This window comes from Auraticoccus cholistanensis, from assembly GCF_009742705.1.
GTDB classification, from domain to species: domain Bacteria; phylum Actinomycetota; class Actinomycetes; order Propionibacteriales; family Propionibacteriaceae; genus Auraticoccus; species Auraticoccus cholistanensis.
This window is the reverse complement of the sequence record NZ_WPCU01000004.1, coordinates 1-55,799: the sequence shown is the minus strand read 5'-3', so window position 1 is coordinate 55,799 and position 55,799 is coordinate 1. Positions and strand designations below refer to the sequence as shown.

Genomic DNA, 55,799 nt, shown 5'->3' with positions numbered 1-55,799 from the left:
CGACCGCGAACGGGGAACCGTAGCGTGAGGTGAGCTCGTCGGAGATCCGCCCCGAGCCCAGGCAGACGACGCTCTCGGCGAGCGAGCCGGCGAGGGAGAGGACGGGGCTCACGGCGTGGGTGGCGTAGTGCATCGGGGGGAGGCCCTCCCAGTAGCCGGGCCATCCCGTCATGTCCTGGTGGTGGGCGCCGCGCAGGAACTGGATCCGGCCGATGGTGCCGTCGTCCACGAGCGACCGCACGTGGAGGAACTCCCGGGAGTACACGACGGTCTCCATCATCATGTAGTTGCGCCCCGACGCCCTCGCCGCCGCCACGACAGCCTGGATCTCCTGCAGCGTCGTGGCCATCGGCACGGTGCAGGCCACGTGCTTGCCCGCCTCGAGCGCGGCGATGGACTGCGCCGCGTGGTCGGGGATGGGGGTGTTGATGTGGACGGCGTCGATGTCGGGATCGCGGAGCAGCTGACCGATGTCGGTGTACTGCCGTGGGACCCCGAACCTGCTCGCCGTCTCCCTCAGTGCCGCGGGTGTCCGCTGGCAGACCGCCAGCAGCTCGGCGTCGGGGTGGGCCTGGTAGATCGGGATGAACTCGGCGCCGAAGCCGAGCCCGACGATCCCCACCCGGACCTGTTTCGTCATCAGTGACCTCCTCGTCACCCCGAATCTAGGGAGACGACCACCGAGTCACCATGCGCTATCTCGCACGACTCCTAAGGTATCTGGCATGGCCCTCACGCCGGTCCGACGCCAGGTGGCCCTCCTGGTGGAGACGTCGAACGCCTACGCCCGCGGCCTCCTCGGAGGGGTCCGCGCGTACGTGCGGACGCGGCCGGGCTGGTCCCTCTACCTCGCCGAGCACAGCCGGCACGAGACGGACTTCTCCTGGCTGGACGGGTGGCAGGGGCACGGCCTCATCGCGCGCATCGAGACGGCCGAGACAGCTGCCCTCGTCCGCCGGCTCGGGCTGCCGACCGTCGACCTGTCCGCGGCCCGTCTGGTGCCGGAGCTGCCGGGCGTCGAGACGGACGACGACGCGATCGCACGTCTTGCCGTGGAGCACTTCGCCGAGCGCGGTCTGCATGAGTTCGCGTTCTGCGGTGACGAGCGGTTCGAGTGGTCGAGGACCCGCGGGGAGCGCTTCACCCACCACGTGGCCGCACGGGGCGGTCGGGCCCGCACCTTCGCGATGCAGCGATCCGGCATGCGGTCGAGGGATCGCCAGCGGCTGGCCCGGTGGTTGGAGGAGCTGCCGAAACCGGTGGGGGTCCTGGCCTGCTACGACATCGCCGGGCAGGAGATCCTCGAGGCCTGCACCGCCGCCGGCATCCCTGTCCCCGACGCGGTGGCCGTGCTCGGTGTCGACAACGACGAGCTGATCGGCACGCTGACCTCCCCGCCCCTGTCGAGCATCGAACCCGACACCACACGCACCGGTCACCTGGCCGCGGAGATGCTCGACCGGATGCTCCAGGGCGAGGTGCTGGAACCCGGGCTGCGTCTGATCCCGCCGCTGCGGGTGGTGGCGCGTCAGTCCTCGGAGATCCTGTCGGTGGACGACCCGCAGGTGGCGGAGGCGCTGCGCTTCGTCCGCGACCACGCCCATGCCGACGTGGGCGTCGCCCAGGTGCTGCGACACGTCGGGTCCTCCCGACGGGCGCTGGACATGCGGTTCGTGCGCCTGCTGGGACGCACGGTCCACGCCGAGATCACGAGGGTGCGGATAGAGCGGGTGGCAGAGCTGCTCTCCACCACCGATCTGACGCTGCCCCAGATCGCGGAGCGTCTCGACTTCGCCAGCAGCGAGTACATGAGCATGGCGTTCAAGCGCAGCAAGGGCAAGGCGCCGGGTCGCTACCGCAGGGACGTGAGGGGGACGATCCGCCCCGGCGACGCGTAGTCCACGGCTGTGGAGCAGCGCCTCCGCCACGCCTCGGTGACCCGACCGGCACCCCACCGACCGTGTGCGGGCGGCGGCGGGCCGGGAGGTCCCCCGGCGCCGCCGGCCCCGTCAGACCTGCGCGAACCCGAACGGCTCGGTGGTCGGCGTCTGCGACCCCGGCGCGTCCTCGACCGTGATGGCCAGCGCCTCGGTGTCGCGGACGGCGCCGAACACCACCCGGACCTGCTCACCGCCGGTGAAGGTGTCCCCGGGACGGACCGTCCCCGGCTCCGGTGCGCCTGTCTCGTCCACGTGCATCGTCCACAGCTGGTACACCTTGCCGGGTTCGGTCTCCGGCAGCCGTTCGGCGGCGAAGACCGCCCGGTCCTGCTCGCGCGAGACCGTGTAGGCGGCCCGCGAGCCGTCGGGCAGCTGCACCGGCACCACGGTGGCGTCCGGGGCGGTCAGCACCTCGGTCACCAGCTGCTCCTGGGCGGTCACCTCGGCCACGCGCTGCTGCAGCGAGACGGCCCAGCCGCCCAGGGCCAGGGCCACCACCACGGCGGCGGCCGCGAGCCCGGTCAGCAGCCGGGTGAGCCGCGCCTGGCGCCGTCGGGCCAGCTCGTCGTCCGGCACGGCCGCGGCGGCGTCCGGTGCGGCCTCGACCACGTCCCCGCCACGGCCCTGCTCCGGCAGCGGCGGCAGCGGACGGACCTGGCCGATCGCGGCCAGCACCGACGCCCGCAGCTCGGGCGGCGGAGCGGTCTCGGTGAGCACCGACAGCCGTGCGGTGGTCTCGGCGAACTCGGCCACCTCCCGGCGGCAGCGGGCGCAGCCGGCCAGGTGGGCCTCGAAGGCGTCGCGCTCGGCCGGCTCGAGGGCGTCGGCCACGTAGGCGCCCACGTCGACGTGCACGTCCTCGCTCACGATCCCACCCCCAGTGCGTCTCTCAGGCCGATCAGGCCGTCTCGGATCCTCGTCTTCACCGTGCCCAGCGGCAGCTGCAGCAGCCCCGCCACCTCGGTGTGGGTGTAGCCCCCGTAGTAGGCCAGCGTCAACGCCTCGCGCTGGATCCTCGTCAGCGAGCCCAGCCCCTCGCGCACCAGCTGCTCGTCCACGTGCTGCTCCACCCCGCTCCAGACCTCGTCGACGTCGCGCTCACCGCGCTGGGCCGACCAGGTCTGCTCGCGCTGGTGCGAGCTCTGCACCGAGCGCACCCGGTCCACGGCCCGGCGGTGCGCCATCGTGCAGATCCAGGCCAGCACGCTCCCCCGGGACGGGTCGAAGCGGGCCGACGTGCGCCAGACCTCGACGAAGATCTCCTGCGTCACCTCGGCGGCGTGGTCGGGGTTGCGGAGCACCCGCAGGGCGATGCCGTGGACCCGGGCGGCGGTGTGGTCGTACAGCGACGCGAACGCCGCCTCGTCGCCCCGCGCGGAGGCGGCCAGCAGCTGCTGGAGCTGCTCGTCGAGCCCGGGGGCAGACCCCGGTGAGGACGGGCTCGAGGCACCGGTCTCCCCCCGGGATCTGCGCATGGGCACCACGTTGTCATGCCCGCTGGCTTCCTGCACGGCCGGCACCGCTCAGCTGGCGGGGAGCAGGACCTGGTCGAGCAGGTACACGGTGGCGTTGGCGGTCTGCACGTTGCCGCAGACGACCATCGCCTCGCCGTTGACGGTGAACTGCTCACCGCTGCCCTCGACCGTCACCGGCTGCTCCGGGTTGAGCGTCTCGTGCTCGCCGGCGAGGTCCTCCGGCGACAGCCGCTCGGCGACCACGTGGGCGGTCAGCACGTCGGTCAGCAGGCCGTCGGGGTCGGCCATCGCGGCCTCGAGGGTCTTCTCGTCCACGTCGGCGAAGGCGTCGTCGGTGGGGGCGAAGACCGTGATGGCCTCCTGGCTGTTCAGGGTGTCGACCAGGTCCGCCTCCGTCACCGCGGCGACCAGGGTGGTCAGCAGCGGGTTGTTGCTGGCGGCGGTGGCCACCGGGTCGTCGGCCATGCCGTCCACCGACCCCTCGCCCTCGGTCGGGACGTCAGCGCAGGCGGCGCCGAAGGGCGAGCCGGTGGCCGTGCCGCTCGGGGAGGCGGAGGCGCTGCTCATCGGCGTGCTCATCGGGCTGCTGGCCTCCGAGGACGCCTCGGGCGCGGCCATCTGGTTGGTGCTGCCGCACGCCGCGACGGCCAGCGGGAGCAGGAGCGCGGCGCCGAGCGCGGCGGTGCGGACGCGGTGGGTGTGGGACATGGGAGGTCTCCTGGGTCGGTCGGCCCGGCCGTGCCGGGGGAGGTCCTCGGGAGCCTCCACCTCTGTTTCGGTGCCGTCGCCGCCGCGGATGGGTGCGGGCCGGTGGCGACGCCCGGGCGGGTGCGGTGGTTCACCCCGGGGGGACTGGGTAGCCCACCGGAGGGCGGCGGTCGTCGCCCGCAGCGATGCGTAGGAGGCAGCATGAGCCAGGTGCAGGAGTCCGTGGACGTCGAGGTGCCGGTCCGGGTCGCCTACGACCAGTGGACCCAGTTCGAGAGCTTCCCGGAGTTCATGGACGGCGTCGAGTCCATCACCCAGATCAGCGAGACCCGCAACCACTGGGTGACCAAGGTCGGCGGCGTCCAGCGCGAGTTCGAGACCGAGATCACCGAGCAGCACCCCGACGAGCGGGTCGCGTGGACGAGCGTGGGCGGTGACGTGAAGCAGGCCGGTGTGGTGACCTTCCACCGGCTCAGCGACACCAGCTGCCGGGTGACGGTGCAGATCGACTGGGAGCCGCAGGGCGTGACCGAGAAGATCGGCGCCGCGGTCGGCGTCGACGACCGCCAGGTGAAGGCCGACACCAAGCGGTTCAAGGCCTTCATCGAGTCCCGCGGGGCCGAGACCGGCGCCTGGCGCGGTGACGTGCCGGCCGGCGGCGGTGCCGCCACGGGTGGGACGGCGGCCGGCACGGTGGACGCGCCCGGCCCGCACGACGAGGGCGAGGCGCAGAACCCCAGCGGCGCCATCTGAGCGACCACGGGCGGGCGGCGGTGACCTGAGGTCGCCGCCGCCCTTCGTCTGCTCGGCCCGTCGCGCTGGGCCCGTGTCTGCTCAGCCCGTGACGGTGAACCGGATGGTGTGCCAGCCGGTCGCCCCGGCGGGGAACACGGGGCGTCGCGACTCCGGCTGGGTCTCCCCGGTCCGGTCGGTGGCGCGCACCTCGGCCGTGTGCCGGCCGGGCGGGCCGTCGTAGACGTAGCTCCACTGCCGCCAGGTGTCGGTGCTGGCCTCGGCGGCCAGGGTGGTCTCCTGCCACGGGCCGCCGTCGACGCGGATCTCCACCTTGTCGATGCCGCGGTGCTGGGCCCAGGCCACCCCGGCGAGCACCGGCCGGTCCGCCGGCAGCGTGCCCAGCGAGACGGGGACGTCGATGCGGGCCTGGGTGAGGATCGGTCCTTGCTCGGCCCAGCCGCGGTGGGTCCAGTAGGCGGTCTGCGCGGCGAAGCGGGTCACCTCCAGCCGGGACAGCCACTTGGTGGCCGACACGTAGCCGAACAGCCCGGGCACCACCATGCGGGCCGGGAAGCCGTTCTTGTCGGGCAGCACCTGGCCGTTCATGCCCACCGCCACCATGGCGTCGCGGCCGTCGGTCACCGCAGCCAGCGGGGTGGAGGCGGTGTAGCCGCCGTCGAGGGAGTGCGACAGCAGCATGTCGGCGCCGGGCCGGATTCCGACCCGGGACAGCAGGTCGCCCAGCGGGACGCCGAGCCAGCGGGCGGTGCCGACGTAGGGCCCGCCGACCTCGTTGGAGACGCAGGTCAGCGTGATGTCGCGCTCGATCATCGGCAGCGCGAGCAGCTCGGCGTAGCTGAGGGTCAGCGGACGCTCGACCTCGCCGTCCACGGTGAGCGTCCAGCCCTCGGCCTGGTGGCGGGGCACGACCAGGGCGATGTCGATGCGGTAGAAGTCCTCGGTCGGGGTGGTGAACGGGGTGCTGCCCGGGACCTGCACCGCCGCGGGCAGCGGCGGCGCCGGGGAGGCGGGCCGGGGCAGGCTGATCATGCGACGGGCGGCGTCCCCCGCCCGCGCCAGCTGGCTGAGCAGGGTGCCGCCGCCGGCGGCCAGGGCCACGACGACCGCGCTGCCGCCGACCGCGGCCAGCACCCGCCGGCGTCCCGGTCCCACCGGGTCTCCGCCCGGGTCGGGGCGTGGGGTGGTGGCCCGCACCAGCAGCGGCAGCGCGACGAGGCCCGTCAGGACCGCCAGCAGGGAGGGCACCGCCCCGGGAGCGCCGAGCTCGGGCCGGGTGAGGGCGACGACCGCGCCCACCGCGCCGATGGCGAGGATCCCCAGGTTGGCCAGCCGCGGGCGGCGCCAGGCCTGCAGGCCGAGCACGGCGCCCAGCAGCAGGGTCGCCGCCACCACACCGCCGACCAGGACGGGCTTGTCGGCCGTCCCCAGCAGCGCGACCACCACGGTCTTGACCGGGGTGGGGGCGGCGTCGACCAGCTGGGAGCCGACGACCACGGCCGGGGAGCTGCCGGCACCGCTGACCACGCTGGCCAGGTGACCCACCGCCAGGGCCAGCGCCGCGCTGCACAGACCCACCGCCGCGCGGACGGCGCGACGCGGCTGGACCGGGGTGGCCGGCGTCGTGGCGCTGCTGCTCATGCCCGGGAGTTCGGAGCCGGGCCGGTCACGGATGGGTCCGCCGATGCGCTCAGCGCCGCGGCGCGGGCTCGGTGGCCGCCGCCCACAGCTCCGCCTCCGCGGCGGCCCGGGCGCTCTGGCGGCGGACGACCACGGTCAGCAGACCCACGGCGGCGATCACGGCGACGATCAGGGGTGCCTTCATGGCTCGAGCCTAGGCCTCCCGACCACCGCCCGCCCGATCCTGTCGGAGTTGCTCCGCCGCACCCGCTCACGAACCGGTTCCCGGGTCTCGACGCCGGCGCACCGCGGCGCGAGACTGGGGCCCTCCCCCACCACCGTGCTCGTCGAGGAGGAGCGTCATGGCCCACGGAGACATCACCCACATCGACATCCCGGTCACCGACATGGACCGGGCCCGGACGTTCTACGCCGACCTGTTCGGCTGGCAGATCGCCGAGCTGCCCGGGTTCGAGGGCTACCCGATGTGGCAAGCCCCCAACAAGATCAGCGGCGGCGGGCTCGCCCCGCGGTCGGAGGACTTCAGCCAGCCCCGCTCCTACGTCGAGGTCGACTCGATCGAGGACGTGCTGGCCCGCGCGGTCGACCGGGGCGCCACCGTGGTGATGGACCGGTCCCCGATCACCGACACCAGCTGGTGGGCGGTGCTGCGCGACCCCGACGGCAACCTGATCGGGCTCTACGAGGGCACCACCGACACGTCGCAGTAGCGGCTCACCGGGCGCCGGCGACCGCGGCCACGGCCACGTCCGGGTTGTCGCTGAACACCTGGTCCATGCCGGCGTCGAGGAACACCCGCACCTCCGCGGCCATGTCGCCGTCGGCGGCCGGGTCCGCGGAGCTGTCGAGCTCGGCCGGCAGGTACTCGTTCTCCACCCGGAAGCTCCAGCCCACCACCGTCAGCCCGGCGCGGTGGGCGTCCTCCACCACGGCGGTGGGCTGGCCGAGGGTGCCGTCGGGCTGCCGCGGGATCATCACGTCCTTGCACAGCGCCACCGAGTCGGCGTAGGTGGCGATCTCGCGCAGGCCGTCCGGGCTCACCAGGTCGCGGTAGGTGCGCCCGTCGCCGGCCTGCGCCAGGTCCTGCGGCGCTCCCGAGCAGCCGACCAGCTGCGCGAGCCCGACGGGTGCCCGTCGCGCCAGCTCTCGCAGGTTGGCCGTCTCGAAGCTCTGCACCACCACGGGTGCGTCCTCGGTGTCCAGCCCGGCGGCGGCCAGCTCGGCCAGCAGCGGCTCCTCCAGCGACAGCCCGATGGAGTCGAAGTAGCTGGGGTGCTTGGTCTCCGGCGCCACCCCGACCGGCTCGCCGGCGCAGGTGCGTGAGTGCCGGGCCAGGTCGAGCACCTCGGCCAGCGTGGGCACCGGGTACAGACCGTCGAAGCGGGTGTTCTCCGGGCGGATGTCGGGGACCCGCTCCACCGCGCGCAGGGTGCGCAGCTCGGCCAGCGTGAAGTCCTCGGTGAACCAGCCCGTGACCCGCCTGCCGTCGATGGTGCGGGTGGTGCGGCGGTCGGCGAACTCCGGACGGGAGGCCACATCGGTGGTGCCGCTGATCTCGTTCTCGTGACGGGCGACCAGCACGCCGTCGCGGGTGGGGACGACGTCGGGCTCGATCACGTCGGCGCACTGGCGGATGGCCAGCGCGTACGCGGCCAGGGTGTGCTCCGGCCGCTGCCCGCTGGCGCCGCGGTGCGCCAGCACCGGCACCCGGTTCAGCGTCTGCCACCGCTCGGCGTCCGGGTCGAGGCGCAGCAGCTCGAGGTCGCCCGGGGTGCCCGGCCTCCCCGCGATCTCGGCCTCGGCCTCGGCGGCGGCGCCGGCCACGGCCAGCTGCCCGTCCGGCAGCACGGCGAAGGTCTCCGCCGTCCGCGGACCGGCGGGCTGGTCAGGGGCGCCCGCCGCCCCGGTGCCGGCAGTGCCGTCGGGGTCGTCGACGGCCAGCAGGTCCGCGTGCAGCTCCTTGGCCAGCACCCCCGACTCCTCGGTGCGGCCCAGGTCGACGGTGTAGAGGCGTCGGGTGACGGCCGCCGCGCCCTCGAGGTCGTCGCGCTCGAGCACCAGCAGCTGCCCCGATCCGGTCATCTGGGCGTCGGCGACCCGGTTCGCGTCGGTGTCGACCCGGTAGGTCCAGGTGCGGTCGGTGAAGGCACCGGTGCGGGTGTCGAGCTCGGCGACCAGGCGCCGGCGCGGGTCCTCCTCCCCCGCCGGCGCGGCCGCGAGCACGGGGTACAGGTGGTGCCCGTCGGGCGAGGCCGCCACCGCCTCGAAGCCGCCGTCCGGCGCGGTCCCCGCACCCTCGTCCTCCCGCCCGGCCTGCTGCGGGGAGGAGCCGGGCGGGAAGCGCACGGGTGGCTGCAGCACCCGGCCGTCGGCGTCGACGTGCAGCAGGGACGGGCGACGCGCGTCGCCGAGCCAGAACGAGCCGTCCGGGGCGCGCTGCACCGCGCCGACGTCGAGGTCCGCCCCGGTGAGCCTGCGGGCCGGCGTGCCGTCCACCAGCGCGGAGCCTAGATGGCGGTCGGGGTCGCTGAGCCGGACGTGGCCGAGCACCTCCAGGGCGCCCGGCGCGCCCCCGCCGCCCCAGTCCACGCGCACGTGGTCGATCCGCAGCTCGACGTCCTCGGCGTCTCCGCCCTCCCTCCCGCTGTCCGGCAGCACCCGCAGCGTGCCGTCGGGCTCGGCCACCGCGCCGGAGAGGCCGGGCAGCTGCCCTTCGGGTGGTACCGGCCCGAGACGGTCCGCGGGGAGGGTGGCACGACCGGTCAGCCGGGGGCCGGTGACCGTGACGGTCCCGGGTCCGGTGCCCGCGCCCGGTCCCGCCGCGGGGGCGTCCCGCAGCGCCAGCGGCAGCGCGGCCACCCCGGCGACGAGGCCGGTCACGAGGGCGCCGGCCAGGACGAGACGACGGGACGACGGGCGCATGGGGCTCCTCCGGGCGGGGGTGGGACCCGCCCATGCAAGGCCGTCCGGCGCACACCAGGACCGTTCCCGGTTGGCCGGACGGTGAGGCCCCGGTGAACATCCGGGGACGCCCCCGCGGCGGAATAGCCGCGCGTCCCGGACGGTTCAGGGAAGTCGTGGGTAGGGTGGGCCGCGCTCCGGCAGCAGGCCCCCGAGCCCGCCCGACAGCACCATGCAGACGAGGGACAAGGTGGAGATGAGCAGCCCGCAGGACAGCACCAGCGCCAACGACCAGGTCCGTGACGTCATCATCGTCGGCAGCGGACCCGCCGGGTACACCGCCGCCGTCTACGCCGCCCGGGCCGACCTCAAGCCGCTCGTCTTCGAGGGCTCGGTCACCGCCGGCGGTGCGCTGATGAACACCACCGAGGTCGAGAACTTCCCCGGCTTCCCGCAGGGCGTGATGGGCCCCGACCTGATGCAGCAGATGCGCGACCAGGCCGAGCGGTTCGGCGCCGAGCTGGTCACCGACGACGTGGTCTCGCTCGAGCTCACCGCGCCGGTCAAGACCGTCACCGACTCGATGGGCAACACCTACCGGGCCAAGGCGGTCATCCTGGCCACCGGCTCCGGCTACCGGAAGCTGGGGATCAGCGACGAGGACCGGCTCTCCGGTCGTGGCGTGTCCTGGTGCGCCACCTGCGACGGCTTCTTCTTCCGCGACAAGGACATCGCGGTGGTCGGCGGTGGCGACTCCGCGGTGGAGGAGGCGACCTTCCTGACCCGGTTCGCCCGCTCGGTCACCCTGGTGCACCGTCGCGACGAGCTGCGCGCCAGCAAGATCATGGCCGCCCGCGCCCACAACGACCCGAAGATCCGCTTCGCCTGGAACTCCCAGGTCACCGCGATCTCCGGCCAGGACGCGCTGGAGTCGGTCACCCTGACCGACACGGTCACCGGCGAGAGCCGCCAGCTGGACGTGCAGGGCCTGTTCATCGCCATCGGCCACGACCCGCGCTCGGAGCTGCTGACCGGCCAGGTCGACCTGGACGCCGAGGGGTACGTGCTGACCCAGCCCGGCAGCACCCGGACCAACCTGCACGGCGTGTTCGCCTGCGGCGACCTCGTCGACCACACCTACCGGCAGGCCATCACCGCCGCCGGCAGCGGGTGCGCCGCCGCCCTGGACGCCGAGCGCTTCCTGGCCGAGCTGGCCGACGAGGCGCTCGAGGTCGCCGAGCTGGCCCGCGCCACCTCGGTCTGAGCCGCACCACGCCCGGCCCGCCGGGCCGGGGACGCAACGAGGAGGAGCCCGTGCCCGAGGTCGTGGAGGTCAGCGACACCACCTTCGAGGAGGTGGTGCTCCGGTCCGAGCGCCCCGTCCTGGTCGACTACTGGGCCGACTGGTGCGCCCCGTGCCGCCAGATCGCGCCGGTGATCGCCGAGCTGGCCGCCGAGCACGGCGACAAGGTGACCTTCGCCACCCTGGACACCAGCGCCAACCCGTTGACGCCGGCCGAGCGGCAGGTGCTCGGGCTGCCCACGTTGCAGGTGTACGTCGGCGGGGAGCTGGTCAAGCAGCTCCAGGGGGCGAAGACCAAGGCCCAGCTGCTGCGGACCCTGCAGGAGTACCTGTGAGCCAGCAGCAGGGACCGGAGCAGCAGGGACCGGGGCAGCCCGCCTGGGGACCCGTCGCCGGCCCGCCCGGGGCGCAGCCGGACGGGCCCCAGCCGCCCGACGGTCCGCGGCCGGGCGGCTCCACGACCGGGGCCAAGCCGCTGCTGGTCGGCGGTGGCGCGCTGGTGCTGGTGCTGGTGGTCGTCCTGGTGGTCGCCTACCTCACCGCCCAGGCCGGGCCCTCGGGCCAGCCGACCACCGCCCCGAGCGCCCCGCCGCCACCGCTGGAGCTCCCGCTCACCGCCGGCGACCTCAGCCGCGACCCCAACCAGCCCGACGAGGACACCGGCATCGACACCGACATCGAGACGGTCTCGGCCACCTACGCCCGCGCCGCCGAGCCCACCGTGGTGGTGATCGCCGGACGGCCGCTCAGCGACCCGGCCGCCATGCTGGACCTTGTGGAGGCCGAGGCCGTCCGCCCCATCGAGGACGGGCTGTGCGGACGCTACCCCTCGGGCTACGACGTGTGCGCGGTGGTGCGCGGCAGCACCGCCCTGCTCGGCGTCGGCATCGCCGGCCAGCCGGTGCAGGACCTGCTCGACGACACCCAGACCGTGGCGGCCGCGCTGCCGCAGTGAGACCGGCCGCCAGCCGCTCCGACGACGGCTGCGCAGCGGTGGCGACGAGAACGAAGAGCTCACGGGAAATCTGCCCAACGCTGTGGACTTTTTGATCGGCGGCGACGCAGACTGGGGCTGCGGGCAGCGTGCTGCTCGCACGCGAGGCCCCGGTTCTGGTGCTTATCCCCCGAGAGCACCGGGCCGGGGCCCTCGTGTTCCTAGGACCGGGACGTGCCTTGGCCTCGCGCCTCGGCGGGCTGGAGGAAGCCCCGTACCTCGGCGGGCGGGTTGCGCCGGGCGTCCACGAAGCCGATCGGCTCCGGTGGCGGCGGGGTGCTGACCAGCTGGGTGAGCCGCTGCCAGGCACCCTGCAGCACCGGCTGACCACGCACCGTCCGGTCCAGCCCCAGCCGCATGGTCGGGTGCACCGCGTGCTGCACCACCACGACGAAGCCGCGGCTGGCCAGCAGCGCGACCGGCGGGACGGCGCAGTCGCCCGCCCACCGGTGACCGGTGGCCTGCAGCCCGGCGACGTGGCTGCGCAACAGCCGTGCCGCGGCCCCCTCCAGCAGCTGCCGGGCGACGGCGTCGGAGGAGCGGGCCTCGCCGTCGACCGTGCTCACCGGGTGCAGCCGCAGCAGCCGGGCCTCCCCCGGCTGCAGCGTCCCGTCCAGGTCGCGGAGCGGGGTCAGCACCAGCTGGCCCAGCAGGCGCCCGTCCGCCACCGCGCTCACCCCGCACCAGCCCCAGGTGTCCAGGGCGGCGCGGACGTCGGGGTGGGTCGGTGACAGCGGCGGGCAGGCGGGGCAGCCGTCGAGCTGGGCCAGGTCGGCGGGCGTCAGGGTCCGTAGCCGGGCCCCCCGGCGGGGTCGCGCCGCGCCCCACCTCATCGTGCGCGCGGGGGTCGTGGTCGGGCCAGCCCGGCCAGGAAGCCGAGCGCCAGGGCGGTCACCGCGCCGGCGGCCGCCCACAGCCCCCAGCGCCGCACCCGCGCACCCGGTCGCGGCTGGTCCTGGCCGGCGAGCCGGCGACGCGCGGCACTCATGGCGACATCGTAGTCCGGGTTCGACGCGGCGGCGGGCATAGCATGGCGATCGTGACGGAGCCCGACCAGACCCCCGACCCGGCGGCGTCGGCAGGCCGGGGGGTGGCCCCCGCGGCCCGCCGCGACACCCGGCTCGACACCTGGGCCGGCCGCTACGCCTCCCGCACCCACGGCATGACCGCCTCCGCGGTGCGGTCGCTGTTCGAGGTGGCGAACCGCCCGGAGGTGGTCTCGCTGGCCGGTGGCATGCCCAACATCGCCGACCTGCCGCTGGACGTCATCGCCGACAACCTGGCCTCGATGGTGTTCAAGGAGGGGCCGCGCGCCATGCAGTACGGCTCCGGGCAGGGCGAGCCGGTGCTGCGCGAGCAGATCACCGAGGTGATGCGGCTCGAGGGCATCCACGCCCACCGCGACGACGTGACGCTGACCGTCGGCTCGCAGCAGGGCCTGGACCTGGTGACGCGGCTGTTCTGCGACCCGGGCGACGTGATCCTGGCCGAGGCGCCCTCCTACGTCGGGGCGCTGGGCACCTTCCGCTCTTACCAGACCGACGTCGTGCACGTCGGGATGGACGACGACGGCCTCTCCCCGGAGGCGCTGCGGGAGGCCCTGGTGGCCCTGCGGTCGGCCGGGCGGACGGTGAAGTTCCTGTACACGATCCCCAACTTCCAGAACCCGGCGGGCGTGACGCAGCCGCTGGAGCGCCGTGCCGAGCTGCTGCGGGTCGCCCGCGAGTTCGGCCTGCTGGTGGTCGAGGACAACCCCTACGGCCTGCTCACCTTCTCCGGGGAGCCGATCCCCGCGATGCGCTCCCTCGACGCCGACAACGTCATCTACCTCGGCAGCTTCTCCAAGACCTTCTCCCCCGGGGTCCGGGTCGGCTGGGTGCTGGCCCCGCACGCCGTCCGCGAGAAGCTGGTGCTGGCCCAGGAGTCGGCGACCCTGTGCCCCCCGGTGTTCAGCCAGTACGTGGTCTCGACCTACCTGGCCACCTGCGACTGGCGCGGCCAGATCGCCAGCTTCCGCGACATGTACCGGACCCGGCGCGACGCGATGCTGGCCGGGCTGGCCGAGCACATGCCCGCCGGCACCACCTGGACCCACCCCGAGGGCGGCTTCTTCGTCTGGGTGACCCTGCCCGAGGGGCTGGACTCGCAGGCCATGCTGCCGCGGGCGATCACCTCCCGGGTGGCCTACGTGCCCGGCCCGGCCTTCTTCGCCGACGGCTTCGGCGCCCGCAACATGCGGGTCTCCTACTGCTACCCGCCGCCGGAGCGCATCCGGGAGGGGACCCGCCGCCTCGGCGAGGTGCTGCAGCACGAGCTGTCGCTGCACGAGACCTTCGGGCTCGACCCGCGGCACGACGACCCCCCGCGCGGCGGCATCACCCGGGGTCCCGGCGCCAACCAGAGCTGACGCCCGCACCACCGACCACCACCACCGCCCACCCCGGACCGAGGCGGTGGCACCAGGAAGGACACCATGGCCGACTCCGTGATCGTGCTCTCGGGGGGTCTCTCCCACGAACGCGACGTCTCGCTGCGCTCCGGGCAGCGGGTGACCCGGGCCCTGCAGGAGCTCGGTGTCGACGTCCTCGAGCACGACGTCGACTCCCACCTCATCACGCTGCTCCGCGAGCACCCCGACTCGGTCGTGGTGCCGCTGCTGCACGGCGAGGCGGGTGAGGACGGCTCGCTGCGCGAGGTGCTCGACCTGCTGGAGGTGCCCTACGTGGGCTCCACCGGCGCGGCCTGCCGGGTCGCCTTCGACAAGTCGATCGCCACCCGGGTGGTCGCCGAGGCCGGCATCCGGACCCCCGTGCAGGTGGCGCTGCCGCACGAGATCTTCCGCGAGCTGGGCGCCGCCGCGCTGGTCCGCGCGCTGGGTCAGCGGATCGGCTTCCCGATGATGGTCAAGCCCTCCCGCAGCGGCTCGGCGCTGGGCTGCACCCGCGTCGACGAGCCCGGGCAGCTGCCCGGGGCGATGGTGGCCGCCTACGCCTACGGCAGCGTGGCGGTGGTCGAGCAGTTCGTCGAGGGCACCGAGGTCGCGGTCGGGGTGGTCGAGCGTGGCGACGGCCCGCAGGCCCTGCCGGCGGTGGAGATCCGCCCCGAGTCCGGCACCTACGACTACGCCGCCCGCTACACCGCCGGCGAGACCCGCTTCCTGTGCCCGGCCGAGATCGACCCCGCCACCGCCGCGGCCGCCGCCGAGATGGCGCTGCGCGTCCACGAGGTGCTCGGGCTGGCCCACCTGTCGCGGACCGACATCATGATCGACCGCAGCGGCACCCCCGTCTTCCTGGAGACCAACGTGGCACCCGGGCTGACCGCCACCTCCACCGTCCCGATCGCGCTGGAGTCGGCCGGTCTGGGGATCGGCGAGGTGCTGCTGGAGCTGGTCGCGCTGGCCCGCCGCCGGCACCGGGAGTGACGCCGTGCTGCTGACCCGGCTCAAGCAGCTCGCGGTGCTGGTGGTCGCCCTGGCCGCCGCCGCGGGCATGGTCCGGCTCGGCTGGTGGCAGCTCGACGTCTACCGCCAGCAGGCGCAGGGCTACGCGCTGCAGCGGGCGGCCGAGCCGGCGCGCCCGCTCACCGAGGTGGCCCCGGCCGGGACGCTGCCCGAGGACGGCTACGGCCGCACCGTCACCTTCGCCGGACGCTTCGTGCCCGAGGACCAGTTCCTGCTGCCCGTCCCCGACGCCCCCGGCCGCTACCGGGTGCTGACCGCCCTGAAGCAGGCCGACGGCAGCACCGTCCCGGTGGTCCGCGGGGTGGCCGAGCTGCCCGGCGCCGACCCCGAGCCGCCCGCCCCGCCGGCGGGTGAGCAGCAGCTGTCGGGGATCCTGCTCGCCTCCGAGGCCGCCGTGGACTCGCCCCCGCTGCCTCCCGGCCAGCTGGCGTCGGTGCGGCTGCCGGAGGTGGCCCAGCACTGGGCCCCGCCGCTGGTCAACGGCGTGGTCACCCTGGACGCGGCCGGCGCCGGGGCGCAGGGGCTGCAGCAGGCGGCGGTGACCCTGCCCGAGGGCGAGGGCGAGCTGCGCAACGGCGGCTACGCCGTGCAGTGGTGGGTCTTCGCCGCGTTCGGGCTGCTGATGGCCGTCTTCATCGTCCGCGACATCGGCCGGCGGGACGCGGCCGGCGAGCCGGGCGCGCCGGAGTCCACCGGGCACCCGGACGGGACCGGGCCGCGCTCTACGCTCGGCGTGTGACGCCCCGCCGCATCCTCGCCCGCTACCCCTGCGCCGTCCTGATGGTGGTGCAGCTGGCCAGCATCCTGGTCTACCCCTTCCTGGACAACCGGAGCCTGGGGCGCACCCTGTTCTCGGTGGTGAGCGTGGCCGCGGTCGCGCTGGCGGTCTACGCGGTCCGGGCCACCCCGGCGCTGACCTGGGTCTCGCTCACCCTCGGCGCCCCGCTGCTGGTGCTGACGGCCGTCGAGGCGGTCCACCCGGTGCCGTGGGCGGTGCTCGCCTCGGCGGTGGTGCACGCGCTGTTCTACGGCTACACCTGCTACGCGATGATCCGCTACATGTTCGCCGACGACCACGCGACCGTGGACGAGGTGTGGGCCACCGGCGCGGCCTTCACCGTGCTGGCCTGGGCCTTCACCTACGCCTACTCGGCGGTGCAGATCGTCTGGCCCGGCTCCTTCACCGCCGGCGTCGACCCCGAGCAGCCGCGGTCCTGGATGGAGCTGCTGTTCCTCTCGGTCACCACGCTGACCAGCACGGGCCTGTCCGACATCGTGCCGCTGCGGGCGCACGCCCGCTCGGTCGTGATGCTGGAGCAGATCGCGGGCATGCTCTACCTCGCCCTGGTGGTGGCCCGGATCGGGGCCCTGCTGGCCCGTCGGCAGCGCCCGCCCGGCGGGCCGTCGGTGAGCTGAGCGACCAGGCAACCTCTCAGCGCACCAGACAGGCGTTCAGCGCACCAGACAGCAGTTCAGCGCACCAGACAGGGACGCTTGGGGTCGAACGTCCACCCCGGCACCAGGTGCTGCATCGCCACCGAGTCGTCGCGCGCCCCCAGCCCGTGCTCCAGGTACAGCTCGTGGGCCTCGGCGAGCCGGTCGGGGTCCAGCTCGACGCCCAGCCCCGGACCGGTGGGGACCTCGACGGCACCACCGCGGATGGTGAGCGGCTCCTTGGTGAGCCCCTGGCCGTCCTGCCAGATCCAGTGGGTGTCGAGCGCGGTGATGCGCCCGGGGGCGGCAGCACCGACGTGGGTGAACATCGCCAGCGAGACGTCGAAGTGGTTGTTGGAGTGCGAGCCCCAGGTCAGCCCGAACTCGTGGCACAGCTGCGCCACCCGGACGGAGCCGGCCATCGTCCAGAAGTGCGGGTCGGCCAGCGGGATGTCCACCGCGTCGGTGCGGACCGCGTGGGCCATCTGCCGCCAGTCGGTGGCGACCATGTTGGTGGCGGTGCGCAGCCCGGTGGCCCGCTTGAACTCCGCCATCACCTCCCGGCCGGAGTAGCCGCCCTCGGCGCCGCACGGGTCCTCGGCGTAGGCGAGGACGTCGCCGAGGCCGGTGCACAGCCGGATGGCGTCGGCCAGCAGCCAGCCGCCGTTGGGGTCCAGGGTGATCCGGGCCTGCGGGAAGCGGGCGGCCAGCGCGGTGACGGCGGCGATCTCCTCCTCGCCGGTGTGCACCCCGCCCTTGAGCTTGAAGTCGGTGAACCCGTAGCGCTGCTGCGCCGCCTCGGCCAGCGCGACCACCGCCTCGGGCGTCATCGCCTCCTCGCGGCGCAGCTGGGTCCAGCGGTCCGCCGCCCCGTCGATGGTGTCGCCGCGCCGGTAGGGCAGGTCGGTGCGGTCGGGGTCGCCGACGTAGAACAGGTAGCCCAGCATCGGCACCGAGCTGCGCTGCTGGCCCTCGCCCAGCAGCTCGGCCACCGGCACCCCCTGCTCCTGGCCGGCCAGGTCCAGCAGCGCGCACTCCAGGGCGGTCACCGCGTGCACGGTGGTGCGCAGGTCGAAGGTCTGCAGCCCGCGCCCGCCGGCGTCGAGGTCGGCGTAGGTGGCGGCCACCAGGCGCAGCAGCGAGCGGTAGCGAGCCACCGGCTGGCCGACCAGCAGCGGCTCGGCCCCGGCGATGGTGCGGGCGATGGCCTCCCCGCCGGGCACCTCGCCCACCCCGGTGCGTCCCTCGGAGTCGGTGACGATCGCGATGTTGCGGGTGAAGAAGGGGCCGTGCGCGCCGCTGAGGTTCAGCAGCATCGAGTCGTGGCCGGCGACCGGGACGACCTGGACGGCCGCGATGGTGGGGGCCACGCTCACGCCGCCACCACCTGGGTGCGGGCGACGAGCTGCTCCAGCTCGGCGTACTCGGCCTCGGCCAGGTCGGTCAGCGGGGGCCGGACGGGACCGGCGGGGCGTCCCACCACCCGGAGGCCGGCCTTGACGATGGACACCGCGTAGCCGCGGCCGCGGTCGCGGATGCGGGTGTAGGGGATCACGAACTCGTTGAGCCGGCGGTAGACCTCGGCCTGGTCCTGGCGGCGGACCGCGTCGTAGAAGTCGAGGGCGAACTGGGGCAGGAAGTTGAACAGCGCCGAGGAGTAGGTGCTGACCCCCAGCTGCAGCAGCGGGAGGGCGAACACCTCCGCCGTCGGCAGCCCGCCGATGTAGACCAGCCGGTCCCCCATCCGCGCGTAGGTGCGGGTCATCTCCTCGATGCTGCCGATGCCGTCCTTGAAGCCGACCAGGTTGGGGTTGCGCTCGCAGGCCACCTCGACCGCCTCGTCGAGCAGCACGGCGTTGGCGCGGCTGTAGTAGACGACGCCGAGGGAGGTGGCGCGGCAGACGGCCGAGACGTGCTCGACCAGACCGGCCTGCCCGGCCTCGGTCAGGTAGGGCGGGAGCAGCAGGATGCCGCTGGCGCCGGCCTCCTCGGCCGCGCGGGCCTGCGCCACCGCGTTGGCGGTGGAGCCGGTGGCCGGGGCCAGCACGGGCACCCGGCCCCGCACCCCGGCGACGGCGGCCCGCACCACCTGGTCGGCCTCGGGCGCGGTGAGCGAGAACCCCTCGCCGGTGCCGCCCGCGGCGAACAGCGCGGCCACCGGGTAGTCCGACTGCCACTCCAGGTGGGCCCGGTAGGCCGGCTCGTCGAAGGCCAGGTCGTCGGTGAAGTGCGTCACCGGGAAGGACAGCAGGCCGCTGCCGAGGGCGGCGGCGAGCTCGGAGGGGGTCAGAGCGGGCACGGCAGGCATCCTTGTCTCGCGAGGGCGCGCGGCGGGTCCGGGAGCGCGCACTGCCACCGTAGGCACGACGGCGATACCCGTCCAACACTCCTACCGCATCGGGCTATGCGCCCACTGCATCACCCTCCGCCGCCTGCCGCACCAGGTCCAGCACCCGCCGCCGCAGCGGGGTCAGCCCGTCGCGCGGCCAGATCGCGTGCAGCTCCACCGGACGCGCCGGGTCGCCGGTGGCGGAGGTCGCGGCCAGGTCCACCAGCGGCCGGTGCACGACCCCGGCGACGCCGAGCGCCGCCGCGCTGGCCGGCACGAAGGCCACGCCCTGCCCGGCCGCCACCAGCAGCAGCGCGGTCAGCACCTGCTGGACGTGCTGCTCGGTGCGGGCCTGGCTGTTGAGCAGGAACCGCACGGACAGCTCGTGGAAGTAGCGGGCCTGCGCCGGGTGGTAGCCGATGACCGGCTGGCCGTCGAAGTCCTCCGGACGCAGCGGCCCCTGCGCCGACGCGAGCGGGTGCCCCGCGGGGACGGCGGCGAGCAGCGGCTCGCGCACCACCACGGCCGACGACACGGTGCCGGTGTCGAAGGGCGGCCGGGCCAGCCCGAGGTCGAGCTCGCCGCGCCGCAGCCCCTCCACCTGCGCCCCGGTGACCCGCTCGTGCAGAACGACCTCGACGTCGGGGAGCTCGCGGTCCAGCAGCGCGAGCAGCGGGCCGAGGACGCCGATCGCCGACACGGCGGTGAAGCCGAGGTGGACCGTCCCGCTCGACCCGCCCTCGACCCGCCGGGCGTGGGCGACGGAGGCCTCGACGGTGGCCAGCATGCGGTAGGCGTCGTCGAGGAAGGCGGCCCCGGCCGGGGTCAGCGCCACCCCCCGGCTGTCCCGCTCGAGCAGCCGCGCGCCCACCCCGCGCTCCAGCTTCTGCACCTGCCGCGACAACGGCGGCTGGGTCATCTGCAGCCGCTCGGCGGCCCGGCCGAAGTGCAGCTCCTCGGCCACGGCGATGAAGCAGCGGACCTGGTTGAGGGTGATGCTCATGCCCGGAAGGTATCCGGTGATGCCGTATCGACGTTGGACAGGCATCGGCCACCCTCGTAGCGTCGCCAGCACGCGGCCGACCGGTCGACGCCGTCCGTCACGAAGGAGTGGAGCGCGCGATGACCTCCCGGATCTCGCGGGTCGAGGTGACCCCGGTCGCCTTCGCCGACCCGCCGCTGCTGAACGTGGTCGGCGTCCACCAGCCCTACGCCCTGCGGGCGGTGGTCGAGGTGCACACCGACGCCGGCAGCCTCGGGCTCGGCGAGACCTACGCCGGCGAGCTGCACCTGGAGCGGCTGCGGGCCGTCGGCGACGCGCTGGGAGGGCACGACCCCTACGACCTGCACGGGCTGCGCCGGGTGGTGGTCGAGACGCTGGGCCGCGAGACCGGCGGTGGCTCGGACAGCGTGGGCGGGATGCTGGCCATCGACTCCGCGGTCGACCAGGTGTTCTCCCCCTTCGAGGTGGCCTGCCTCGACCTGCAGGGCCGCGAGACCGGACGTCCGGTCGCCGACCTGCTGGGAGGCGCCGTCCGCGACCGCGTGCCGTTCAGCGGCTACCTGTTCTACAAGTGGGCCGCCCACCCCGGCCAGGACGCCGACGAGTGGGGTGAGGCGCTGACGCCGGAGCAGGTCGTGGCGCAGGCCCGCCGGATGGTCGAGGGCTGGGGCTTCGGCTCCCTGAAGCTCAAGGGCGGGGTGCTGCCGCCGGAGCAGGAGTGCGAGGCGGTCGAGGCGCTGGCCGAGGCCTTCCCCGGGGTCCCGCTGCGGCTGGACCCGAACTGCGGCTGGACCGTGGAGACCTCGCTGCGGGTCGCCGAGCGGCTGGGCGGTGTGCTCGAGTACCTGGAGGACCCGACGCTGGGCATCGAGGGCATGGCCCGGGTCCGGGCGGGCACCGGCCTGCCGCTGGCCACCAACATGTGCGTGATCGCCTTCGAGCACGTCCCGCCGGCGGTGCGCGAGGGCGCGGTCGACGTCATCCTCTCCGACCACCACCTGTGGGGCGGGTTGCGGCGCTCCACCCTGCTGGCCGGGATCTGCGACACCTTCGGGATGGGGCTGTCGATGCACAGCAACTCCCACCTGGGGGTCAGCCTGGCCGCCATGACGCACCTGGCCGCCGCGACGCCCAACCTGACCTACGCCTGCGACACGCACTACCCGTGGAAGACCGAGGACGTGGTCGTCCCCGGGGTGCTGGAGTTCGTCGACGGCGCGGTGCCGGTGCCGACCGGGGCGGGCCTGGGGGTGGAGCTGGACCGCGACGCCCTGGGACGGCTGCACGAGCAGTACCTGTCCTGCGGCATCCGCGGCCGGGCCGACACCGCCTACATGCAGAGCATCCAGCCCGACTTCACCCCCAACACGCTGCGCTGGTGAGCCGTGGCTCCGCGAACGTGCCCGGGGATCGTGTACGTCGTGGGGCCGGGACACCGCGACACGCCGCGACGCGCCGGGCGTGACCGCGACGACATACACGCGGGCAGGGTGGGCGGGGTCAGCCGAGCCGGTCAGCGGGGTCAGCCGGGGCCGGTCAGCCGGGGCTGAGGCGGCGTCGGCTGCTGGCCAGGTGGACGCGCATGGCGGCGCGGGCGCCGTCGGCGTCGCCTGCGAGGACGGCGGCGGCGATCGCCTCGTGCTCACGACGCAGCCGCTCGGCGTGGACGGCCTCGCTGGGCGAGTGCTCCTCCCCTACCCGGGTGCGGGGCAGCATGATCATCATCGGACCCAGCGAGTCGAGCAGGTCCACGAAGAACCGGTTCTGGCTGGCGGCGGTGACCGCGCGGTGGAAGGCGAAGTCGGCCTCCACCGCGTGCTCGGGGGCGTCGTCGTCGAGGGCGGCCAGCGCCGCCTCCACCGCCTGCCGGGTCGCGGGCGACAGCCGGCGCGCGGCGAGCGCGGCCGCCTCGCACTCCACCCCGAGGCGGAAGTCGATCATGTCCAGCACGTCGGCCGAGGTCCGCAGCGCCGAGGCCTCCAGCGTGAAGGGGGACGGCTCGGGGACCGCGAGCACGAAGGAGCCGCGTCCCTGGAAGGTCTCCACCAGCCCCTCGGCCTGCAGCCGCGAGACCGCCTCGCGGGCCACCGTCCGCGACACCCCGTAGGCCTCCATCAGCGCCGCCTCCGAGGGCAGCCTGGCTCCCGGGGCCAGCTCGCCGGCCAGGATCTGCTCCTTGATGCCGGCGACCACCCGCTGGGCCAGCGTGGTCGTCACCTCCGGGGCGCCCCGAAGTGCGCCGTCTCCACAGTCAGCTCGCGCATCCGCGGGCTGAGCGTGAAGCCGAGCCCGGGACGCTCGGGCAGCCACATCCGGCCGTCGCGGATGTCCACCCGCTCCTCGAACAGCGGGTTGAGCCACTCGAAGTGCTCCACCCACGGCTCGGTCGGGTACGCCGCGGCCAGGTGCAGGTGGATCTCCATGGCGTAGTGCGGGGCCAGCGCCAGCCCGGCGTGGGCGGCCAGCGTGGCGAACTTCAGGAAGGGCGTGATGCCGCCGATGCGGGGGGCGTCGGGCTGCACGATGCCGCGGTAGCCGGCGTCGAGCAGCGCCATGTGCTCCGGCACCGAGGTCAGCATCTCGCCGGTGGCGATCGGGGTGTCGAAGGTGCGGCTCAGGTCGGCGTGCCCGGTGGCGTCCCAGGCGTCCAGCGGCTCCTCGATCCACACCAGGTCGAAGGCCTCCAGCTCACGGCACATCCGGCGGGCGCGGGCGCGGTCCCACTGCTGGTTGGCGTCGACCATCATCGGCGTGGCGCCCAGGTGCTCGCGGACCGCGGCCACCCGCTCCAGGTCGGTGCGCCAGTCCGGCTGGCCGACCTTGATCTTGATGCCGCCGATGCCGGCCTCCAGCGAGGCGGTGGCCTTCTCCATGATCTCGGCCACCGAGGCCTGCAGGAAGCCGCCGGAGGTGTTGTAGACCCGGCAGGAGTCGCGGTGCGCCCCCAGCAGCTTGGCCAGCGGCAGGCCGGCGCGGCGCGCCTTGAGGTCGTAGAGGGCCACGTCGAGGGCGGCGATCGCCTGGGTGGCCACGCCCGAGCGCCCGACGGAGGCGCCGGCCCAGAGCAGGCTGTCGTAGATCTTGGCGATGTCGGAGGGGTCCTGGCCCAGTGCCACCTCGGCGATCTCACGCAGGTGGGCGTACTGCGAGGGACCGCCGGCCCGCTTGGAGTAGCTGAAACCGGTGCCCTGCAGGCCGTCGGCGGTGGTCACCTCGACGAAGAGCAGCACCACCTCGGTCAGCGGCCGCTGCCGACCGGTGAGCACCTTGGCGTCGCTGACCGGCGTCTCCAGCGGGAGCACGACCGAGGACAGGGTGAGGGAGGCGATGGAGTCGGACATGGGTATCCCGTCGGGTCGGACCACTCGTATGATGAGCGCAGAACTTATCCGATAAGTAGGAGGCGAGCAAGAGTGTCAGCCCCGACCCCGCCCGACGCCCCGATCCCTCCGACCGGCGTCCCGCTGGCCGGCGACGTGCCCACCGCGCCCACCCCGGCGCCGCCGCCGCGCCGCTCGCCGGCCATCCCCGCGCCGCCCCGGCGGCTGCCCCGGTGGCAGGACCTCGAGCCCTTCATCAAGACCCGGCCCTGGCACGCCGACGCGGTCGAGCGCCGGCTGGCCCGCTGCGTCACGGTGGACGACGTCGAGCAGCTGGCCCGCCGCCGGGTGCCCCGGGCGGTGTTCGACTACGTCCACAGCGGCGCGGAGTCGGAGGTGTCGATGGCCCGCAACCGGGCGGCCTTCGCCGACGTGGAGTTCCGCCCCACCGCCTGGGACGCGGTGGGCGACCCCGACACCAGCACCACCCTGCTGGGCCGCCCGGCGGCCGCCCCGATCGTGCTGGCCCCGACCGGCTACAGCCGGCTCAGCCACCACACCGGCGAGCGGGCGGTGGCGGCCTCGGCCGCCTACGCCGGGCTGCCGTACACGCTCTCCACCTACGGCACCACCTCGATCGGCGACGTGGCCGACGCGGCGCCCACCGGGCGGAACTGGTTCCAGTTCTACGTGATGCGCGACCGCGCGGTCACCAACCAGCACATGGCCGAGGCCCGCGAGGTTGGCTACGAGGCCGTGATGATCACCATCGACACCACGGTGACCGGGCTGAAGCGCAAGGACCTGCTCAACGGCTTCGCCATCCCGCCGCAGCTCACCCTGCGGACCTTCGCCGACATGGCCACGCACCCCGGGTGGGTCGCCAACATCCTGACCACCGAGCCGCTGCGCTTCGCCACCTTCCCCAAGGGCTCGCCGTACGGGCTGTGGGGCATGTCCAACGCCCACCGCGAGCAGCGGCTGCGCCCGGCCGACGTGGCCAGCATCAAGGAGCAGTGGGGCGGGCCGGTGGTGGTCAAGGGCGTGCTCTCCCTCGCCGACGCCGTGGCCTCGGTGGAGGCCGGCGCCGACGCGATCGTGCTGTCCAACCACGGCGGCCGCCAGCTCGACCGCTCCCCGGTGCCGCTGGAGCTGCTGCCGCAGGTGGTCGACGCGGTCGCCGGCCGGGCCGAGGTCTACATCGACTCCGGGGTCCGCAGCGGTGCCGACGTGGTGGCCGCCCTGGCCCTCGGTGCGCAGGGGGTGCTGATCGGGCGCCCCTACCTCTACGGGCTGATGGTCGGCGGCCAGCGCGGCGTCGACCGGGTGCTGGAGATCCTCACCTCCGAGATGGAGCGCACCATGTCGCTGCTCGGCGTGACCCGCGTCGAGGAGATCCGGCCGGAGCACGCGCGGCTGCGGCACCGGTGAGCGACTGATGGCCGGTGTCCTCACCGGCTTCGCCACGGTCGTCGCCGTCGTCCTGGCCGGGACGCTGCTGGCCCACCTGAAGGTGCTGGACGCCCGCGGGCTGCGGGTGATCGCCGACGTGTCGTTCTTGCTCGCCCTGCCGGCGCTGATGCTGCTCACCATCAGCCGGGTGGAGCTCGACGCGGAGCTGACCGCGAACCTGGCCGCCTCGGCCGTCTCGCTGCTGGTCTCCAGCGGCACCTACGCGCTGGTGGCCGGGCTGGTGTGGCGGCGCGGAGCGGGCGAGACGCTGATCGGGGCGCTCACCTCGGGCTACGTCAACGCCGGGAACCTCGGTGTGGCCGTGGCCGGGTTCATCGTGGGCGACCCGGCGGTGGTGGTGCCGACGCTGCTGGTGCAGCTGCTGCTGGTCCAGCCGGCCAGCCTGGTGCTGCTCGACCACCTCGCCGCGCGGGGCCGGGAGCGCCCTGCCGACGCCGAGGCTCCGGCGCCGCGCCGGCGCTCGCCCTGGCGCCGGATGGTCACCAACCCGCTGACCGTCGCCTCCGCCGTCGGCGTGCTGCTGGCGGCCACCGGGTGGCGGCTGCCGCAGGTGGTGGAGGCCCCGCTGACGCTGCTGAGCGGCTTCGCCATCCCGGCGATGCTGCTCAGCTACGGCGTCTCGCTGCGCCTCAACCCGCCGCCCGGCCGCTCCGGGCACAACCGCGAGGTGGGGCTGGCCACCGGGCTCAAGCTGGTCCTGCAGCCGGTGGTGGCCTGGGGGGTGGCCTCCGCGCTGGGGCTGACGGGGCCGGTGCTGCTGGGTGTGGTGATGACCGCCGCCCTGCCGAGCGCGCAGAACATCTTCCTGCTCTCCACCCGCTACCGCACCGGCGAGGCCGTGGCCCGCGAGGTCATCGCGGTCACCACGATGGCCTGCCTGCCGGTCGCCCTGGTGGTCACGCTGCTGCTGGGCTGACCTCCCGCACGGCGGCGGCGACCGCGCGGAAGTCCTTCTTGAGGATGGCGCCGTGGTTGCTGGGCACCTTGGCGCTGACCCGGATCTGCGGGTTGCGGACCGTCACCGCCTCCAGGCTGGCGCGGATCTGCTCCTGCTCGTCGCCCCGGCTCCCCAGGGAAGTCCCCGAGGCCACCACGTAGCGGACGGGCACGGTGATGGCGTCCAGCACCGGGGCCAGCTCGCGCTCGCGGGAGAGGCGGCCCAGCTCGATGTTGCTCTCGGCCTGCTGCGCGGCGCTCATGCGCGGGGTGATCCCGGTGGGTCGCACCAGCACCGTCAGCGGGTACAGCCGCCGGAACAGCGTGCGGATCCGCTGCGCCATCGCCTCGTCGAGCCAGTCGTGGGGGAAGGCGCCGTCCACGAGCACGGCCCCGAGCGTCCGGGACGGGTTGCGGTGCGCCCAGTGCGCCGCGACGACCGCGCCGTAGGACCAGCCGACCAGCAGCGCCCGGTCCACGCCGCGGGCGGCGAGGACGGCGTCGACGTCGCGGACGGCTGCCTCGAAGGAGTAGTCGGCCGAGCGCCCCGACCGCCGCCCGCGGGCGCGCTCGTCGTAGGTGATGTGCCGCCAGCCCGGGCCCAGGTCGGCGACGACCCGACGCCAGTAGCCCTGCGTGGCGAACTGGCCGTTGAGGTAGAGCACGGGGGTGCCCGGGCCGCCGGTGTCCGTCACCGCCAGGGCGGTGTCCTCGACCGGGACCATCCCCCGCCAGGGCGCGGTGGTCGTGCTGGGCGGGGTCGTGTCGCGGTTCGTCATGGGGTCCTCCCCTGCTCGGAGTGGTGGGTGGCCGGCCTGGCAGCCGTGTTTCCAATGCCGGAAACGCTACGGAGCGTTTCGCACATCGGCAACAGCGTTCGCCGCGCGGCAATGTGTCACCCGTAGTCAGAGTCCAGATATCGGTGCGCGGGACCATCGCATAACGCAATGGCTGCCAGCACAGTCCGTTGCGGCCGGACGGGCCGGGGCGTTATCGTCCCCGGGACCGACGTCATCAGCGAGGGGGTTGCGAGTGCCAGCCGGCAGGCTCACCCGGCAGGAGCGCCAGCACATCGCCTCGGGGCTGGCCGACGACCTGTCCTACGCCGAGATCGCCCGACGGCTGGGCCGTCCCACCTCCACCGTCACCCGGGAGGTGACCCGCAACGGCGGCCCGGCCGGCTACCGCGCCGACCTCGCCCAGCGCGCCACGGAGCGCCGCGCCCGCGCCCGTCGACCCGCGCCCCGGGGTGCCGGTCAGCCGGCGCCGGTGCCAGCCGGGCGCGACGCCGCAGCGGTGGCGGAGTTCGAGGCGGTGCTCACGACCGGGCTGATGGCCTCGGGGCTGCCGAGGACGCCGGCCCGGGTGCTGGCCTGCCTGTTCACCACCGACGCGGGTAGCGTCACCGCCGCCGAGCTGGTCGCGCGCCTGGGGACGAGCCCGGCCTCCGTCTCGAAGGCGATCGCCTTCCTCGAGGGCCAGGGGCTCGTCCGTCGCGAGCGCGGCGGCGGGCGCCGTGAGCGCTACACCGCCGACAACGACGTCTGGTACCAGTCGACGATCGCCAGCGCCCGCGCCAACGACCAGTTGGCCGAGACCGCCCGGCACGGGGTCGCCGTGCTCGGCCCGCACACGCCGGCCGCGGCCCGGCTGGAGAACATCGCGCGGTTCCTCGACCTGATGAGCGCCAGCATCCTCGCCGCGGCCGAGCAGGCCCGGGAGGTGCTGCACGCCCCGGCCGGACCGGTGGAGCCCGCCGCTGCCGGCCGGTCGGCTGCCGACGACTAGCCGGGCGGCGGCGACGGGCCCGCCCCTTCGTCGACCGCGGGACACGGGCAGGGTTCAGTACAGTGCCCGGCGTGGAACTCCTGCAGACCCTCCGGAACGTCGTCGTGCTGCTGCACCTCGTGGGCTTCGCCGTCCTCTTCGGGGCGTGGGTGGTCGAGGCCGCCGCCCGCCGGTACCAGGCGACGCGGGTGATGAACCTCGGCCTGCTGGTCGCCGCCGTCGCGGGCCTGGCCCTCGCTGCGCCGTGGGGCCTGGACGGCGACCTGAACTACACCAAGATCGGCATCAAGCTGGTCGTGCTGGTGGTGATCGGCGCGCTGATCGGGATCAGCAGCAGCCGGGCCCGTAAGGGGTCGCCAATGCCAGCCGGGGTGTTCTGGCTCGTCGGCGCCCTCACCCTGTTCAACGCCGGGATCGCCGTCCTCTGGTGACGTGCTCCCGGGGGTGGAGCTGGTGGTGACACCCGTGGACGGAGTGGCTCGGTTCGGTGCCGAGTGGCCGGGCGACCTGATGCGACGCCCACGTGTCCCCGACTACTCCAGGCCTCTCTCTCGAGCCTCGCGCTCGCCGAGCTCGGTCAGCCGTAGCCAGAACCCGGCGCCCATCGGGTTCCACCCGAGCCGCTCGAGCTCAGCCCACGCCCGGTGGAGCCACGTCCCAGGTGTACCCGGCCAGTCCTCGAACCCTGATGCGCCCAGATCTCCCGGAACCGCGAGACCGTCGTCGAACAGCTGACCGAGGAGCCGGATCGTCCTCCGCCGGCTCTCATCGGAGTCATCACCTTCCATCGCTTCCCAGACGACGTCGTGGAGCGAGATCCAGTCGTCCAGGCCTGCTTGAAGAAGGGCGTTGATCCTGCGTTCGTCAGTCATCGACGTGCACCTTCAACGTCCTGCTCCCTCCGTGGGAAATGATGTCGATGGTCTCACCGCCCGACGTCGATGTCGTCCGCAGTTGGACCTCCTGCCCTGATGACGGACGGGAGCCGCATGGTCTGACCGGGCTCGCCCGGGGTGGTCGCCACGACCTCCACCCCGTCGGAGCGAGCGCAGCGGCTCAGCCCACCACCCGCCGGCTGACCGCCTCGGCGTTGGCCCGCCCCACCCCGTGGCAGAGCACGCGGTGCGGGACGTCGGGAGCGGTGGCGGCCACACCGGTGTGGACCACCACGGCGTCCGGACGCCGGCCCACCAGCTCGGCCAGCGCCCGTCCCTCCGGCCGCTCGGGGTGGGGCTCGCGGACCAGCACCACCACGGCCCGCCCGGGATCCACGTCGGTGGCGGGCACCGTCGGCACCTCTCCGCGCCCGGACGCCTGCGCGCGGCCGGTCAGCGCGGCGGTGAAGGCGCTGGTGGTGCGTCCCGCGGCCAGGTTCTGCGTGGGGCGCAGGTCCACCAGCTGCAGCGGCCCGCTCGTGCGGACCTCGCCGCGGACGTCCAGCGAGCGGTCGGCCGCCTCGGCCCCCACCTCCGCCAGCTGCTGCCGGGCGCGGTCGAGCTCGAGCCGGGGACGCTCCCGGCGGAGCGCGCAGCGGGCCCCCAGCGCGCGGTTGCGCATGGCCGAGCGTCGCAGCGCCTCCACCTCGACCACCCCGGCCGCCGCGGCCGCCACCAGCGCCTCGGTGGAGCGGTGCAGCATGTCCTCGGCGTCGCGCTGGTGCGGCGCGTCCAGGCACAGCAGGTCCGCACCGGCGCGCACGGCCGCGACCGCTGCCTCCCCCAGGTCGTCCCCGACCGCCTTCATCCCCAGCGCGTCGGTCACCACCGGACCGGCGAACCCGGACCGGCGCAGCAGCACCGAGGACCAGCGCGACAGCGAGGCCGGCCGCTCCCCCAGCCCGGGCACCACCACGTGCGCGGTCATCACCGACTCCATGCCGGCGGCCACCGCTGCCCGGAAGGGCAGCAGGTCCCGCTGCTGCAGCAGCTCCAGGTCGACGTGGAGCACCGGCAGCCCGACGTGCGAGTCGACCAGCGTGGCGCCGTGCCCGGGGTAGTGCTTGCCGCAGGCGCCGGCACCACCGGCGGCCAGGCCGCGCACCGTGGCGACCCCGTGCCGGGCCACCAGCTCGGCGTCAGGCCCGAAGGAGCGGCTGCCGACCACGGGGTTCCAGGGCTCGCTGGCCACGTCCAGACAGGGTCCGAGGTCGACGTCGATCCCGACCGCGTGCAGCAGCGCACCCAGGGCCCGGCCGGCCCGCAGGGTGAGATCCACGTCGTCGACCGCGCCGAGAGCGGCGTTGCCCGGCAGCCCGGAACCCTCGGCCGCCTGCAGCCGGGTGACGTCCCCGCCCTCCTCGTCGATCATCACCACCAGCTCCGGGCTCAACGCGTGGAGCTCCTGGCAGAGGCGACGTGCGGTGACGAGGTCGGGCACGTTCTCCCCGAACAGCACCACCCCGCCCAGCCCACCGCGGACGGCCTCGACCAGCCAGTCGGGCAGCGTGGTGCCGGGGAAGCTCCCCAGCAGCACGCCCCGGGCCGCGCGGGTGAGGAGGGGGTGGGTGGAGGGCATCGTGCTCCTTCGGCTGGCTGACGGGGTACGAGGACGACCTCTGGGGTCCGCCCAGTCTGCCGGACGGTACGGCAGGCTTGCCCCCGTGAGCGACCCGAACCCCGCCCCGCTGCTGATCGGCCTCGACGTGGGTGGCACGTCGACGAAGGCGGCCGTCCTCGACGCCGCCGGTCAGGCGCTCGGCCACGCCACGGCCGCCGGCGGGAACCACCGCAGCTCCGCCGGTGACGTGTCGGCCTACCTCCGCCAGGCCGTCACCACCGCCCTCGCCGGCGCGGACCCGGCGCGGGTGGTCGCGGTGGCCGCCGGTATCGCCGGTGCCGGGTCGGCGGCGGGGTCCGAGGTCGCCGAGCGGGTGGCCGGCGACCTGGCCCAGGTGGGGGTGGTCGCGCCGCTGGACGTGCGCACCGACCTGGACATCGCGTTCCTGGCCGCGGCGCCCGCGGGCGACGGCGTGCTGCTGCTCAGCGGCACCGGGGCGGTGGCGGGGCGGTACCGGGACGGACGCCTGACCCGCCGGTGCGACGGTCTCGGGTGGCGGCTGGGTGACGAGGGCTCCGGCTACTGGATCGGCGCGGCGGCGCTGCGGGCCGCCGTCGCCGCGCTGGACGGCCGCGGGGCCCCGACCCGGCTGACCGAGACGCTGGCCGGGCCGCTCGACGTCCGCGCCGTGACCGGGGACGTCCGCCAGGACTGGGTGCGGGCGGCGGCCGCGCTGACCGTCGGGCGGACGGCCGCGCTGGTGCCCGCGGTGGTGTCGGCGGCCGACGCCGGGGACCCGGTGGCAGCCGGTGTCGTCGAGGCGGCCGTCGAGCGGTTGCTCGGCTCCTTCGCGGTGGTGGCCGACGGCGCCCCCGGGTTGGACGTGGTGCTCGCCGGCGGCGTGCTGACCGCCGACGGGCCGGTCCGCGACGGGGTCTCGCGGGCTCTGGTCGAGGCCGGGCACCGGCTGCACCTGAGCACCCGGCCGGTGCTCGGGGCGCTCGTCCTGGCCGCCCAGCTGGCCGGCATGCCACAGCTGGCGCCCGCCTCCGTCACGCTTCCCGCCCCGGTACGTATTGACGAAGCGTCTTGACGTCATATCGACATATTTGTCTTGGGAGCTCGGATAGGGTCGACCGAGGTCGAACTAGGTCGAACGGGAGCTGGGCATGGACGTCCGAGGGGTACGAGGCGCGCTGACGCGCTACCGGGTGATGGCCTGGATCGTCGGGGTGCTGCTCGTGGTGCTCGTCTGCGTCGGGCTGCCGCTGAAGTACCTGGGCGGCGACGACTGGGTGGTGACCGCCACCGGCGTGCCCCACGGCTGGCTGTACATGCTGCTGCTGATCACCGCCTTCGACCTCAGCCGCCGCGTGAAGTGGCCGTGGCGCTGGCTGCTGCTGATCGCCCTCGCCGGCACCGTGCCGTTCCTGTCCTTCGTCGCCGAGCGATTCGCCACCAAGGACGTGCAGGGCCGCCTGGCCAGCACCGCCTCCGAGGACGCGCCCAGTCCCATCCGGGAGTGACCAAACCGACCAGTCGCTAAGTCGACAAGTAGTTAGATCTCTCTAGCTACTCCGAGCAGCGAGGCGATGCGGTCCAGGTCCTCGGCGGAGGCGAAGTCGATCACGATACGACCCCGCCGTGCGCTGCCCTCGACCCGCACCCGGGTGTCCAGCCGGTCGGTCAGGACCTCCGAGACGCGGGTGGCTCCCTCGGGGAGCTCCCGAGGCCGGCGGCGGCGCGGCGGCGGCTCCTGGCCCTGCTCCCCCATGGCGGCCAGCTCCTCGGCCGAGCGCACCGACAGCCCCTCCGCGACGATCCGCTGAGCGAGCCGCTCCTGCCCGGCGGCGTCCGGGACCATCAGGATCGCCCGGGCGTGCCCGGCGCTCAGCACGCCGGCCGCGACACGCCGCTGGACGCTCGACGGCAGCCGCAGCAGCCGGATGGTGTTGGAGATCTGCGGTCGTGAGCGGTGGATGCGCCGAGACAGCTCCTCCTGGGTGCAGCCGAAGTCCTCCAGCATCTGCTGGTACGCAGCCGCCTCCTCCAGGGGGTTCAGCTGGGCGCGGTGCAGGTTCTCCAGCAGGGCGTCCCGGAGCAGGTCGTGGTCCTCGGTCCGCCGCACGATGGCGGGGATGCGCTCCAGACCCGCCTGGCGGGACGCCCGCCAGCGCCGCTCGCCCATGACCAGCTCGTAGCGGTCGTCCCCGAGCGGGCGGACCACCACCGGCTGCAGCAGCCCGACCTCGAGGATGGAGCCGACGAGCTCCCCGAGGGCGTCGTCGTCGAACTCCGTCCGCGGCTGGCGCGGGTTCGGCGTGATCGCGTCCAGGGGGAGCTCGACGAACCGGGAGCCGGCCGGGACGGGGACGTAGGACTCGGACGGTGCCTCCGGCGTCGCGGGGGCGCTGACGGCGTTCCCGCTCCGCTCGCGTGCCGGCTCACCGCCGTCGGGTGGCGCCACCGCTGGTTCTGGGGTCTCCGTGCGCTGGAACAGCTCACCGAGACCTCGTCCCAGCCCTCTGCGCTCTGCCGTGGCCATCAGTACGCTCCTTCCGCGCCGCGTGCGGCGATGTCTGCGGCCGCGTTGAGGTAGGCGATGGCGCCCACCGAGCTGGGTTGGTACGACAGCACGGTCTGGCCGTAGCTGGGCGCCTCGGAGATGCGGACCGACCGGGGGATGAGGGTGGGCAGTGTTTCACGTGGAAAGTGCGCGCGGACCTCGTCCGCCACCTGGCTGGCCAGCCGGGTTCGCCCGTCGAACATGGTCAGCACGATGGTGCTGAGCCGCAGCCGGTTGTTCAGCCCGCCCTTCACCATCTCGATGGTGCGCATGAGCTGGGACACCCCCTCGAGGGCGTAGTACTCGCACTGGATCGGGATGAGGATCTCCTCGGCTGCCACCAGCGCGTTCACGGTGAGCAGGCCCAGCGAGGGAGGGCAGTCCAGGATCACGTAGTCCACCGCGTTCTGCTCGCGGTACGCCGTCAGGGCCTGCTTGAGCCGGTTCTCACGCGACGCGATAGAGACCAGCTCGATCTCGGCCCCCGCCAGGTCGATGGTGGCCGGCAGCACGTGCAGGTGGGGCGCCTCCGGGGAGGCCACCACGTGGCGGCTGATCGGGTCCCCGTCGATGAGGACCTCGTAGGTGCCACCCACGCCGGAATGGTGGTCGACACCCAGAGCGGTGGAGGCGTTCCCCTGCGGATCCAGGTCGATGAGCAGGACCTCCAGCCCGCCCAGCGCCAGTGCGGCCGCCAGGTTCACCGCCGTGGTGGTCTTGCCGACGCCGCCCTTCTGGTTGGCGATGACGACGGTGCGCGGACGGTCCGGCTTCGGGAGCTGGCGCCCGTACGTTTCACGTGGAACACCGCTGCTCTGCTCCTCCTCGGGCGTCAGCGGGGGCGGTCCGGCCTCCGCGTCGTCCATCGCGGCGCGACGCGGGGCGTGCGCCACCTCAGGCGCCGTCTCGGTGCGGGTGGAGGAGGGGTTGGGCGACACAGGCGCTCCCGTTCCGGTCGAGTTTCACGTGGAACACCAGCAGCGGCGGTGCGGTCTGAGGCTCCTACCGAGCCTCGGCGACGTACCCGACGGCAGCCGGCACCGGCTCAGCCTAACGGGATCCCGCGGCTGGTCCGGCCGCCACGCGGTGTCACCGATCGCGCGCTTCGCGCACCCTCACCTCGTCGGCCGACGCGCGCAGGTCACCCGGCTCCACCGCCCAGATCTCGACCGTGTAGGGCGACACGGCGCAGGCCAGGCCCTCGTCCTCCCGGGCCACGGCGAACCACAGCTCCTTGCCGCGCCAGTCGCGGTGGAGCAGCTCGTCGCCGCAGCGCGAGTACCCGTGGGCCACCAGGAGACGTCCCTGGAACGCGCTCGGGTCGGCGGAGAGGCCCGCCTCGGGCAACCGGGCCAGCAGCTCGTCGCGCCGGGCGGGGCTGAGGACCTCACCCGGTCCGGGCGGCACGACTGCCTGCAGCTCGGCCTGGGCGACCTGGGGGACCGACCACCGGGCCACCATCGACCCCACACGTGAGCCGGGCACACCATCCACCACCGTGCAACCGGTGATGAGGACCAGCAGCAGCCCCAGCGACGCGACCTCAGCGCCGGCGGAGACGTACCGCCGTCGTCGGCTCGCTGCTGGGGTGGGCACGCACCGACAGTACCTCCGCCGAGAGCCGCGCCCGGGAGAGCAGCTTCTGGGCCGCCCGGACCTCGTCCTCGGCCGAGGCGCCCTTGAGCAGGATCATCTGCCCGTCGTCGGCCACCAGCGGCTCGCACCAGGGGACCATCTTGGAGAGCGCGCCGACGGCACGCCCCGTCACCACGTCGTACACCTCGTCGTGGTCCTCCGCGCGGGCTCGGACCACCCGGACGCGCTCCTCCAGCTCCAGCTCGTCCACCGCGAGCTGCAGGAACTCCGCCCGTCGCTGGAGCGGCTCGAGCAGCGTCATGCCGAGGTCGGGCCGGGCCAGCGCCAGCGGGATGCCCGGCAGGCCGGCCCCACTGCCGACGTCCACGACGTGGGCGCCCAACGGGAAGAGCGAGGCGACGGCCGCGGAGTTCAGCACGTGGCGCGACCAGAGCCGGCCCGGCTCACGAGGACCGAGCAGACCCCACTCGACACCACGACTTCTCAATATATCGACATATCGAGCCGCTACGTCGCGCTGCTCCCCGAAGACGGCACCGACCTCCGCAGGTACCGGTTCGGGGACGCCCTCCTGCTGCGGCGGCGTGGGCTCGGCCACGGTCAGGCGGGCAGGACCACGACGCGGCGCTGGGGCTCCTCGCCCTCGGACTCGCTGCCCAGGCCGGCCTCGGCCACGGCGTCGTGCACGATCTTGCGCTCGAACGGGTTCATCGGCGCCAGGCGCAGCGACTCACCGGTCTGCTTGACCTCCTGCACGGCGTCGCTGGCCAGGTCGCGGAGCTCCTTGCGCCGGCGCTCGCGGTGCCCGGCGATGTCGAGCATCAGCCGGCTGCGGCGCCCGGTCTCGGTCATCACAGCCAGGCGGCACAGCTCCTGCAGGGCGTCGAGCACCTCGCCGTCGCGCCCGACCAGCACGTCGGCCTCGGTGACCACTGAGACGTGGGCGCGCCCGCCCTCGGTGAAGGTGTCGATGTCGCCGTCCAGGTCGGCGATGTCGAGCAGCTCCTCCAGGTAGTCCGCGGCCACCTCGCCCTCGAGGTCCAGCGGGTCCGTGGGGGCGTCGCTGTCCTCGCCGTCCGCCTGGTCGGGGGCCACGGCGTCCGCGACCTCCAGCGGCTCGGCGTCGGTGCCACGCTCCTGGGTCAGGTCGTCACTCATTCGGGCTCACTTCCTGCATCGGCTGGGGAGCGTCGGGCGCTCCGGGGTCGGGTCGCCGGTCGACGGCGGTGCGGTAGCTGCTACGACCGCGTCTTGCCGCCCCGCTGGGCACGGGTCTGCCGGCGCGGCTGCTGCCGCTGCACGGTCTGGCGCTGCACCCCCGTGCTGGCGGTGGCGGCCTGGGCCGGGAGGCCCTTGTCCTCGCGTGCCTTGTCGGCCTGCTTCGCGGCCAGGGTCTCGGGGTCCTTGCCCTTGGCGCGCTGGCGCTGCTCCCAGAGCTCGTAGGCCTCGGTGCCGGGAGCCGGGTTGCGGCGGATGATGTAGAACTGCTGGCCCATCGTCCACAGGTTCGAGGTCAGCCAGTAGATCAGCACGCCGACGGGGAAGTTCACGCCGCCGACGGCGAAGACCACCGGGAAGATGTAGAGCATGATCTTCTGCTGCTGGGCGAAGGGGCCCTCGAGGGCCTCCTTGGGCATGTTCTTGCGCATCAGCTGCAGCTGGGTGAAGAACATGGTGGCCGTCATCAGCAGGATCAGCACCACCGTGATGACCTTGACCTCCCAGAGGTCGGAGCCCAGGAAGGTGTCGGAGATCCGCGCGCCGAAGATCGTGGAGTCACGCAGCGAGGGGACCAGGATCGGGTCGCGCTCGAGCCAGCTGGCGCCGGAGACGATGGTGCCGCGGGCAGCCCCGTTGAGCACCTGGAAGAGCGCGAAGAAGATCGGCATCTGCAGCAGCAGCGGCAGGCAGGACGCCATCGGGTTGACGCCCTCCTCCCGGTAGAGCTTCATCGTCTCCTGGCCCAGGCGCTCCCGGTCGTGGCCGTACTTCTTCTGCAGCTCGCGCATCTTGGGCTGCACGAGCTGCATGTTGCGGGAGGACTTGATCTGCTTGACGAACAGCGGGATGGTCAGGATCCGCACGACCACGGTGAGGCAGACGATCGACAGCGTCCAGGTCCACCCGGAGTCCGCCCCCAGCAGCGGCGACCACAGGGCGTGGAAGAGCACCAGCAGGCCCGACACCGCCCAGTGCAGCGGCGACATCAGCATGTTGAAGAAGTCGCCGATGGCCGACCACACGCTCAGCGGCGTCAGCAGCGGCACCAGCGTCCCGAGCAGTCCCTCTAGCAATTCACACCTCGTGTCCGGGCCTCGCGGGAGACCTCTGCGGATGGGGCAGTCGTGACCACGGCGGCCGCGACGGGTTCTGTGTCGACCGGCTCACCGATCAGGTTGCGAGCTGGCGGAGGGCAGGGGGCTCCTGCCGGGGTCCGGGCCCGTTCCTCCTGCTCGGCCTGCCACTCCCGGGCCGCCGCCGTCCCTGGTACGGGATCGTACCCGCCCAGGGCCCACGGGTGGCAGCGTGCGAGGCGACGCAGGGCGAGACCAGAGCCGCGCAGCGAGCCGTGCACGGTGACGGCCTCCAGCGCGTAGGCCGAGCAGCTGGGGTGGTAGCGGCAGACCTGGCCGTACAGCGGGCTCACCACCAGTCGGTAGATCTTGAGCAGTGCGATCAGCACGTACCTCACGAGGCGCTCCCGAGACGTCGCCGGACCCGGCCGAGCGCGTCCGAGAGGTCGCCCGCGAGCCGCGCGGGCTCACCGGAGGCCGCGGGCAGCGCCCGGACCACCAGGCGGCAGTCGGCCGGCAGCGTGTCGAGCTCGCCGGCCACCAGGTGGCGCAGCCGTCGCTTCACCCGGTTGCGGGAGACGGCGTCACCGACCGCCTTGGAGACCACGAAACCCACCCTGACGGGGGAGCCGGTGGCCTGGTCGTCGAGCCTGGCGTGCACCACCAGGCTGGGGCGGCCGGCCCGCACACCAGCGCGGATCGTGCGGGCGAACTCGCCCGACGACCGCATCCGGTGCGGAGCCGGCAGCACGACGGGTCAGGAGGAGAGCTGCGCGCGGCCCTTGCGGCGGCGCGCGGCCAGGATGGCGCGGCCGGCGCGGGTACGCATCCGGAGACGGAAGCCGTGGGTACGGCTGCGACGCCGGTTGCTCGGCTGGAACGTGCGCTTGCTCATTGGACGAGCTCCCAAGTGGTCGATCTGCAGAGGTCATTGCCGCCCGTTTCCGGGCACACGCCACAGCGGCGCCGGCTCAGCGACCTGCCCACGATACGCGGGCGGCCGGGGACGGTCAAAATCCGCGGACCAGCCGGGACGGCTGCGAGGCCGCTGTCCAGTCGACACGCCGTCGACGGGTTCGACCGCTGTCCACAGGGTTGCCAAGGCACCCGCCCGTTGTTAGGTTCCCCGGGTCAGCAACCGGCTGCCCGCCGGTGCCGTCCCGGTCCTCCGAGACCCGCCGGGTGTTTACCCACACCCTGTGGACAACTGTGTGGACCACTGACACGACCGTAGTAGCCGTGCCCCGTCGGGCACAGACGAGCCTGGGGAGTCCTGTTGAGCGAGCCCTCCCCGGATCCTCTCGGAGCGGCTGACCCGCTGGCCTCGGCCTGGCGCCACGTGGTCAGCACCGCACCGGTCGAGGCCCGGCCCTGGCTGCGCGCCACCCAGCCCCTCACCATGCACGGCTCCACCCTGGTCGTCGCCGTCCCCAACGACTTCACCCGCAACCAGATCGAGCTGAAGCACCGCCTGGGCATCGAGGAACGCCTCTCCGAGCACTACGCCCACCCGACCCAGCTGGCGCTGACGGTCGACCCGCGGCTGGAGGAGCTCCCGCCGGCGGCACCCGAGGCCGACCCGGTGCCCGGCCGCCGCGGCGAGGACCCCGACGACGCCACCAGCTACGCCAGCCCGGCCCCCCGCGACCCGGCTCCGGCCTTCGTGGCCCGCGAGCCGGTGCCCCAGCACGCCGGCGCCGCCTCGCCGGGGACGCAGAGCCGGCTGAACCCGCAGTACACCTTCGAGAGCTTCGTCATCGGGTCCTCCAACCGCTTCGCCCACGCCGCCGCGGTGGCCGTGGCCGAGGCGCCCGGCAAGGCCTACAACCCGCTGCTGATCTACGGCGACTCCGGTCTGGGGAAGACGCACCTGCTCCACGCACTGGGCCACTACGTGCGCAACTACTTCGAGCGCGTCCGGGTGCGCTACGTCTCCACCGAGGAGCTCACCAACGACTTCATCAACGCGATCTCGGAGAACCGCACCGCGGAGTTCCGCCGCCGCTACCGCGACGTCGACGTGCTGCTGATCGACGACATCCAGTTCCTGGAGAGCAAGATCCAGACCCAGGAGGAGTTCTTCCACACCTTCAACACCCTCCACAACGCGCAGAAGCAGATCGTGATGACCTCCGACCGCCCGCCCAAGGCGCTGGAGGCCCTCGAGCCGCGGCTGCGCAGCCGGTTCGAGATGGGTCTGCTCACCGACGTGCAGCCGCCGGACCTGGAGACGCGCATCGCCATCCTGCGCAAGAAGGCGTCCCAGGAGCGGCTGACGGCGACCCCCGACGTGCTGGAGTTCATCGGCAGCCGGATCCAGACCAACATCCGCGAGCTCGAGGGCGCCCTCATCCGGGTCACCGCCTTCGCCAGCCTCAACCGCCAGCCGGTCACCATGGAGCTGGCCGAGGAGGTCCTCAAGGATCTCATCCCGCCCGGCGGTGAGGCCGAGATCTCGCTGCAGACGATCATCGCCACCACGGCCGCCTACTTCGACCTGACCGTCGACGACGTCTGCGGCGCCTCGCGCACCCAGCAGCTCGTCCAGGCCCGTCAGATCGCGATGTACCTGTGCCGCGAGCTGACCGACATGTCGTTGCCCAAGATCGGCCAGGCCTTCGGCCGCGACCACACCACGGTGATGCACGCCGAGCGCAAGATCCGCACCCAGATGTCCGAGCGTCGCTCGACCTACAACCACGTCACCGAGGTGACGAACCGGATCAAGCAGGCCTCCTCCCGCTGAGCGGGGCCGCACGCCCCGCCTCGGCCCCGCCTCCTCATCGCCCCGCCTCCTCATCGCACCGCCTCCCTCACCGCCCCGTCTCCTCACCGGACAGCCTCCTCACCGCCACGGGTCCCGCCGGTGGCGGCGCTCGTGCTGCCCACCCACGGTCGGCCCGCGGGTCCGCGTCGCACCGGACCAGTGGTACCGGTGGAATGACAGACCAGTGCCGTACTGGACCGAATTGCACGGGTGGAAGTCTTACCCACAGCTGTGTGCACACCTGTGGAAAACTGGGGAGAAATGCCCAGGCCGGCGGTGCGCGCTGGGGACGGGTCTCCCGCGGTGCGTAGCCGAAGCACAACTACTCCCCGTGTAGTTCTGGGTCGTCCCCAGGGCGGTCCACGGCCCCGAAAGGCCGCTGACGAGCGCGGACGGGTGTTGTCCACAGATTCCACACCGGTGATGACTACGACGTACTGACACATGTCCTGATCCGTTCGAAGTCATCCGGGCCCGAGCTGTGGATGTCGCACGTCCGAGGACGGGGCCCGTCGGGCGGTGGCCGACGCGGTCGGCGGATCGCTAGAGTTCCAGCACTGCCTCGCCGCAGCGGCGCCCACGGACCGGGCCGACCGGGGCCGTCGAGGACTACGATCGACGCGGCCGCGCCGCGCGAGGAGGACTGGTGAAGATTCGACTGGAACGCGACGTTCTCGCCGAGGCCGTCCAGTGGGCTGCACGCAGCCTGCCGACGCGGCCGAGCGTCCCGATCCTGGCCGGCCTGCTGATCCGCACCTCCGACGAGGCCGTCGTGCTGTCCAGCTTCGACTACGAGACCTCCACCCAGGTCCACGCCCGGGCCCAGGTCAGCGACGAGGGCCAGGTGCTGGTCTCGGGGCGCCTGCTCTCCGACATCTGCCGCTCGCTGCCCAACAAGCCGGTCGACATCAGCACCGACGACTCCCGGATGGAGCTCACCTGCGGCAGCGCCCGGTTCACCCTGCAGACGCTGCCGGTGGCGGACTACCCGGCGCTGCCGACCATGCCGGAGCAGACCGGCACGGTCGCCAGCGACGAGTTCGCCCGCGCGGTGTCGCAGGTCGTGGTGGCCGCCGGCCGCGACGAGCTGCTGCCGGTCTTCACCGGTGTCCGGATGGAGATCGATGGCGAGACCATCTCGCTGCTGGCGACCGACCGCTACCGGATGGCGCTCAAGGAGCTCACCTGGTCCCCGGCCTCCCCCTCCAGCAGCGGGGCGGCGCTGGTGCCGGCCAAGGTGCTGGCCGACACGGCACGGTCGATGACGGCCGGTGAGAGCGTGTCGATCAGCCTCTCCGGCGCCTCCCAGGGCGACGGCCTGATCGGCTTCCAGGGCACCGGCTCCGGCGGTCAGCGCGAGACCACCACCCGGCTGCTCGACGGGGAGTTCCCCAAGGTGCGGCACCTGATGAGCATCCAGCCCCAGCTGACCGTCCGCGGCGCCACGGCGGAGATCATCGACGCGGCCAAGCGCGTCGCCCTGGTCGCCGAGCGCAACACCCCGCTGCGGATGCTGATCGGCGACGGCACCATCACCCTCGAGGCGGCCACCGGCGACCAGGCGCAGGCCTCGGAGGCGCTGGCCGCCACCGTCGACCTGCACGGTGCGGCCGAGCCGTCGCTGGAGGCCGCCGGCTTCAACCCGAACTACCTGCTGGACGCCCTCGGCGCGCTGGACGCCCCGTTCGTCGACTTCGCGTTCACCGCCCCGGGCAAGCCCTGCCTGCTGACCGGGCTGGCCGAGCTGGACGGCGAGCCGATGACCGACTACCGCCACGTCATCATGCTGATGCGGCTGCCCGCCTCACGCTGATCGGGGTAACCCCTCGACGGCAGCACCGACCGGGTGCGCCCCGCACCGACCGAAAGGGACGCGACATGCAACTGGGACTCATCGGACTGGGGAAGATGGGCGGCAACATGCGCGAGCGGGTGCGTCGCGCCGGCCACACGGTGGTGGGCTACGACACCAACCCCGAGATCTCCGACGTCGCCGACCTCCCGGCCCTGGTCGAGCAGCTCACCGAGTCGCCGCGGGTGGTGTGGGTGATGGTCCCCGCCAAGTTCGTGAGCCCGGTCGTGCAGGAGCTCGCCGGTCTGCTGGACGAGGGCGACGTGGTCGTCGACGGCGGCAACTCCAAGTGGATCAACGACCACCACCACGCCGACCTGCTGGGCGCCAAGGGCATCGGCTACGTCGACTGCGGGGTCTCCGGCGGTGTCTGGGGGCTGGAGAACGGCTACGCGCTGATGTGCGGCGGCTCGGTGGAGGACGTGGCCAAGGTGCAGCCCGTCTTCGACGCCCTCAAGCCGCCGGGGGAGTACGGCTTCGTGCACGCGGGCGAGGTGGGCGCGGGGCACTTCGCCAAGATGGTCCACAACGGCATCGAGTACGCGATCATGCAGGCCTACGCCGAGGGCTGGGAGCTGCTGGCCGCCTCCGGCGAGGTCACCGACGTCCCGGCCGTGTTCGAGTCCTGGCGCGAGGGCACGGTGATCCGTTCCTGGCTGCTGGACCTGGCCTGCCTGGCGCTGGCGAAGGACCCCAACCTCGAGGGCATCCGCGGCTACGCCGAGGACTCCGGCGAGGGCCGCTGGACGGTCGAGGCCGCCATCGACCTCGCCGTGCCGGCCCCGGCCATCTCCGCCTCGCTGTTCGCCCGCTTCGCCTCCCGCCAGGACGACTCCCCGGCGATGAAGATGGTCGCCGCGATGCGCAACCAGTTCGGCGGTCACGCCACGATGGCCGAGCACGCCGGCGAGGACCCCGACACCCGCAGCGACACCAGCGAGACCGGCCCGGGCGCGCAGGGCGTCAGCAAGGTGTGACCGGGCCGGTTGCCCGGCCGGGGGAGGGGCCGAGGTGTTCGTCGACCACCTGAGCCTGGCCGACTTCCGCTCCTACCGGGAGGTCGACCTCGCCCTGACGGCCGGCGTGACGACCTTCGTCGGCGCCAACGGGCAGGGCAAGACCAACCTGGTCGAGGCGGTGGAGTACCTGTCCACCCTCTCCTCGCACCGGGTGTCCTCCGACGCCCCGCTGATCCGCGCCGGGGCCGAGCGCGCCGTCGCCAGGGCCAGGGTGCGGGCCGGGCTGGACGACGACCGGGCGCTGGTGCTCGAGATCGAGATCACCGCGGGGCGGGCCAACCGCGCCCGGCTCAACCGGGCGCCGCTGCGGAGCCCGCGCGAGCTGCTGGGGGCGCTGCGGACCGTGGTGTTCAGCCCCGAGGACCTGGCCGTGGTGAAGGGCGACCCGTCGGAGCGGCGGGCCTTCCTCGACGCGCTGGTGATCAGCCGCTGGCCCCGGATGGCCGGGGTGCGGGCCGACTACGACCGGGTGCTGCGGCAGCGCACCACCCTGCTGAAGTCGCTCGCCGGACGCTCCCGGGGGCCGGCCGGCGGCGAGGACGCGGCCGCCACCCTCGAGGTGTGGGACGACAACCTGGCCCGGCTGGGCGCGGAGGTCGTCCACGCCCGGATGCGCACGCTGGCAGAGCTCGTGCCGCACACCGCGACCTGGTACGCCGACATCGCCCCCACCAACAACACGGCCACCGCCCGCTACCGCAGCGCGCTGCTGCCCGGGGCCGAGGACGCCACGCCCGAGCCGGGCGAGCAGGAGATCCCCGGACGGGACGAGCTCGAGCAGCGGATCCTGGCCGAGCTGGCGCGACGGCGGTCCGACGAGCTGCAGCGCGGGCTGACCCTGGTCGGTCCCCACCGCGACGACGTGGTGCTCGGTCTCGGCCCGCTGCCGGCCAAGGGCTACGCCTCCCACGGCGAGTCCTGGTCGCTGGCGCTGTCGCTGCGGCTGGGGGCGATGGCCCTGCTGCGCAGCGAGGACGTCTTCCCGGTGCTGATCCTCGACGACGTCTTCGCCGAGCTCGACGCCACCCGCCGCGAGCGGCTGGCCGCCGGGGTCGCCGACGCCGAGCAGGTGCTGGTGACCGCCGCGGTCGGCTCGGAGGTGCCGCCGGTGCTGCGCGGGCAGCGCTTCGACGTGGCTGCGGGGGAGGTGACGCCCGGTGGCTGATCCGCAGCGCCCCGGTGAAGACGAGCCGGGCACCCCGACGCCGGAGGAGGCCGGGGCCGCGGTCCCGCCGGTCGAGCACGACGACACCGGCCTCGACGTCGCCCGCAGCATCAGCCGCCAGCTCCGCGCCGCGGGCCGGGGCGCCGGGGCCGCTCGGCGCCGCCGCCGCCGTCGCGACGCTCCCGGCGGGGTGCAGTCCTCCGGCGCCGGCAAGGACGCCCGGGACCCGCAGCTCATCGGCGAGGCCCTCGAGGCGCTGCTCGAACGGCAGGGCTGGTCGACCACGGTCAACCTGCACCTGCTGCTGGGACGCTGGCCCGCGCTGGTCGGTCCGGTGAACGCCGAGCACTCCCGGCCCGAGGGCTACGCCGACGGGGTGCTCACCGTGCGGGCGGACTCCACGGCGTGGGCCACGTCGCTGCGCACCATGGCCCCGCAGCTGGTGGCGCGTCTGAACGAGCAGCTCGGGCAGGGCACGGTGGTCCGCATCACCGTGCTGGGCCCCGACGTCCCCTCCTGGAAGCACGGCCGGCGCAGCATCCGGGGAGCCCGAGGGCCTCGCGACACCTACGGCTGAGCGCCGCCGGACCCTACGATGCTTCCGACATGACCACCATCAGCTCCGTGCTCGCCGAGGCGCTGCGCCTGGCCGCCCGCACCGGTCAGCTGTGGTGGCGGCTGTGGCCCCAGCTGATCGGGGTGCTGCTGCTGGGCTGGGTCGGCTACTACCTCGCGCTGATCGCCTCGGTCGAGCTCACCACCAACGCCGCCTGGGTGGTGGTGCCCACCTTCGCCGCCGGACTCGTCTCGCTGCTGGCCAGCATCGTCATCACCCTGCGGCTGGTCGCCTCCCAGCTGGGGGTGACGGCGCTGGTGCGCAGCGTCAGCGGCCCCGCGGCGCTCGACGCACCCGACGACGAGGACGACGACCGGGACGCCAGCGTGGTGCGGCTGCTGATCATCACGCTGCTGCCCTTCCTCGCCGTGTACGCCTCCTTCGGCTACGTCGACGACCTGGCCAGCGAGCTGGCGCTGCTGTCGGGCTACACCGCCGGCCTCGGCGACAGCGTGCTGGGCCGGCTCAACCCGGTCGGCAGCACCCGCGCCGTGCTCACCGTGGTGGCGGCGGTGGTCGGGCTGTACCTGCTGCGTCGGGTCGTGGACGCCTGCTACCAACGCACCCGGTGGCGCCTGCTGGGGCTGGCCACGGCCTTCGTCGAGGCCTGCTTCCTGCTGCTGACGGTGCTCAGCGCCTTCCGGCTGGTCGAGCAGGTGCAGCTGTGGTGGAGCGACCGGCGCCTGGTCGGCTGGTGGGACACCCTGCTGGCCGACCTGGCCGCCGGCTTCGCCGTGCTCCGCGTCGACCTCCCCGAGGTGCTGCAGCGGATCGGCACCTTCGGCGGGGAGGTGCTGTGGCCGGTGTTCTGGGAGCGGATCACCGAGCCGGTCGCGTGGCTGGCCATGGCCGCCCTGGTGTTCGGCTCGCGGGTCGTCTCCGTGGCAGACCTGTGGCGCAAGGGCGAGCCGCTGTCGGCGCGCCTGCCGGGCGCGCGGCGGATGCGGATCGCCCGGCGGCTGCAGCAGGAGGCCACCGGCTCCACCGGTGTGCGCCGCGTGGTGCTGCAGGCCCAGGAGGCGCTGCTGGGCGACATCGACGACAAGTACCTGCCCACGCTGCAGTCGCTGCGGCTGGTGCTCCGCGCCGGTGCGGTGTTCCTCGGCGCCTACGTCCTGACGTTCACCGCCATGCGGCTGCTCGGCCTGGGGCTGGAGGTGACCGTGCGGGCGCTGATCGGCGGCCGCGACGGCGACACCTGGGTGCTGCTGCAGCCCTTCCTGGCCCTGGACGACACCGTGCTGACCACCTCGGTGCAGGTGACGCTGCTGGCCGTCGCGTTCTCCCGGGCGCTCAGCATCTTCGCCGACCGCGCCCCGGAGGAGCCGGCGGCGACCGCGTCCCGGCCGCCGCGGCTGCCGGTCGGGGTGACGCGCCGGCTGCGGCCGGTGGGCCAGCTCGGCGTGGCCCTCGCCCTCTGCCTGGTGCTGGCCGCGGCCGATGTGCTCATCGACCGCACCGGCGAGGTCGACGTCGCCCGCACCCGGGTGGGGGAGCCGGGGCCGCTGGGCGAGCGGGTGGTCACCGTGTCCGACCCCACCTTCGGCCAGCTGCTCCGTGCCCAGGGCGACACCGAGGCCGAGATCGGCACGCCCGGTGCCTTCGTCGTCGTGCCCGTCGAGGTGGCGAGCCCCGGTCGCAGCGGTCCGCAGGTCGCGGCGGAGCTGGTCCACGGCGAGCGCCGCTACACCAGCCAGTTCTCCTCCACCGGCATCGGCCCGGACGCCGGTTTCGTCAGCCGCGGCGACTTCGTCTTCGAGGTCGACACCGCCGACATCGGTCCGAACCTGCGGCTGGAGCTGAGCCTGCGGGAGCTGTACTCGGGCTACTCGCCCCTGCTCGAGGTCGACCTGGGACTGGACAGCGGGCGCGCGGAGCGGGTCCGGGCCGACCTGGGAGGCAGCATCGTCGACTTCCAGCCCTTCCCCGCCACCCGGGGGATCACGCCGTGAGCCCCACCGACGACGGCGGCCAGCTCTCCTGGGCGCTGGCCCGCCGGCCCTGGCCGGTGCTGGTGGTGGCGCTCTGCCTCGCCGCCCTGCTGTGCGCGGGCTGGGTGGTCTGGGTGAGCGCCAACACCGGCGAGCTGACCCGGCCGGCCGCCGACGGCGACCGGGCCACCGTGGGCGGGACCGGCTACCGCCTGGTGGAGCTGTACACCACGGACCGGCTGACCGACGCCGCCGGCGGGGAGGACCAGCTGCCCGAGCCGCAGGCGACGTTCGTGGTGGCCCGGCTGGAGGTCGACACCCGCGGCACCGAGGCGGTCCCGAACGAGCTCGACGGCGGCGAGCCGTTCGTCTACTGCGGCACCGAGCTGCTGGGGGCCGACGGCATGGTCTGGCAGGCGGAGGCGCCGGTGGTGCAGCGGGAGGTGCCGAGCAGCTGCGAGGCCGGCCGCGAGCAGCCGATGGAGCAGGTCTTCATGGTACCGGCGGCCCAGGTCGACGAGATCCGCGGCGTGGTGGTGCGGCGCTCCTTCGGCCCTGGGGTCGAGCGGGTGCTCGCCCCGGTTGGCTAGGGCGCGGGTGCTCGCCCCCGTCGGGTGAGGGGCCGTCAGTAGGGCTCCTCCGGCAGCACGGTCAGCGGCAGGTAGACCGCGTAGGCGTCGTCGGTCTTGTTCCAACTGCGCTGGCCGCCGCCCAGCCCCAGGACGTAGTTGTCGGTGTACTCCATCTCGAAGGCCCCCAGCAGCACGACGTCGCTGGGTTCGTAGTCGTCGGGGAGCGTGAAGCGGACCTCCAGCGGCAGCGCCGGTGCGCCCGGGGCCACGAAGTCGCGGGTGTTGACGCTGAGCTCCTCGAAGCTCGAACCCAGGGCGACGGCCTCGATCGTGGCCGTCAGCGGGCCGGGGACGCCGCGCACCACCAGGCTGCCGAACTCGCCGTAGCGCGGGGCCTGCGGCTCGTCGGTGGGGTTGCGGACGGTGCCGCTGACCGTCAGCTGGTGCTCCCAGACGCCGTCGACGCCCTGGGTGCGGCGCACGGTGGCGGAGTCGAAGGTGTACACCAGCTGGTGGCAGTCGAGCTCGGCGCCCGGCGCCATCACCGTCAGCCGGTCCGTGCGGCGCTCGAACCCGCCGAGGGCGGCCACCAGCCCCAGCAGCAGGGCCAGCACCAGCACCGGCACCCCGACACGGACCCACCGCGGCACCCGGAGCGGGGGTGCGGGCTCGGGCCAGTCCCGGCTGAGGGGGCGCTGGTCGAGCCACGTGCCCGGTGCCGGCTGCATGCCCGGCATGCTAGCGGGGCTGCTCCCGGCCGGGGATGGGCGTCCTCCTCGCCACCTCCGTCGGCGGCGATCTGAGGCCCTGGGACCCCCCGGGTGCATACGGGGGCTCGTCGGACACCCCCGCAACGGGCCTGGGAGGCCCTCAACGGCCCCCAGACGGCATCTGGGTGCACAGACCCGCCCACCAATCCGGGCATCCACCGCCGCGACCGGGTAGACTGAGAGGGCACAACGTCGTCGCCCGGGGAGTGAGTTCTCACCTCCGGGCGACCCATGTCCGACAGGAGCCCCCGTGAGCCAGTCCCCCGCTGCCGAGCCCTTCGACGAGTCCGAGGAGGGCCCCACCGACGCAGCGGGCAGCCACTTCGAGCTGGGCGAGTCGACCGGGCACCGCGTCGAGGGAGCCTACGACGCCAGCTCCATCAGCGTCCTCGAGGGGCTGGAGGCCGTCCGCAAGCGTCCCGGCATGTACATCGGCTCCACCGGCGAGCGCGGTCTGCACCACCTCGTGCAGGAGATCGTCGACAACGCGGTGGACGAGGCGCTGGCCGGCTACTGCGACACCATCGAGGTCATCCTGCTGGCCGACGGCGGGGTCCGCGTCACCGACAACGGCCGCGGCATCCCGGTGGGCATCCACCCCACCGAGGGCATCCCCACCGTGACCCTGGTGCTCACGGTGCTGCACGCCGGCGGCAAGTTCGGCGACGGCGGCTACAAGGTCTCCGGCGGTCTGCACGGCGTCGGCAGCTCGGTGGTCAACGCGCTCTCCTCCAAGCTGCTGGTCGACGTCCAGGTGGACGGCTACCACTGGCGGCAGTCCTTCTCCCTCGGCGTCCCGGACGGCGAGCTGGAGCGGGGTGAGCCGACCGACGCCACCGGCACCGCGATCACCTTCTACCCCAGCGCGGACATCTTCGAGACGACCGAGTTCTCGTACCAGACGCTGGCCAGCCGGCTCCGCGAGATGGCCTTCCTCAACAAGGGCCTGTCCATCACGATCGTCGACGAGCGCCCGGGCCACGTCGACGACGGCGGCGAGCAGGTCCGCGAGACCTTCCGCTACGAGCACGGGCTGGTCGACTACGTCCGCCACCTGACCCAGTCCAAGGACCCGATCCACCCCACGGTGATCGGGATCGAGGCCGAGGCCACCGCCCAGGGCATGAGCCTGGAGGTCGCCATGCAGTGGAACACCTCCTTCACCGAGTCGGTGCACACCTTCGCCAACACCATCAACACCCACGAGGGCGGCACCCACGAGGAGGGCTTCCGCTCCGCGCTGACCAACACGGTCAACAAGTGGGGTGAGACCTGGGGGCTGATCAAGAAGCGCGAGGACCGCGTCTCCGGCGACGACGTCCGCGAGGGACTCACCGCGATCGTGTCGGTCAAGCTGTCCGAGCCGCAGTTCGAGGGCCAGACCAAGACCAAGCTCGGCAACACCGAGGCGCGCAGCTTCGTCCAGCGGGTGATCAACGACCGGCTCGGGGACTGGTTCGAGCAGAACGTCAACGAGGGCAAGGACATCGTCCGCAAGTCCCAGGCGGCCGCGCAGGCCCGGCTCGCCGCCCGCAAGGCCCGCGACCTGGCCCGCAACCGCAAGGGTCTGCTCGGCAGCGCCGGCCTGCCCGGCAAGCTGGCCGACTGCCAGTCCACCGACCCCCGCGAGTGCGAGGTGTTCATCGTCGAGGGCGACTCCGCCGGCGGCTCGGCCAAGGGTGGGCGCGACCCGCGCATCCAGGCGATCCTGCCCATCCGCGGGAAGATCCTCAACGTCGAGAAGGCGCGGATCGACAAGATCCTCCAGAACAACGAGGTCCAGGCGATCATCTCCGCCCTGGGCACCGGCATCCAGGAGGAGTTCGACATCGACAAGCTGCGCTACCACAAGGTCGTGATGATGGCCGACGCCGACGTCGACGGCGCCCACATCCGCACCCTGCTGCTGACGCTGATGTTCCGCTTCATGAAGCCGCTGGTCGAGGCCGGCCACGTCTACCTGGCCCAGCCGCCGCTGTTCCGGCTCCGGTGGACCAACGCCCCCCACGAGCTCGCCTACACCGACGAGGAGCGTGACGGCCTCCGCGACGCCGGGCTGGCGGCGGGCAAGAAGCTGCCCAACGTCAACCCGATCCAGCGCTACAAGGGTCTGGGCGAGATGGACGCCGACGACCTGTGGCAGACCACCATGAACCCCGAGCAGCGCGTGCTGCTGCAGGTGACGCTGGACGACGCCGCCCGCGCCGACGAGATGTTCACCATCCTGATGGGTGAGGACGTGGAGCAGCGCCGCGCCTTCATCCAGCGCAACGCCAAGGACGTCCGCTTCCTCGACATCTGAGCCGGCCGGTGCGGCGGCGACGCCGCACCGCGGCCCGCCCGCACGACCTCACCTGACGCCCCGGTCCGCTCCGGGGGCACGACGAGAGAGAACGATGACCGACACCCCGATCGAACCGCCGACCGAGCGCACCGAGCCGATCGACCTGCAGGTCGAGATCCAGCGCTCCTACCTCGACTACGCGATGAGCGTGATCGTGGGCCGCGCGCTGCCGGACGTCCGCGACGGGCTCAAGCCGGTGCACCGGCGGGTGCTCTACGCCATGTACGACGGCGGCTACCGCCCCGACCGCGGCTGGAACAAGTGCTCCCGGGTGGTCGGCGAGGTGATGGGTCTGTACCACCCGCACGGCGACGGGGCGATCTACGACACCCTGGTGCGGCTGGCGCAGCCCTGGGTGATGCGGGCGCCGCTGGTGTCCGGGCAGGGCAACTTCGGCTCGCCGGGCAACGACAAGGCCGCGGCCATGCGGTACACCGAGTGCAAGATGGCGCCGCTGGCCATGGAGATGGTCCGCGACATCGACGAGAACACCGTCGACTTCAAGCCCAACTACGACAACCGCGAGACCGAGCCGGTCGTGCTCCCCTCGCGGTTCCCCAACCTGCTGGTCAACGGCTCCACCGGCATCGCGGTCGGGATGGCCACCAACATCCCGACCCACAACCTGCGCGAGGTGGCCGCGGCCGTCCAGTGGTCGCTGGAGCACCCGGACGCCAGCGCCGAGGAGCTGCTCGAGGCCGCGATGGAGCGCGTCCAGGGGCCCGACTTCCCCTCGGGTGCGCTGATCGTGGGTCGTCAGGGCATCGAGGAGGCCTACCGGACCGGCCGCGGCTCGGTGGTGATGCGGGCGGTGATCAGCCTCGAGGAGGAGGCCCGCACGGGCCGCCAGCTGCTGGTGGTGACCGAGCTGCCCTACATGGTCAACCCCGACAACCTGGCGCTGAAGATCGCCGAGCTGGTGAACGCCGGACGGATCACCGGCATCGCCGACATCCGCGACGACACCTCCACCCGCACCGGTCAGCGGCTGGTGATCGTGCTCAAGCGCGACGCCCAGCCGCGGGTGGTGATGAACAACCTTTACAAGCACACGCAGCTGCAGGACACCTTCGGCTGCAACATGCTGGCCCTGGTCGACGACGTGCCCCGCACGCTGAGGCTGGACCAGTTCATCTCGCACTGGATCGCGCACCAGCTCGAGGTCATCCAGCGCCGCACCCAGTACCGCCTCGACGACGCCGAGGCCAAGGCCCACATCTACCGGGGTCTCGTCAAGGCGCTCGACGCCCTGGACGAGGTCATCGCGCTGATCCGCCGCAGCCCCAGCACCGAGGAGGCGCGCACCGGGCTGAAGCAGCTGCTCGACATCGACGACCTGCAGGCCAACGCCATCCTCGACATGCAGCTGCGGCGGCTGGCCGCGCTGGAGCGGCAGAAGATCGTCGACCAGCTGGCCGAGTACGAGCGGCTGATCGCCGACCTCAAGGACATCCTGGCCACCCCGGCCCGGCAGCGTCGGATCGTCTCCGAGGAGCTGGGCGAGATCGTGGCCAAGTACGGCGACGACCGGCGGACCCAGATCGTCCGCGCCGACGGCGACCTCTCCGACGAGGACCTGATCCCCGACGAGGACGTGGTGGTCACCATCACCCGCGGCGGCTACGCCAAGCGCACCCGCAGCGACCTCTACCGGGTGCAGAAGCGCGGCGGCAAGGGCGTCCGGGGCGCGACGCTGCGCGCCGACGACGAGGTCGAGCACATGTTCGCCACCACGAACCACCACTGGATCCTGTTCTTCACCAACATGGGCCGGGTCTACCGGGCCAAGGTGTGGCAGCTGCCCGAGGCCGGGCGGGACGCCCGCGGCGGGCACGTGGCCGGGCTGCTGTCCTTCCTGCCCGAGGAGCGGATCGCGCAGGTGCTCGACATCCGCGGCTACGACGACTCCGAGTACCTGCTGCTGGCCACCCGCAAGGGACTGGTGAAGAAGACCGCGCTGCGCGCCTACGACTCGCCGCGGCAGGCCGGGGTCATCGCGATCAACTTCCGCGACGACGACGAGCTGATCGGCGCCGCGAAGTGCTCCGGCGACGACGACGTGCTGCTCATCTCCCGCAAGGGGCAGGCCATCCGCTTCGCCGCCGACGACACCCAGCTGCGTCCGATGGGCCGGGCCACCTCCGGGGTCACGGGCATGAAGTTCCGCGACGGCGACGAGCTGCTGTCGATGTCGATCATCGGCTCCGACATGCCCGAGGACGACCGCTACGTCTTCACCGTCACCGACGGCGGCTACGGCAAGCGCACCGCCGTGTCGGAGTACCGCCAGCAGGGCCGCGGTGGTCTGGGCATCAAGGCGATGCGGCTCAACGAGGACCGCGGCCAGCTCGTCGGCGGCATCGTGGTCCGCGAGTCCGACCAGGTGCTGGCCATCAAGACCAGCGGCCAGGTGACCCGCAGCGCCGTCGCCGAGGTGGCGGTGAAGGGCCGCGACACCATGGGCGTCCGCTTCGTCGGCGTCCGCGACGGGGACGCCGTCGCCGTCATCGCGATCAACCCCGAGACGGCCGTCGCGGAGGAGGTCGAGCACCAGGCCGCGGTCGCTGCCGAGGAGGTCGAGCAGGAGGCCGCCGAGCAGGCCATCGAGGTCGAGTCCGACACGGTGGCGGCGCCTGCCGGTTCCGAATCTGGCTCCCGTGGCGATAATGGGTCACTGACGCCGGACGGTACCGATCCGGTGACCGACAACGCGGCAGGCTCCACCGGCTCCGAGAACGGGACGCCGGAGGCCGACGCCGGGGAGGACGACACGGGTGAGTGATCGCACGAAGGTCACCGACGGGACCGCCGAGGACGCGCCCACCAGGGCCGACCGGGTCATGGGACGCGCCGGCGGCACGTCCGGCCAGGGCGGCAGCGCCGCGCCTCAGCGTCCCGCCGCCGTGCCGGCCGCCGAGGCCGCGCCGACGTCGCAGCCGGGACGTCCCACCGACGGCTGGGCGCGGACGGCGCCAGGTGCGAAGCCCGGCTCCGACGACGACACCCCCACCCGGGTGAACCCGGCGGTGCCCCCGCTGACGTCGCCCGGCGGCCGAGGGGAGGCCGGCGCTCCGGCTCGTCCGGCGCAGCGGGCCCGCCAGGAGCCCGCCCAGGGCGGGCAGCCGGCGGCGCCGGCGACCTCGGGCGACACCGACACCACCCGCACCCTGGTCGGCAGCGGGGCCCTGGGTGCGGTGACCTCCTCGATGGAGCGACCGACGGCGACCAGCACCCAGACGCCGGCGACGGGGGAGACCCGGCCGGCCGCGCGCTCGGCCTCCCGCCGGCAGCGTCGCGCCCGGCTGCGGCTGTCGCGCATCGACCCGTGGTCGGTGATGAAGACGTCGTTCCTGTTCTCGATCGCGCTCGGCATCGCGGGCTGGGTGGCGGTGGCCTTCGTCTGGTGGGTGATCCAGACCTCCGGCCTGTTCGGCTACATCAACACGATCGTCGCCGACATGCTGTCCGCTCCCGGCGACGCCGACCCCTTCCGGCTCGAGGCCTACGTCAACGGCTCCCGGGTGCTGGGGCTGACCGCCCTGCTCGGGGTGATCGACGTGCTGCTGATGACCGCGCTGTGCACGGTGGCGTCGTTCCTGTACAACCTGTCGGCCACCATGCTGGGTGGGCTGCAGGTGACGCTGGCCGAGACCGACGACTGAGCGCGTGCGCCGGTCTCCGAGTTGAGGGCGTGGCGTCCGGTGGGCTAACCTTGCCCCTCGGTGCACGCACCGCCGGCGATCCGCTCCCGGGCCTATAGCTCAGACGGTTAGAGCGCTGCCCTGATAAGGCAGAGGTCACTGGTTCAAGTCCAGTTAGGCCCACCACCGAGAACCGCCGTCGACCACCAGGTCGGCGGCGGTTTTGCTGCGACGACGGAGTTCGCGGAGTGTTCCACACGAATACACCTGTGTATCGGTTGCGCCCGGAGTGCGCCCCCCCATATGGTCAACAAACTTGACATCACCTGTGCTCTCCCCCGACACGGGTGCCTAGCAGTGAAACGACGCGTCTGGGGGACGCGCCGAATCTGGAGGATGTATGCCTTTCCGTATCGGTGGAAAGGTGACAGCAGCCGCTGCTGCCGCCGCCACCGCCGCCCTCGTCGGGACGTGGGCGATCAGCCCGGTCACCTCGGAGGCCGCAGAGACCGACCGGGCGGAGGCCGAAGGGCGTCTCCTCACCGGTGACGCCGGAGCCCTGGACCTGAACACGATCGCCGACCTGGACGGCGCCTACTTCGCCGACCCGGGCAACCCGGGTGCCGGCTTCGAGAACATCGACGCCAGCGTCCTCAGCGGCCTGGTCGACGCCGAGGTGGGCGTGCCGCTGTTCGGCACCGAGGGCCTGATCCAGCTCGGCGCCCTCGAGCAGTACGGCCGCAGCGAGACCGGCGGCGTGCCGTTCGCCTCCTCCGGCGCGGTCGCCGAGTCCGGCGCCATCGACATCGCCGCCGTGGACGACGAGGCCCAGCACGCCAGCGTGAACCTCACCCCGCTGCTCGACCGCGCCGGCCTCGACGGCCTGCTCAGCGAGGCGAACCTGGAGCTCGGCGCCGTCTCGGGCCTGGCCACCGTGGACGACGACGGCAGCTACGTCGGCGACTACCAGATCAGCGAGGGCACCCTCACCCTGACCAGCCCCACCGTGGCTGCCGCCGGTGCCGACCTCACCGAGGCCGTGGGAACCGTCTCCACCGCCGCCAACGGCATCACGGCCGAGGGCGGCGTGATCGACACCGTGGTGGACCCGCTCTTCACCACGCTCGAGGGCACCCTGGACGCGCTTCCTGCCGTCGAGGCAGACCTCGGCGACCCGACCGCGACGCTCGACCTGGACCTGACGGCGGCGACGAACCCGATCCTGGCCGCTGACCTGGGTGACCCGGAGGCGGGGGTGACCCTCAACCTGGGCACCGGTGAGGTGGTCGTCGACCTGGAAGCGCTGGTCGCCAACGGCACCCTCAACGACCTTCCGGCCAACACCGAGCTGCTCGACGGCGACACCATCACCGCGATCAACGGCCAGATCGACGAGATCCTGGCCGGGGTCGGCGAGGACCTGGTGGAGGCCGTCGAGACCGCCCTGAACAACGCCGAGCTGAGCATCGTCGTGGACGGTGACTTGGCCCTCGCCGTCGACCTCGGTCTGACCTCTGTCGACGTCCCCGTCGACTTCGGCGTGACCATCGACGGCACCCTGGCTCAGTTCGCCGGCATCGACCCCGCTGACCCCGAGGTCGACATCGATCTGGTCCCGGACCTGCCCAACGTCCTGCCCGGCGTCGACGAGCTCCTGCAGTCGACCGTCGCCACCCTCCTGGGCACGGTGACCGGTCTCGTCGAGGCCGCCGTCCAGGACGTCGTCACCCAGCTGGGTGCTCCCGTCCTGGCCGTCCTCTCCACCGAGGCCCTCACCACGGTCACGGACGAGGTCGTCGACGGGCTCGGCCTGGCGCTGGACCCGCTGCTCACCGACGTGGCCCAGGACCTGCTGGCGATCACGGTCAACGTCCAGGAGACGCCGGGCGACTTCGTCGACGGACGCGGTGAGGACGCCGACTCGTTCACCCAGTCGGCGCTGAGCATCGCGCTGCTGCCGGGCACCCCGCTGGTCGACATCGATCTCGCCTCGGCCACGGTGCGTCCGGTCGCGGCCGAGGGTGGCGCGAACGCCTCCGCCTCCGCTGCTGCCTCGGCCAACGCCGACAGCGACGCCAACGCCGCCGCCGAGGCCGCCGCTGAGGCGGCCGCCGAAGCCGACGCCACCAGCGCGGCCGACGCCGACGCCAGCGCCGCCGCGGACAGCGACGCCAACGCCGCGGCCGAGGCCGCTGCTGCCGCCGCCTCCACGGCCGACACCGACACCGCTGCCACGGCTGACACCGCCGCGGACGCCGGCGCCGACGTCGAGGGCGCGGCCACCGCGGCCGCCGACGTGGCCGCCGAGTCGACCGCCGAGGCCGACGCCACCGCCGCGGCCGACGCCACTGCCGCAGCCGAGGCTGCCGCCACGGCCGACGCCGACAGCGCCGCCGAGGCCGCCGCCGCCGTGGCCGCCGACGCCGACTCCTCGGTCGACGCCTCGGCCGAGGCCGCGGTCGAGGCCGACGCCACCGCTGACGCCGACGCGAACGTGAACGCTGCTGCTTCCGCGTCGGCCTCGGCTGACGCGGACGTGGACGCCGACCCGGCAGCTGAGGCTGCGGCGGTGGCTGCCGCCAACGCGGACGCCACCTCGGCGGCCAGCGCCGACGCCGACGTGGACGCGACCGCTGCGGCTGCTGCCGCGGCGAACGCCGACGCCTCCACGACGGCTTCGGCTGACGTGGACGCCGACGTGAACGCTGC

General features: G+C 73.5%; 54 protein-coding genes, 1 tRNA gene and 1 pseudogene. 29 read left to right on the top strand and 27 right to left on the bottom strand.

The annotated features are described in order from the left end of the window. Window positions 1–640: Gfo/Idh/MocA family protein (locus tag GC722_RS17525; RefSeq protein ID WP_197429722.1), on the bottom strand; the 640-nt coding region annotated here is incomplete at its 3' end. Window positions 641–725: 85 nt separating this feature from the next. Here GC722_RS17525 and GC722_RS02860 point away from each other — a divergent pair. Continuing rightward, window positions 726–1,898, top strand: a complete 1,173-nt coding sequence (locus GC722_RS02860; RefSeq protein ID WP_156607832.1) for an AraC family transcriptional regulator — start codon at window positions 726–728, stop codon at window positions 1,896–1,898. A 111-nt stretch (window positions 1,899–2,009) separates the two neighbouring features. Here the strand turns inward: GC722_RS02860 and GC722_RS02855 are convergent, their stop codons facing one another. The 3 genes from GC722_RS02855 to GC722_RS02845 are packed head-to-tail and all read right to left on the bottom strand — an operon-like array spanning window position 2,010 to window position 4,123. Beyond that, window positions 2,010–2,807 carry an anti-sigma factor gene (locus tag GC722_RS02855; protein WP_156607830.1) on the bottom strand — a complete coding sequence of 266 codons (798 nt, stop codon included), beginning with the start codon at window positions 2,805–2,807 and terminating at the stop codon, window positions 2,010–2,012. After that, on the bottom strand, window positions 2,804–3,415 hold the full coding sequence (sigK, locus tag GC722_RS02850) for an ECF RNA polymerase sigma factor SigK (RefSeq protein WP_156607828.1): 612 nt from the start codon (window positions 3,413–3,415) through the stop codon (window positions 2,804–2,806). The genes GC722_RS02855 and sigK overlap by 4 nt, the downstream gene beginning before the upstream one ends. Window positions 3,416–3,463: 48 nt before the next feature. Further along, window positions 3,464–4,123 (bottom strand): fasciclin domain-containing protein, encoded by a 660-nt coding sequence (locus tag GC722_RS02845; protein ID WP_156607826.1) that lies wholly within the window; start codon window positions 4,121–4,123, stop codon window positions 3,464–3,466. 201 nt (window positions 4,124–4,324) lie between these two features. Between GC722_RS02845 and GC722_RS02840 the strand changes: the two genes are divergently transcribed. Further along, window positions 4,325–4,876: an SRPBCC family protein gene (locus GC722_RS02840; protein ID WP_156607824.1), complete on the top strand. Its 552-nt coding sequence runs from the start codon at window positions 4,325–4,327 to the stop codon at window positions 4,874–4,876. An 81-nt stretch (window positions 4,877–4,957) separates the two neighbouring features. Here GC722_RS02840 and GC722_RS02835 read toward each other — a convergent pair whose 3' ends face one another. Both GC722_RS02835 and GC722_RS18800 read right to left on the bottom strand, forming a co-directional pair. Beyond that, a complete protein-coding gene (locus GC722_RS02835; protein ID WP_156607822.1) occupies window positions 4,958–6,517 on the bottom strand; it encodes a molybdopterin-dependent oxidoreductase in 1,560 nt (519 codons plus the stop codon). A 49-nt stretch (window positions 6,518–6,566) separates the two neighbouring features. Next, a complete protein-coding gene (locus GC722_RS18800) occupies window positions 6,567–6,701 on the bottom strand; it encodes a hypothetical protein (RefSeq protein ID WP_269449706.1) in 135 nt (44 codons plus the stop codon). 157 nt (window positions 6,702–6,858) lie between these two features. Between GC722_RS18800 and GC722_RS02830 the strand changes: the two genes are divergently transcribed. After that, complete coding sequence (locus tag GC722_RS02830; protein ID WP_156607820.1) at window positions 6,859–7,227, top strand: VOC family protein; 369 nt, start codon at window positions 6,859–6,861, stop codon at window positions 7,225–7,227. Between the two features lie 4 nt (window positions 7,228–7,231). Here the strand turns inward: GC722_RS02830 and GC722_RS02825 are convergent, their stop codons facing one another. Beyond that, entirely contained in the window at window positions 7,232–9,439 is a 2,208-nt protein-coding gene (locus tag GC722_RS02825) for an esterase-like activity of phytase family protein (RefSeq protein ID WP_156607818.1), read from the bottom strand. Between the two features lie 235 nt (window positions 9,440–9,674). On the opposite strand from GC722_RS02825, the gene trxB reads away from it, so the two are divergent. The 3 genes from trxB to GC722_RS02810 are packed head-to-tail and all read left to right on the top strand — an operon-like array spanning window position 9,675 to window position 11,676. Then, window positions 9,675–10,682: a thioredoxin-disulfide reductase gene (gene trxB / locus GC722_RS02820; RefSeq protein ID WP_231747379.1), complete on the top strand. Its 1,008-nt coding sequence runs from the start codon at window positions 9,675–9,677 to the stop codon at window positions 10,680–10,682. Between the two features lie 50 nt (window positions 10,683–10,732). Beyond that, on the top strand, window positions 10,733–11,056 hold the full coding sequence (locus GC722_RS02815) for a thioredoxin family protein (RefSeq protein WP_331714334.1): 324 nt from the start codon (window positions 10,733–10,735) through the stop codon (window positions 11,054–11,056). Next, window positions 11,053–11,676: a hypothetical protein gene (locus GC722_RS02810; protein WP_156607814.1), complete on the top strand. Its 624-nt coding sequence runs from the start codon at window positions 11,053–11,055 to the stop codon at window positions 11,674–11,676. Before GC722_RS02815 ends, GC722_RS02810 begins: the two co-directional genes overlap by 4 nt. Before the next feature lie 200 nt (window positions 11,677–11,876). Here the strand turns inward: GC722_RS02810 and GC722_RS02805 are convergent, their stop codons facing one another. Next, complete coding sequence (locus tag GC722_RS02805; protein WP_156607812.1) at window positions 11,877–12,548, bottom strand: hypothetical protein; 672 nt, start codon at window positions 12,546–12,548, stop codon at window positions 11,877–11,879. Further along, window positions 12,545–12,703 carry a hypothetical protein gene (locus GC722_RS02800; RefSeq protein WP_156607810.1) on the bottom strand — a complete coding sequence of 53 codons (159 nt, stop codon included), beginning with the start codon at window positions 12,701–12,703 and terminating at the stop codon, window positions 12,545–12,547. The genes GC722_RS02805 and GC722_RS02800 overlap by 4 nt, the downstream gene beginning before the upstream one ends. Window positions 12,704–12,745: 42 nt before the next feature. Here GC722_RS02800 and GC722_RS02795 point away from each other — a divergent pair, with 42 nt between their 5' ends. From GC722_RS02795 to GC722_RS02780, 4 genes are all read left to right on the top strand, one after another. Continuing rightward, a complete protein-coding gene (locus GC722_RS02795; protein WP_156607809.1) occupies window positions 12,746–14,122 on the top strand; it encodes an aminotransferase-like domain-containing protein in 1,377 nt (458 codons plus the stop codon). 66 nt (window positions 14,123–14,188) lie between these two features. After that, window positions 14,189–15,139, top strand: coding sequence for a D-alanine--D-alanine ligase family protein (locus GC722_RS02790; protein WP_156607807.1), 951 nt, complete (start codon window positions 14,189–14,191; stop codon window positions 15,137–15,139). 4 nt (window positions 15,140–15,143) lie between these two features. Further along, entirely contained in the window at window positions 15,144–15,917 is a 774-nt protein-coding gene (locus GC722_RS02785; protein WP_156607805.1) for an SURF1 family protein, read from the top strand. Continuing rightward, the gene (locus tag GC722_RS02780) at window positions 15,914–16,594 is read left to right on the top strand and encodes a potassium channel family protein (RefSeq protein ID WP_331714333.1); all 681 of its coding nucleotides are present in this window, start codon (window positions 15,914–15,916) and stop codon (window positions 16,592–16,594) included. Before GC722_RS02785 ends, GC722_RS02780 begins: the two co-directional genes overlap by 4 nt. A gap of 56 nt (window positions 16,595–16,650) precedes the next feature. Here GC722_RS02780 and GC722_RS02775 read toward each other — a convergent pair whose 3' ends face one another. From GC722_RS02775 to GC722_RS02765, 3 genes are all read right to left on the bottom strand, one after another. Further along, a complete protein-coding gene (locus GC722_RS02775; protein ID WP_331714332.1) occupies window positions 16,651–17,988 on the bottom strand; it encodes an enolase C-terminal domain-like protein in 1,338 nt (445 codons plus the stop codon). Then, window positions 17,985–18,911 (bottom strand): 5-dehydro-4-deoxyglucarate dehydratase, encoded by a 927-nt coding sequence (gene kdgD / locus GC722_RS02770; RefSeq protein WP_331714331.1) that lies wholly within the window; start codon window positions 18,909–18,911, stop codon window positions 17,985–17,987. Before kdgD ends, GC722_RS02775 begins: the two co-directional genes overlap by 4 nt. Window positions 18,912–19,014: 103 nt before the next feature. Next, window positions 19,015–19,944 carry a LysR family transcriptional regulator gene (locus GC722_RS02765; protein WP_156607801.1) on the bottom strand — a complete coding sequence of 310 codons (930 nt, stop codon included), beginning with the start codon at window positions 19,942–19,944 and terminating at the stop codon, window positions 19,015–19,017. A 119-nt stretch (window positions 19,945–20,063) separates the two neighbouring features. Between GC722_RS02765 and GC722_RS02760 the strand changes: the two genes are divergently transcribed. Then, window positions 20,064–21,326, top strand: a complete 1,263-nt coding sequence (locus GC722_RS02760) for a glucarate dehydratase family protein (RefSeq protein ID WP_156607799.1) — start codon at window positions 20,064–20,066, stop codon at window positions 21,324–21,326. 154 nt (window positions 21,327–21,480) lie between these two features. On the opposite strand, the gene GC722_RS02755 is transcribed toward GC722_RS02760, so the two are convergent. Together GC722_RS02755 and GC722_RS02750 are read right to left on the bottom strand one after the other, a co-directional pair. Further along, entirely contained in the window at window positions 21,481–22,161 is a 681-nt protein-coding gene (locus GC722_RS02755) for a FadR/GntR family transcriptional regulator (protein WP_331714330.1), read from the bottom strand. Further along, window positions 22,158–23,285: an L-talarate/galactarate dehydratase gene (locus tag GC722_RS02750; RefSeq protein ID WP_156607797.1), complete on the bottom strand. Its 1,128-nt coding sequence runs from the start codon at window positions 23,283–23,285 to the stop codon at window positions 22,158–22,160. Before GC722_RS02750 ends, GC722_RS02755 begins: the two co-directional genes overlap by 4 nt. A 72-nt stretch (window positions 23,286–23,357) precedes the next feature. Between GC722_RS02750 and GC722_RS02745 the strand changes: the two genes are divergently transcribed. After that, window positions 23,358–24,695, top strand: coding sequence for an alpha-hydroxy acid oxidase (locus tag GC722_RS02745; protein ID WP_331714329.1), 1,338 nt, complete (start codon window positions 23,358–23,360; stop codon window positions 24,693–24,695). A gap of 7 nt (window positions 24,696–24,702) precedes the next feature. Beyond that, window positions 24,703–25,653, top strand: coding sequence for an AEC family transporter (locus GC722_RS02740; RefSeq protein ID WP_156607795.1), 951 nt, complete (start codon window positions 24,703–24,705; stop codon window positions 25,651–25,653). On the opposite strand, the gene GC722_RS02735 is transcribed toward GC722_RS02740, so the two are convergent. Further along, the gene (locus GC722_RS02735) at window positions 25,634–26,452 is read right to left on the bottom strand and encodes an alpha/beta hydrolase (RefSeq protein ID WP_156607793.1); all 819 of its coding nucleotides are present in this window, start codon (window positions 26,450–26,452) and stop codon (window positions 25,634–25,636) included. The genes GC722_RS02740 and GC722_RS02735 overlap by 20 nt on opposite strands. Window positions 26,453–26,705: 253 nt before the next feature. Here GC722_RS02735 and GC722_RS02730 point away from each other — a divergent pair, with 253 nt between their 5' ends. Together GC722_RS02730 and GC722_RS02725 are read left to right on the top strand one after the other, a co-directional pair. Beyond that, window positions 26,706–27,461, top strand: a complete 756-nt coding sequence (locus tag GC722_RS02730; RefSeq protein ID WP_331714328.1) for a helix-turn-helix domain-containing protein — start codon at window positions 26,706–26,708, stop codon at window positions 27,459–27,461. Window positions 27,462–27,532: 71 nt separating this feature from the next. Next, window positions 27,533–27,892 (top strand): hypothetical protein, encoded by a 360-nt coding sequence (locus tag GC722_RS02725; protein ID WP_197429721.1) that lies wholly within the window; start codon window positions 27,533–27,535, stop codon window positions 27,890–27,892. 102 nt (window positions 27,893–27,994) lie between these two features. On the opposite strand, the gene GC722_RS02720 is transcribed toward GC722_RS02725, so the two are convergent. Beyond that, a complete protein-coding gene (locus GC722_RS02720; protein ID WP_156607791.1) occupies window positions 27,995–28,333 on the bottom strand; it encodes a hypothetical protein in 339 nt (112 codons plus the stop codon). A gap of 184 nt (window positions 28,334–28,517) precedes the next feature. Continuing rightward, the gene (locus GC722_RS02715) at window positions 28,518–29,975 is read right to left on the bottom strand and encodes a glycoside hydrolase family 3 N-terminal domain-containing protein (protein ID WP_156607789.1); all 1,458 of its coding nucleotides are present in this window, start codon (window positions 29,973–29,975) and stop codon (window positions 28,518–28,520) included. Between the two features lie 85 nt (window positions 29,976–30,060). Between GC722_RS02715 and GC722_RS02710 the strand changes: the two genes are divergently transcribed. Continuing rightward, complete coding sequence (locus tag GC722_RS02710; protein ID WP_197429720.1) at window positions 30,061–31,050, top strand: N-acetylglucosamine kinase; 990 nt, start codon at window positions 30,061–30,063, stop codon at window positions 31,048–31,050. 79 nt (window positions 31,051–31,129) lie between these two features. Continuing rightward, a pseudogene (locus GC722_RS02705) lies at window positions 31,130–31,483 on the top strand (DUF3817 domain-containing protein); the annotation flags it as partial. Window positions 31,484–31,515: 32 nt separating this feature from the next. On the opposite strand, the gene GC722_RS02700 reads toward GC722_RS02705, so the two are convergent. The 9 genes from GC722_RS02700 to rpmH form a co-directional block, all read right to left on the bottom strand. Further along, window positions 31,516–32,502, bottom strand: coding sequence for a ParB/RepB/Spo0J family partition protein (locus GC722_RS02700; protein WP_156607783.1), 987 nt, complete (start codon window positions 32,500–32,502; stop codon window positions 31,516–31,518). Further along, window positions 32,502–33,389 (bottom strand): ParA family protein, encoded by an 888-nt coding sequence (locus tag GC722_RS02695; protein ID WP_156608724.1) that lies wholly within the window; start codon window positions 33,387–33,389, stop codon window positions 32,502–32,504. Before GC722_RS02695 ends, GC722_RS02700 begins: the two co-directional genes overlap by 1 nt. Window positions 33,390–33,612: 223 nt before the next feature. Continuing rightward, window positions 33,613–34,119: a hypothetical protein gene (locus GC722_RS02690; protein WP_156607780.1), complete on the bottom strand. Its 507-nt coding sequence runs from the start codon at window positions 34,117–34,119 to the stop codon at window positions 33,613–33,615. Then, window positions 34,067–34,717, bottom strand: a complete 651-nt coding sequence (rsmG, locus tag GC722_RS02685) for a 16S rRNA (guanine(527)-N(7))-methyltransferase RsmG (protein ID WP_331714326.1) — start codon at window positions 34,715–34,717, stop codon at window positions 34,067–34,069. The genes GC722_RS02690 and rsmG overlap by 53 nt, the downstream gene beginning before the upstream one ends. Window positions 34,718–34,719: 2 nt before the next feature. Next, complete coding sequence (locus tag GC722_RS02680; RefSeq protein ID WP_156607776.1) at window positions 34,720–35,277, bottom strand: Jag family protein; 558 nt, start codon at window positions 35,275–35,277, stop codon at window positions 34,720–34,722. 80 nt (window positions 35,278–35,357) lie between these two features. Then, window positions 35,358–36,389 carry a membrane protein insertase YidC gene (yidC, locus tag GC722_RS02675; protein ID WP_156608722.1) on the bottom strand — a complete coding sequence of 344 codons (1,032 nt, stop codon included), beginning with the start codon at window positions 36,387–36,389 and terminating at the stop codon, window positions 35,358–35,360. A 17-nt stretch (window positions 36,390–36,406) separates the two neighbouring features. Continuing rightward, window positions 36,407–36,802, bottom strand: coding sequence for a membrane protein insertion efficiency factor YidD (gene yidD / locus GC722_RS02670; protein ID WP_331714325.1), 396 nt, complete (start codon window positions 36,800–36,802; stop codon window positions 36,407–36,409). A 5-nt stretch (window positions 36,803–36,807) separates the two neighbouring features. After that, on the bottom strand, window positions 36,808–37,164 hold the full coding sequence (gene rnpA / locus GC722_RS02665; RefSeq protein ID WP_331714324.1) for a ribonuclease P protein component: 357 nt from the start codon (window positions 37,162–37,164) through the stop codon (window positions 36,808–36,810). A gap of 6 nt (window positions 37,165–37,170) precedes the next feature. Beyond that, window positions 37,171–37,308 carry a 50S ribosomal protein L34 gene (gene rpmH, locus GC722_RS02660; protein WP_156607774.1) on the bottom strand — a complete coding sequence of 46 codons (138 nt, stop codon included), beginning with the start codon at window positions 37,306–37,308 and terminating at the stop codon, window positions 37,171–37,173. A 381-nt stretch (window positions 37,309–37,689) separates the two neighbouring features. Between rpmH and dnaA the strand changes: the two genes are divergently transcribed. The 7 genes from dnaA (at window position 37,690) to GC722_RS02625 (ending at window position 46,353) form a co-directional block, all read left to right on the top strand. Continuing rightward, on the top strand, window positions 37,690–39,159 hold the full coding sequence (dnaA, locus tag GC722_RS02655) for a chromosomal replication initiator protein DnaA (RefSeq protein WP_408609286.1): 1,470 nt from the start codon (window positions 37,690–37,692) through the stop codon (window positions 39,157–39,159). Between the two features lie 667 nt (window positions 39,160–39,826). Further along, the gene (gene dnaN / locus GC722_RS02650) at window positions 39,827–40,993 is read left to right on the top strand and encodes a DNA polymerase III subunit beta (RefSeq protein WP_331714323.1); all 1,167 of its coding nucleotides are present in this window, start codon (window positions 39,827–39,829) and stop codon (window positions 40,991–40,993) included. 65 nt (window positions 40,994–41,058) lie between these two features. Next, complete coding sequence (gene gnd, locus GC722_RS02645) at window positions 41,059–42,009, top strand: phosphogluconate dehydrogenase (NAD(+)-dependent, decarboxylating) (RefSeq protein WP_156607768.1); 951 nt, start codon at window positions 41,059–41,061, stop codon at window positions 42,007–42,009. A gap of 34 nt (window positions 42,010–42,043) precedes the next feature. Further along, window positions 42,044–43,216, top strand: coding sequence for a DNA replication/repair protein RecF (gene recF / locus GC722_RS02640; RefSeq protein WP_331714322.1), 1,173 nt, complete (start codon window positions 42,044–42,046; stop codon window positions 43,214–43,216). Continuing rightward, a complete protein-coding gene (locus GC722_RS02635; protein WP_331714321.1) occupies window positions 43,209–43,793 on the top strand; it encodes a DUF721 domain-containing protein in 585 nt (194 codons plus the stop codon). The genes recF and GC722_RS02635 overlap by 8 nt, the downstream gene beginning before the upstream one ends. A gap of 29 nt (window positions 43,794–43,822) precedes the next feature. After that, window positions 43,823–45,784 carry a hypothetical protein gene (locus GC722_RS02630; RefSeq protein ID WP_156607766.1) on the top strand — a complete coding sequence of 654 codons (1,962 nt, stop codon included), beginning with the start codon at window positions 43,823–43,825 and terminating at the stop codon, window positions 45,782–45,784. Further along, entirely contained in the window at window positions 45,781–46,353 is a 573-nt protein-coding gene (locus tag GC722_RS02625) for a hypothetical protein (RefSeq protein WP_156607764.1), read from the top strand. The genes GC722_RS02630 and GC722_RS02625 overlap by 4 nt, the downstream gene beginning before the upstream one ends. Before the next feature lie 35 nt (window positions 46,354–46,388). On the opposite strand, the gene GC722_RS02620 is transcribed toward GC722_RS02625, so the two are convergent. Continuing rightward, window positions 46,389–47,063 carry a hypothetical protein gene (locus tag GC722_RS02620; RefSeq protein WP_156607762.1) on the bottom strand — a complete coding sequence of 225 codons (675 nt, stop codon included), beginning with the start codon at window positions 47,061–47,063 and terminating at the stop codon, window positions 46,389–46,391. Window positions 47,064–47,433: 370 nt separating this feature from the next. Between GC722_RS02620 and gyrB the strand changes: the two genes are divergently transcribed. The 5 genes from gyrB to GC722_RS02595 all read left to right on the top strand — a co-directional run. Next, window positions 47,434–49,407 (top strand): DNA topoisomerase (ATP-hydrolyzing) subunit B, encoded by a 1,974-nt coding sequence (gene gyrB / locus GC722_RS02615; protein WP_156608713.1) that lies wholly within the window; start codon window positions 47,434–47,436, stop codon window positions 49,405–49,407. 94 nt (window positions 49,408–49,501) lie between these two features. Next, the gene (gyrA, locus tag GC722_RS02610; RefSeq protein WP_156607760.1) at window positions 49,502–52,231 is read left to right on the top strand and encodes a DNA gyrase subunit A; all 2,730 of its coding nucleotides are present in this window, start codon (window positions 49,502–49,504) and stop codon (window positions 52,229–52,231) included. After that, window positions 52,224–53,111, top strand: a complete 888-nt coding sequence (locus GC722_RS19120; RefSeq protein WP_156607758.1) for a DUF3566 domain-containing protein — start codon at window positions 52,224–52,226, stop codon at window positions 53,109–53,111. Before gyrA ends, GC722_RS19120 begins: the two co-directional genes overlap by 8 nt. Before the next feature lie 88 nt (window positions 53,112–53,199). Beyond that, window positions 53,200–53,276, top strand: a tRNA-Ile gene (locus GC722_RS02600). 238 nt (window positions 53,277–53,514) lie between these two features. Continuing rightward, a partial coding sequence (locus tag GC722_RS02595; RefSeq protein WP_197429719.1) for a choice-of-anchor G family protein occupies window positions 53,515–55,799 on the top strand: 2,285 nt, incomplete at its 3' end.

Excerpts from the sequence above, each read along its gene's own strand:
- GC722_RS02620 (WP_156607762.1), bottom strand. The coding sequence starts at position 47,063 with ATGCAGCCGGCACCGGGCACGTGGCTCGACCAGCGCCCCCTCAGCCGG.
- GC722_RS02800 (WP_156607810.1), bottom strand. The coding sequence starts at position 12,703 with ATGAGTGCCGCGCGTCGCCGGCTCGCCGGCCAGGACCAGCCGCGACCG.
- GC722_RS02795 (WP_156607809.1), top strand. The coding sequence starts at position 12,746 with ATGGCGATCGTGACGGAGCCCGACCAGACCCCCGACCCGGCGGCGTCG.
- GC722_RS02825 (WP_156607818.1), bottom strand. The coding sequence starts at position 9,439 with ATGCGCCCGTCGTCCCGTCGTCTCGTCCTGGCCGGCGCCCTCGTGACC.
- GC722_RS02835 (WP_156607822.1), bottom strand. The coding sequence starts at position 6,517 with ATGAGCAGCAGCGCCACGACGCCGGCCACCCCGGTCCAGCCGCGTCGC.
- GC722_RS02700 (WP_156607783.1), bottom strand. The coding sequence starts at position 32,502 with ATGGCCACGGCAGAGCGCAGAGGGCTGGGACGAGGTCTCGGTGAGCTG.
- gyrA (WP_156607760.1), top strand. The coding sequence starts at position 49,502 with ATGACCGACACCCCGATCGAACCGCCGACCGAGCGCACCGAGCCGATC.
- GC722_RS02840 (WP_156607824.1), top strand. The coding sequence starts at position 4,325 with ATGAGCCAGGTGCAGGAGTCCGTGGACGTCGAGGTGCCGGTCCGGGTC.
- GC722_RS02715 (WP_156607789.1), bottom strand. The coding sequence starts at position 29,975 with ATGCCCTCCACCCACCCCCTCCTCACCCGCGCGGCCCGGGGCGTGCTG.
- sigK (WP_156607828.1), bottom strand. The coding sequence starts at position 3,415 with ATGCGCAGATCCCGGGGGGAGACCGGTGCCTCGAGCCCGTCCTCACCG.
- GC722_RS02630 (WP_156607766.1), top strand. The coding sequence starts at position 43,823 with ATGACCACCATCAGCTCCGTGCTCGCCGAGGCGCTGCGCCTGGCCGCC.
- GC722_RS02735 (WP_156607793.1), bottom strand. The coding sequence starts at position 26,452 with ATGACGAACCGCGACACGACCCCGCCCAGCACGACCACCGCGCCCTGG.
- GC722_RS02790 (WP_156607807.1), top strand. The coding sequence starts at position 14,189 with ATGGCCGACTCCGTGATCGTGCTCTCGGGGGGTCTCTCCCACGAACGC.
- GC722_RS02765 (WP_156607801.1), bottom strand. The coding sequence starts at position 19,944 with ATGAGCATCACCCTCAACCAGGTCCGCTGCTTCATCGCCGTGGCCGAG.
- trxB (WP_231747379.1), top strand. The coding sequence starts at position 9,675 with ATGAGCAGCCCGCAGGACAGCACCAGCGCCAACGACCAGGTCCGTGAC.
- GC722_RS02760 (WP_156607799.1), top strand. The coding sequence starts at position 20,064 with ATGACCTCCCGGATCTCGCGGGTCGAGGTGACCCCGGTCGCCTTCGCC.
- GC722_RS02805 (WP_156607812.1), bottom strand. The coding sequence starts at position 12,548 with ATGAGGTGGGGCGCGGCGCGACCCCGCCGGGGGGCCCGGCTACGGACC.
- GC722_RS02740 (WP_156607795.1), top strand. The coding sequence starts at position 24,703 with ATGGCCGGTGTCCTCACCGGCTTCGCCACGGTCGTCGCCGTCGTCCTG.
- GC722_RS02830 (WP_156607820.1), top strand. The coding sequence starts at position 6,859 with ATGGCCCACGGAGACATCACCCACATCGACATCCCGGTCACCGACATG.
- GC722_RS02695 (WP_156608724.1), bottom strand. The coding sequence starts at position 33,389 with ATGGACGACGCGGAGGCCGGACCGCCCCCGCTGACGCCCGAGGAGGAG.
- GC722_RS02750 (WP_156607797.1), bottom strand. The coding sequence starts at position 23,285 with ATGTCCGACTCCATCGCCTCCCTCACCCTGTCCTCGGTCGTGCTCCCG.
- rpmH (WP_156607774.1), bottom strand. The coding sequence starts at position 37,308 with ATGAGCAAGCGCACGTTCCAGCCGAGCAACCGGCGTCGCAGCCGTACC.
- GC722_RS02845 (WP_156607826.1), bottom strand. The coding sequence starts at position 4,123 with ATGTCCCACACCCACCGCGTCCGCACCGCCGCGCTCGGCGCCGCGCTC.
- GC722_RS02680 (WP_156607776.1), bottom strand. The coding sequence starts at position 35,277 with ATGAGTGACGACCTGACCCAGGAGCGTGGCACCGACGCCGAGCCGCTG.
- gnd (WP_156607768.1), top strand. The coding sequence starts at position 41,059 with ATGCAACTGGGACTCATCGGACTGGGGAAGATGGGCGGCAACATGCGC.
- GC722_RS02860 (WP_156607832.1), top strand. The coding sequence starts at position 726 with ATGGCCCTCACGCCGGTCCGACGCCAGGTGGCCCTCCTGGTGGAGACG.
- GC722_RS18800 (WP_269449706.1), bottom strand. The coding sequence starts at position 6,701 with ATGAAGGCACCCCTGATCGTCGCCGTGATCGCCGCCGTGGGTCTGCTG.
- GC722_RS02720 (WP_156607791.1), bottom strand. The coding sequence starts at position 28,333 with ATGACTGACGAACGCAGGATCAACGCCCTTCTTCAAGCAGGCCTGGAC.